Origin of the sequence: Streptomyces gardneri (assembly GCF_006539185.1) — a bacterium.
Lineage (GTDB): Bacteria > Actinomycetota > Actinomycetes > Streptomycetales > Streptomycetaceae > Streptomyces > Streptomyces gardneri.
Window position 1 is genome coordinate 114,470 of record NZ_BJMN01000021.1, and the last position, 54,792, is coordinate 169,261.

General features: G+C 72.6%; 55 protein-coding genes and 1 tRNA gene (1 of these 56 running past the window's edge). 27 read left to right on the top strand and 29 right to left on the bottom strand.

What is annotated here, in order from left to right:
• Positions 1-66 precede the first annotated feature (66 nt).
• From SGA01_RS17130 to SGA01_RS17155, 6 genes are all read left to right on the top strand, one after another.
• Positions 67-2,271 (top strand): molybdopterin-dependent oxidoreductase, encoded by a 2,205-nt coding sequence (locus SGA01_RS17130; RefSeq protein WP_141297360.1) that lies wholly within the window; start codon positions 67-69, stop codon positions 2,269-2,271.
• A gap of 119 nt (positions 2,272-2,390) precedes the next feature.
• Positions 2,391-3,806, top strand: a complete 1,416-nt coding sequence (locus SGA01_RS17135; RefSeq protein WP_141297361.1) for a CitMHS family transporter — start codon at positions 2,391-2,393, stop codon at positions 3,804-3,806.
• Between the two features lie 205 nt (positions 3,807-4,011).
• The gene (locus SGA01_RS17140; protein ID WP_141297362.1) at positions 4,012-4,707 is read left to right on the top strand and encodes a hypothetical protein; all 696 of its coding nucleotides are present in this window, start codon (positions 4,012-4,014) and stop codon (positions 4,705-4,707) included.
• A complete protein-coding gene (locus SGA01_RS17145) occupies positions 4,694-5,470 on the top strand; it encodes a class F sortase (protein WP_141297363.1) in 777 nt (258 codons plus the stop codon). Before SGA01_RS17140 ends, SGA01_RS17145 begins: the two co-directional genes overlap by 14 nt.
• Positions 5,471-6,327: 857 nt before the next feature.
• On the top strand, positions 6,328-7,719 hold the full coding sequence (locus tag SGA01_RS17150; protein WP_141297364.1) for an aldehyde dehydrogenase family protein: 1,392 nt from the start codon (positions 6,328-6,330) through the stop codon (positions 7,717-7,719).
• A 25-nt stretch (positions 7,720-7,744) separates the two neighbouring features.
• Positions 7,745-8,827 (top strand): Zn-dependent alcohol dehydrogenase, encoded by a 1,083-nt coding sequence (locus tag SGA01_RS17155; protein ID WP_055646416.1) that lies wholly within the window; start codon positions 7,745-7,747, stop codon positions 8,825-8,827.
• A 29-nt stretch (positions 8,828-8,856) separates the two neighbouring features.
• Here the strand turns inward: SGA01_RS17155 and SGA01_RS17160 are convergent, their stop codons facing one another.
• The 3 genes from SGA01_RS17160 to SGA01_RS17170 all read right to left on the bottom strand — a co-directional run bounded on the left by SGA01_RS17160 (position 8,857) and on the right by SGA01_RS17170 (position 11,508).
• Positions 8,857-9,588, bottom strand: coding sequence for a DsbA family oxidoreductase (locus tag SGA01_RS17160; protein ID WP_174867350.1), 732 nt, complete (start codon positions 9,586-9,588; stop codon positions 8,857-8,859).
• Between the two features lie 38 nt (positions 9,589-9,626).
• Positions 9,627-10,427: an oxygen-binding di-iron domain-containing protein gene (locus SGA01_RS17165; protein ID WP_141297365.1), complete on the bottom strand. Its 801-nt coding sequence runs from the start codon at positions 10,425-10,427 to the stop codon at positions 9,627-9,629.
• A 100-nt stretch (positions 10,428-10,527) separates the two neighbouring features.
• Complete coding sequence (locus SGA01_RS17170; RefSeq protein ID WP_229918021.1) at positions 10,528-11,508, bottom strand: DMT family transporter; 981 nt, start codon at positions 11,506-11,508, stop codon at positions 10,528-10,530.
• 79 nt (positions 11,509-11,587) lie between these two features.
• On the opposite strand from SGA01_RS17170, the gene SGA01_RS17175 reads away from it, so the two are divergent.
• The gene (locus SGA01_RS17175; RefSeq protein WP_141297366.1) at positions 11,588-12,268 is read left to right on the top strand and encodes a TetR/AcrR family transcriptional regulator; all 681 of its coding nucleotides are present in this window, start codon (positions 11,588-11,590) and stop codon (positions 12,266-12,268) included.
• Between the two features lie 103 nt (positions 12,269-12,371).
• On the opposite strand, the gene SGA01_RS17180 is transcribed toward SGA01_RS17175, so the two are convergent.
• The 3 genes from SGA01_RS17180 to SGA01_RS17190 form a co-directional block, all read right to left on the bottom strand.
• Positions 12,372-13,304, bottom strand: coding sequence for a DMT family transporter (locus SGA01_RS17180; protein WP_141297367.1), 933 nt, complete (start codon positions 13,302-13,304; stop codon positions 12,372-12,374).
• Between the two features lie 126 nt (positions 13,305-13,430).
• Positions 13,431-14,126 carry an ArsR/SmtB family transcription factor gene (locus tag SGA01_RS17185; RefSeq protein WP_055646420.1) on the bottom strand — a complete coding sequence of 232 codons (696 nt, stop codon included), beginning with the start codon at positions 14,124-14,126 and terminating at the stop codon, positions 13,431-13,433.
• An 18-nt stretch (positions 14,127-14,144) separates the two neighbouring features.
• Positions 14,145-14,918: a TetR/AcrR family transcriptional regulator gene (locus tag SGA01_RS17190; RefSeq protein ID WP_229918023.1), complete on the bottom strand. Its 774-nt coding sequence runs from the start codon at positions 14,916-14,918 to the stop codon at positions 14,145-14,147.
• 75 nt (positions 14,919-14,993) lie between these two features.
• Between SGA01_RS17190 and SGA01_RS17195 the strand changes: the two genes are divergently transcribed.
• The 3 genes from SGA01_RS17195 to SGA01_RS17205 all read left to right on the top strand — a co-directional run bounded on the left by SGA01_RS17195 (position 14,994) and on the right by SGA01_RS17205 (position 17,258).
• Entirely contained in the window at positions 14,994-16,145 is a 1,152-nt protein-coding gene (locus tag SGA01_RS17195) for an acyl-CoA dehydrogenase family protein (RefSeq protein ID WP_141297368.1), read from the top strand.
• A gap of 107 nt (positions 16,146-16,252) precedes the next feature.
• A complete protein-coding gene (locus SGA01_RS17200; protein ID WP_055644393.1) occupies positions 16,253-16,540 on the top strand; it encodes a YiaA/YiaB family inner membrane protein in 288 nt (95 codons plus the stop codon).
• A 91-nt stretch (positions 16,541-16,631) separates the two neighbouring features.
• Complete coding sequence (locus SGA01_RS17205; RefSeq protein ID WP_055644394.1) at positions 16,632-17,258, top strand: TetR/AcrR family transcriptional regulator; 627 nt, start codon at positions 16,632-16,634, stop codon at positions 17,256-17,258.
• Here SGA01_RS17205 and SGA01_RS17210 read toward each other — a convergent pair.
• A complete protein-coding gene (locus tag SGA01_RS17210) occupies positions 17,249-17,710 on the bottom strand; it encodes a MaoC family dehydratase (protein WP_141297369.1) in 462 nt (153 codons plus the stop codon). The two genes, SGA01_RS17205 and SGA01_RS17210, sit on opposite strands and share 10 nt — an antisense overlap.
• Positions 17,711-17,825: 115 nt before the next feature.
• Here SGA01_RS17210 and soxR point away from each other — a divergent pair, with 115 nt between their 5' ends.
• On the top strand, positions 17,826-18,299 hold the full coding sequence (gene soxR, locus SGA01_RS17215) for a redox-sensitive transcriptional activator SoxR (protein ID WP_141297370.1): 474 nt from the start codon (positions 17,826-17,828) through the stop codon (positions 18,297-18,299).
• 104 nt (positions 18,300-18,403) lie between these two features.
• Here the strand turns inward: soxR and SGA01_RS17220 are convergent, their stop codons facing one another.
• The 5 genes from SGA01_RS17220 to SGA01_RS17240 form a co-directional block, all read right to left on the bottom strand.
• Positions 18,404-19,132, bottom strand: coding sequence for a 3-keto-5-aminohexanoate cleavage protein (locus SGA01_RS17220; protein WP_141297414.1), 729 nt, complete (start codon positions 19,130-19,132; stop codon positions 18,404-18,406).
• 79 nt (positions 19,133-19,211) lie between these two features.
• The gene (locus SGA01_RS17225; protein ID WP_141297371.1) at positions 19,212-19,829 is read right to left on the bottom strand and encodes a hypothetical protein; all 618 of its coding nucleotides are present in this window, start codon (positions 19,827-19,829) and stop codon (positions 19,212-19,214) included.
• Positions 19,830-19,975: 146 nt separating this feature from the next.
• A complete protein-coding gene (locus tag SGA01_RS17230; protein WP_167534121.1) occupies positions 19,976-21,202 on the bottom strand; it encodes an alpha/beta hydrolase family protein in 1,227 nt (408 codons plus the stop codon).
• Positions 21,203-21,325: 123 nt separating this feature from the next.
• A complete protein-coding gene (locus SGA01_RS17235; protein WP_141297372.1) occupies positions 21,326-22,708 on the bottom strand; it encodes an erythromycin esterase family protein in 1,383 nt (460 codons plus the stop codon).
• Positions 22,709-22,781: 73 nt separating this feature from the next.
• Complete coding sequence (locus tag SGA01_RS17240) at positions 22,782-24,047, bottom strand: exo-beta-N-acetylmuramidase NamZ family protein (RefSeq protein WP_141297373.1); 1,266 nt, start codon at positions 24,045-24,047, stop codon at positions 22,782-22,784.
• Between the two features lie 187 nt (positions 24,048-24,234).
• Here SGA01_RS17240 and SGA01_RS17245 point away from each other — a divergent pair, with 187 nt between their 5' ends.
• Both SGA01_RS17245 and SGA01_RS17250 read left to right on the top strand, forming a co-directional pair.
• Positions 24,235-25,017 (top strand): SDR family oxidoreductase, encoded by a 783-nt coding sequence (locus SGA01_RS17245; protein ID WP_055644402.1) that lies wholly within the window; start codon positions 24,235-24,237, stop codon positions 25,015-25,017.
• Positions 25,018-25,101: 84 nt separating this feature from the next.
• Positions 25,102-25,695: a TetR/AcrR family transcriptional regulator gene (locus tag SGA01_RS17250; protein WP_055644403.1), complete on the top strand. Its 594-nt coding sequence runs from the start codon at positions 25,102-25,104 to the stop codon at positions 25,693-25,695.
• A gap of 47 nt (positions 25,696-25,742) precedes the next feature.
• On the opposite strand, the gene SGA01_RS17255 is transcribed toward SGA01_RS17250, so the two are convergent.
• Together SGA01_RS17255 and SGA01_RS17260 are read right to left on the bottom strand one after the other, a co-directional pair.
• Entirely contained in the window at positions 25,743-26,975 is a 1,233-nt protein-coding gene (locus SGA01_RS17255) for an acyl-CoA dehydrogenase family protein (protein ID WP_141297374.1), read from the bottom strand.
• Between the two features lie 6 nt (positions 26,976-26,981).
• Positions 26,982-28,004, bottom strand: a complete 1,023-nt coding sequence (locus SGA01_RS17260; RefSeq protein ID WP_141297375.1) for a phosphotransferase family protein — start codon at positions 28,002-28,004, stop codon at positions 26,982-26,984.
• 131 nt (positions 28,005-28,135) lie between these two features.
• Between SGA01_RS17260 and SGA01_RS17265 the strand changes: the two genes are divergently transcribed.
• Positions 28,136-29,419, top strand: coding sequence for an enolase C-terminal domain-like protein (locus SGA01_RS17265; RefSeq protein ID WP_141297376.1), 1,284 nt, complete (start codon positions 28,136-28,138; stop codon positions 29,417-29,419).
• A 31-nt stretch (positions 29,420-29,450) separates the two neighbouring features.
• On the opposite strand, the gene SGA01_RS17270 is transcribed toward SGA01_RS17265, so the two are convergent.
• The 7 genes from SGA01_RS17270 to SGA01_RS17300 all read right to left on the bottom strand — a co-directional run bounded on the left by SGA01_RS17270 (position 29,451) and on the right by SGA01_RS17300 (position 33,710).
• The gene (locus tag SGA01_RS17270; protein ID WP_141297377.1) at positions 29,451-30,362 is read right to left on the bottom strand and encodes an MBL fold metallo-hydrolase; all 912 of its coding nucleotides are present in this window, start codon (positions 30,360-30,362) and stop codon (positions 29,451-29,453) included.
• Positions 30,363-30,458: 96 nt separating this feature from the next.
• Positions 30,459-30,755 carry a hypothetical protein gene (locus tag SGA01_RS17275; RefSeq protein ID WP_141297378.1) on the bottom strand — a complete coding sequence of 99 codons (297 nt, stop codon included), beginning with the start codon at positions 30,753-30,755 and terminating at the stop codon, positions 30,459-30,461.
• 108 nt (positions 30,756-30,863) lie between these two features.
• A complete protein-coding gene (locus tag SGA01_RS17280; protein WP_141297379.1) occupies positions 30,864-31,202 on the bottom strand; it encodes a DUF202 domain-containing protein in 339 nt (112 codons plus the stop codon).
• Between the two features lie 7 nt (positions 31,203-31,209).
• Positions 31,210-31,602 (bottom strand): YidH family protein, encoded by a 393-nt coding sequence (locus SGA01_RS17285; protein ID WP_055644410.1) that lies wholly within the window; start codon positions 31,600-31,602, stop codon positions 31,210-31,212.
• A gap of 149 nt (positions 31,603-31,751) precedes the next feature.
• A complete protein-coding gene (locus tag SGA01_RS17290) occupies positions 31,752-32,267 on the bottom strand; it encodes an NUDIX domain-containing protein (RefSeq protein WP_141297380.1) in 516 nt (171 codons plus the stop codon).
• Between the two features lie 27 nt (positions 32,268-32,294).
• Positions 32,295-33,059 (bottom strand): glucose 1-dehydrogenase, encoded by a 765-nt coding sequence (locus tag SGA01_RS17295; protein WP_141297381.1) that lies wholly within the window; start codon positions 33,057-33,059, stop codon positions 32,295-32,297.
• Positions 33,060-33,080: 21 nt separating this feature from the next.
• The gene (locus SGA01_RS17300; RefSeq protein WP_141297382.1) at positions 33,081-33,710 is read right to left on the bottom strand and encodes a TetR/AcrR family transcriptional regulator; all 630 of its coding nucleotides are present in this window, start codon (positions 33,708-33,710) and stop codon (positions 33,081-33,083) included.
• Between the two features lie 116 nt (positions 33,711-33,826).
• On the opposite strand from SGA01_RS17300, the gene SGA01_RS17305 reads away from it, so the two are divergent.
• Entirely contained in the window at positions 33,827-35,482 is a 1,656-nt protein-coding gene (locus SGA01_RS17305; RefSeq protein ID WP_141297383.1) for an FAD-binding dehydrogenase, read from the top strand.
• A gap of 82 nt (positions 35,483-35,564) precedes the next feature.
• The gene (locus tag SGA01_RS17310; protein WP_141297384.1) at positions 35,565-36,449 is read left to right on the top strand and encodes a TIGR03619 family F420-dependent LLM class oxidoreductase; all 885 of its coding nucleotides are present in this window, start codon (positions 35,565-35,567) and stop codon (positions 36,447-36,449) included.
• Positions 36,450-36,541: 92 nt separating this feature from the next.
• Here SGA01_RS17310 and SGA01_RS17315 read toward each other — a convergent pair whose 3' ends face one another.
• Positions 36,542-37,939, bottom strand: a complete 1,398-nt coding sequence (locus tag SGA01_RS17315) for a GntP family permease (protein ID WP_141297385.1) — start codon at positions 37,937-37,939, stop codon at positions 36,542-36,544.
• A gap of 42 nt (positions 37,940-37,981) precedes the next feature.
• A complete protein-coding gene (locus SGA01_RS17320) occupies positions 37,982-38,500 on the bottom strand; it encodes a gluconokinase (protein ID WP_141297386.1) in 519 nt (172 codons plus the stop codon).
• 147 nt (positions 38,501-38,647) lie between these two features.
• Here SGA01_RS17320 and SGA01_RS17325 point away from each other — a divergent pair, with 147 nt between their 5' ends.
• From SGA01_RS17325 to SGA01_RS17340, 4 genes are all read left to right on the top strand, one after another.
• Positions 38,648-39,349 (top strand): FadR/GntR family transcriptional regulator, encoded by a 702-nt coding sequence (locus tag SGA01_RS17325; RefSeq protein ID WP_141297387.1) that lies wholly within the window; start codon positions 38,648-38,650, stop codon positions 39,347-39,349.
• A gap of 158 nt (positions 39,350-39,507) precedes the next feature.
• A complete protein-coding gene (locus SGA01_RS17330; RefSeq protein ID WP_141297388.1) occupies positions 39,508-40,968 on the top strand; it encodes an amino acid permease in 1,461 nt (486 codons plus the stop codon).
• Positions 40,969-41,089: 121 nt separating this feature from the next.
• On the top strand, positions 41,090-42,175 hold the full coding sequence (locus tag SGA01_RS17335; RefSeq protein ID WP_055644420.1) for an S-(hydroxymethyl)mycothiol dehydrogenase: 1,086 nt from the start codon (positions 41,090-41,092) through the stop codon (positions 42,173-42,175).
• On the top strand, positions 42,175-42,804 hold the full coding sequence (locus SGA01_RS17340; RefSeq protein WP_141297389.1) for an MBL fold metallo-hydrolase: 630 nt from the start codon (positions 42,175-42,177) through the stop codon (positions 42,802-42,804). The genes SGA01_RS17335 and SGA01_RS17340 overlap by 1 nt, the downstream gene beginning before the upstream one ends.
• On the opposite strand, the gene SGA01_RS17345 is transcribed toward SGA01_RS17340, so the two are convergent.
• Both SGA01_RS17345 and SGA01_RS17350 read right to left on the bottom strand, forming a co-directional pair.
• Positions 42,788-43,714, bottom strand: coding sequence for a pseudouridine synthase (locus SGA01_RS17345; RefSeq protein ID WP_141297390.1), 927 nt, complete (start codon positions 43,712-43,714; stop codon positions 42,788-42,790). The two genes, SGA01_RS17340 and SGA01_RS17345, sit on opposite strands and share 17 nt — an antisense overlap.
• A gap of 71 nt (positions 43,715-43,785) precedes the next feature.
• Positions 43,786-43,873 (bottom strand) — tRNA-Leu (locus tag SGA01_RS17350).
• 209 nt (positions 43,874-44,082) lie between these two features.
• On the opposite strand from SGA01_RS17350, the gene SGA01_RS17355 reads away from it, so the two are divergent.
• The 3 genes from SGA01_RS17355 (at position 44,083) to SGA01_RS42600 (ending at position 46,777) form a co-directional block, all read left to right on the top strand.
• Positions 44,083-45,408, top strand: coding sequence for a M20/M25/M40 family metallo-hydrolase (locus SGA01_RS17355; protein ID WP_055644423.1), 1,326 nt, complete (start codon positions 44,083-44,085; stop codon positions 45,406-45,408).
• 128 nt (positions 45,409-45,536) lie between these two features.
• Positions 45,537-45,770, top strand: coding sequence for a chaplin ChpH (gene chpH, locus SGA01_RS17360; protein ID WP_015032475.1), 234 nt, complete (start codon positions 45,537-45,539; stop codon positions 45,768-45,770).
• 155 nt (positions 45,771-45,925) lie between these two features.
• On the top strand, positions 45,926-46,777 hold the full coding sequence (locus SGA01_RS42600) for a chaplin (RefSeq protein WP_141297391.1): 852 nt from the start codon (positions 45,926-45,928) through the stop codon (positions 46,775-46,777).
• Between the two features lie 54 nt (positions 46,778-46,831).
• Here SGA01_RS42600 and SGA01_RS17370 read toward each other — a convergent pair whose 3' ends face one another.
• Complete coding sequence (locus SGA01_RS17370) at positions 46,832-47,020, bottom strand: DUF5703 family protein (protein ID WP_017241661.1); 189 nt, start codon at positions 47,018-47,020, stop codon at positions 46,832-46,834.
• A 47-nt stretch (positions 47,021-47,067) separates the two neighbouring features.
• Between SGA01_RS17370 and SGA01_RS17375 the strand changes: the two genes are divergently transcribed.
• Positions 47,068-47,760 carry a hypothetical protein gene (locus SGA01_RS17375; RefSeq protein WP_055644425.1) on the top strand — a complete coding sequence of 231 codons (693 nt, stop codon included), beginning with the start codon at positions 47,068-47,070 and terminating at the stop codon, positions 47,758-47,760.
• Positions 47,761-47,838: 78 nt separating this feature from the next.
• Here the strand turns inward: SGA01_RS17375 and SGA01_RS17380 are convergent, their stop codons facing one another.
• A complete protein-coding gene (locus SGA01_RS17380; protein WP_141297392.1) occupies positions 47,839-50,064 on the bottom strand; it encodes a helix-hairpin-helix domain-containing protein in 2,226 nt (741 codons plus the stop codon).
• On the bottom strand, positions 50,061-51,038 hold the full coding sequence (locus SGA01_RS17385; protein WP_055644427.1) for an aldo/keto reductase: 978 nt from the start codon (positions 51,036-51,038) through the stop codon (positions 50,061-50,063). Before SGA01_RS17385 ends, SGA01_RS17380 begins: the two co-directional genes overlap by 4 nt.
• Positions 51,039-51,167: 129 nt before the next feature.
• On the opposite strand from SGA01_RS17385, the gene SGA01_RS17390 reads away from it, so the two are divergent.
• Together SGA01_RS17390 and SGA01_RS17395 are read left to right on the top strand one after the other, a co-directional pair.
• Positions 51,168-52,217: an LLM class F420-dependent oxidoreductase gene (locus SGA01_RS17390; RefSeq protein WP_141297393.1), complete on the top strand. Its 1,050-nt coding sequence runs from the start codon at positions 51,168-51,170 to the stop codon at positions 52,215-52,217.
• 275 nt (positions 52,218-52,492) lie between these two features.
• The gene (locus SGA01_RS17395) at positions 52,493-53,278 is read left to right on the top strand and encodes a ferritin-like domain-containing protein (RefSeq protein ID WP_141297394.1); all 786 of its coding nucleotides are present in this window, start codon (positions 52,493-52,495) and stop codon (positions 53,276-53,278) included.
• A 10-nt stretch (positions 53,279-53,288) separates the two neighbouring features.
• Here SGA01_RS17395 and corA read toward each other — a convergent pair whose 3' ends face one another.
• On the bottom strand, positions 53,289-54,281 hold the full coding sequence (gene corA / locus SGA01_RS17400) for a magnesium/cobalt transporter CorA (protein ID WP_141297416.1): 993 nt from the start codon (positions 54,279-54,281) through the stop codon (positions 53,289-53,291).
• 100 nt (positions 54,282-54,381) lie between these two features.
• On the opposite strand from corA, the gene SGA01_RS17405 reads away from it, so the two are divergent.
• Positions 54,382-54,792, top strand: the 5' portion of a protein-coding gene (locus tag SGA01_RS17405) for a histidine phosphatase family protein (RefSeq protein WP_141297395.1). Its footprint extends 279 nt past the window's final position; only the first 411 of its 690 coding nucleotides appear in the window; its start codon is at positions 54,382-54,384; the stop codon falls past the right edge of the window.

The following is a 54,792-nucleotide window of genomic DNA, read 5'->3' on the forward strand; positions in this document are numbered from 1 at the left end:
TACCGGTCGGTATGCTCGCGGCGGGCCGATGCCCCGGCCCCGACCGTCGGCCTCCCGGGAGACGCCATGCCCACCGCCCCGCGCATCTGCCCCCTCTGCGAAGCGACCTGCGGACTGACCCTGACCCTCGACGGCTCGCGGGTCACGGGAGCCCGCGGCGACCGGGACGACGTCTTCAGCCAGGGGTTCATCTGCCCCAAGGGCGCAGCCTTCCCCGAGGTCGACGCCGACCCGGACCGGCTCCGCCGCCCGCTCGTCCGGAAGGACGGCCGACTCCAGGAGGCCACCTGGGAGGAGGCGTTCGACACGATCGCCGCCCGGATCAGGCCACTGATCGAGGAGTACGGGCCGGACTCCGTGGGTATCGTCCTCGGCAACCCCAACGTGCACACCATCGCCGGCGCCCTCTATCCGCCCCTCCTCATCGGCGCCCTGCGCACGCGGAACCTCTTCACCGCGTCCACGCTCGACCAGATGCCCAAGCACGTCTCCAGCGGCCTGCTGTTCGGAGACCCCTTCGCCGTGCCCGTCCCGGACCTGGACCGCACCCACCACCTCCTGATCCTCGGCGCCAACCCGCTGGACTCCAACGGAAGTCTGTGCACCGCCCCCGACTTCCCCGGCCGGCTCAAGGCGCTCCGGCGGCGCGGCGGCACCCTCACCGTCGTCGACCCCCGGCGCACCCGCACCGCACGCCTCGCCGACCGTCACGTCGCCATCCGCCCCGGCGCCGACGCACTCCTCCTCGCAGCCCTCGTCCACACCCTCTTCGAGGAGGGCCTCACCGACCTCGGCCCGCTCGCCGCCCAGGTCGAAGGCGTCGAGGCGGTACGGGCCGCGGTCGAGGAGTTCAGCCCCGAGGCCGTCGCCGCCGTCTGCGACGTGGACGCCGCCACCGTCCGCACCCTCGCCCGCGAACTGGCCGCGGCCCCCTCCGCCGCCGTCTATGGACGGATGGGCAGCTCCACCGTGGAGTACGGCACCCTCGGCAACTGGCTCGTCGACGTCCTCAACGTCCTCACCGGCAACCTCGACCGGCCCGGGGGCGCGCTCTTCCCGCTCTCCGCCACCGCGCCCGCCCCCCGCCCGGCGGGCCCCGGCAGGGGCTTCGCCCTCGGCCGCCGGCACAGCCGGGTCTCGCACCACCCCGAGATCAAGGGGGAGTTGCCGCTTGTCGCGCTCGCCGAGGAGATCGAGACACCGGGCGACGGGCGCATCCGGGCGGTGATCACTATCGCCGCCAACCCCGTCCTCTCCGCCCCCGACGGGAACCGGCTCGACGCGGCCCTCGGCTCCCTCGACCTCATGGTCGCCGTCGACCCGTACCTCAACGAGACCACCTGTCACGCCGACGTCCTCCTGCCCCCGCCGCCACCCTCCCGGAGCGCCCACTTCGACTTCGCCTTCAACGGCTTCGCCGTCCGCGACCAGGCCCGCTACACCCCGGCGGCCGTCCCCCTCGAAGCGGACGGCATGGACGAGTGCGAGATCCACGCCCGGCTGATCCTCGCCGTCTCGGGCATGCACGGCGCCCCGCCGTCCGCCGTCGACGAGCTCGCTGTCGAGACCACCCTCGCCAAGGCCGTCACCCAGGAGCACTCACCGGCGTACGGCGCGGACCCCAAGGAGTTCGCCGGCCGGCTCACCGGAACCACCGGACCCGAGCGCCGCCTCGACCTGATGCTGCGCCTCGGCCCGTACGGACTCACCCTCGACGAGCTGCGGGCGCACCCGCACGGCATCGACCTCGGCCCGCTCAAGCCGCGCCTCCCGCAGGTGCTCAAGACTCGCAGCGGCCGGATCGAACTCCTCCCCGCGCCCCTCGCCGCCGACCTGCCCCGGCTGCGCGCCGCGCTGCACGCCGTACCGGCCCCGGGCACCCTCCAGCTCGTCGGCCGCAGGCACCTGCGCTCCAACAACAGCTGGCTGCACAACACCCCGGCCCTGGGCGGCGGCTCCAACCGCTGCACCCTCCAGGTGCACCCCGAGGACGCGGTCCGGCTGCGGCTCGCCGACGGCGACCTCGCCAGGGTCACCGGCGAGGGCGGCGCTCTCGACGTGCCCGTGGAGGTCACCGAAGGGGTGCGTCCCGGCGTCGTGAGCCTCCCGCACGGCTGGGGCCACGACCGGCCCGGCACGCAGCTCGCCGTGGCGGCCGCCCGCCCCGGTGTCAACGTCAACCAGCTCCTCGACGGCTCCCGGATCGACCCCCTCTCCGGCACGGCCGTCCTCAACGGCTTCCCCGTCGATGTGGCACCCACCCCGTCGTGACCTGGGGTTTTGCTCGTATTGCTCACGCATCAACATCTTGTTAACGGCAGAAGAGGGCACCTACCGTCATCCGGACCGCCGCTCGGCGGCAGTTCAAGGGTGAACGTGAGGTGTCCTCCATGCTGACCGTCCTCGGCTTCGCCATGATCGCGACCTTCCTGGTCCTGATCATGATGAAGAAGATGTCGCCGATCGCGGCGCTCGTGCTGATCCCCGCGCTGTTCTGCGTCGCGGTGGGGCAGGGGGCCCAGCTCGGCGACTACGTCATCGAGGGGGTCGGCAAGCTGGCGCCGACCGCCGCGATGCTGATGTTCGCGATCGTCTACTTCGGCGTCATGATCGACGTCGGTCTCTTCGACCCGATCGTCCGGGGCATCCTGCGCTTCTGCAAGGCCGACCCGGTACGCGTCGTCGTGGGTACGGCGGTGCTCGCCGCGATCGTCTCCCTGGACGGCGACGGCTCCACCACCTTCATGATCACCGTCTCGGCGATGTATCCGCTCTACAAGCGGCTCGGCATGAGCCTGGTCGTCATGACCGGTGTCGCCGCCACCGCCAACGGCGTCATGAACACCCTGCCCTGGGGCGGCCCCACGGCCCGCGCCGCGACCGCGCTGAAGCTGGACGCCGCCGACATCTTCGTACCGATGATCCCCGCGCTCGGCGTGGGCCTGCTCTTCGTCTTCGCCCTGGCCTACGTCCTCGGGCGCCGCGAGCGCAAGCGCATCGGCTACCTCACGCTCGACGAGGCCCTGGTGCCGGAGACCGAGACCGTGCTGGTCGCGGCGGGCGGCGGCGGTACGGACACCACACCGAAGAAGTCGGTCGGCGGCTCCGCCGAGAGCACGGACACGGGTGCGGGTGCGGGTGTCGCTGCGGGCGACGACGAGGGCTTCCAGGGACTCGACCCGAACCGCCCGACCCTCCGCCCCAAGCTGTACTGGTTCAACGCCGGCCTCACGATCGTGCTGCTCACCGCGATGATCCTGGAACTGCTGCCGATCCCGGTCCTGTTCCTCCTCGGCGCCGCCCTCGCGCTCACCGTCAACTACCCGAACATGACCGAGCAGAAGGCCCGGATCGCCGCCCACGCGGACAACGTCCTCAACGTCTCGGGCATGGTCTTCGCCGCGGCCGTCTTCACGGGCGTCCTCACCGGCACGGGCATGGTCGAGCACATGGCCGACTGGCTCGTCGGCGCCATTCCCGAGGGAATGGGATCGCACATGGCCGTGGTCACCGGTGTGCTGAGCCTTCCGCTCACCTACTTCATGTCGAACGACGGCTTCTACTTCGGCGTGCTGCCGGTCCTCGCGGAGGCCGGTGCGGCCCACGGCGTGTCGCCCCTGGAGATCGCCCGGGCGTCGCTGGTCGGCCAGGCGCTGCACATGTCCAGCCCGCTGGTGCCCGCCGTGTACGTCCTCGTCGGCATGGCGAAGGTGGAGTTCGGCGACCACACCCGGTTCACGGTGAAGTGGGCGGCGCTGACCTCGCTGGTCGTGCTGGCGGCGGGGATCCTCTTCGGGATCATCTGAGGCCTGACCAGGCCTGACCAGGCCTGACTTGGTCTGGCCGGGTCCGGCCTGCCTGCCGGGGTTGGCATGGCCGGGCGGTCGGCTCGGCCGGACGGGCGACTTCGGAGGGTGGCGCAAGCATGTCGCCACCCTCCGTGTTCATGTGGTGACAGATAGTCGGATTATCGGTTGAACTGTCCGTCGAACTCCTTCCGGAGGAATCCGCATGACCGCTCGTACCGCCCGACCTCTCGCCGCCACGGCCGCCGTCACCCTGACCCTGGGCAGCCTCGCCCTCGCAGGCGCGCCGGCCGCGTTCGCCGCGCCCGGCGACAACGGCGACGTCAAGATCCACAAGGTCGGCACGCCCTTCGACGACCCGCGCAACGAGCCGAAGGTCTGCAGGTTCTACCTCGCGGCCTTCAACTTCGACACGCTCCAGGAAGTCGACTGGGAGATCACCCCCCAGCCACCCAAGGCTGACGACCCGAACCTCAGCGGCCACATCACGCTTGCCACCGGCACGGGCCACACAAGTGAGCTGTCGCTGCCCAGCGGCCAGTACAAGCTCGTCTGGACCTTCGAGGGCGAGAACGGGGCCGGTAAGAGCAAGGTCTTCAAGGTCGAGTGCCCCGGTGACGTCATCACCAACCCGACGCCGACGCCGACGCCGACGTCGACCAACGGGAACGGCGGCCCGGGTGGAGGCCCGGGCGGCAACGGCCACGGTGACAACGGCGGTAACGGCCACCACAAGCCCCCGCACGGCCCGGTCGGCGCGGGCGGCGGCGGCAGCGCGCCGATCGCCGCCGAGGACTCCTCGACCTTCGGTATCGGGGCGGCCGTCGCGGCGGGCCTCGCCGGCACGGCCGGACTGGTCCTGATCCGTCGCTCGCGCCGCCGCGACAATGGCGCCGCGTAGGTCCCGCCCCACGCGCCGACCCCGCCTCACACGCCGCCACCGGCGACTCCTCCGGCTCACCAGGACCGTCACGGTGACGTGCGTCCTGGTGGCCGGGGGCGCCTGGTGGGCCGGGGACGGGGAACCGGTCGACCCGCCGCTCGCCGCGAGCCCGGCCGCACCCGGCCCGGCCGCGGCGGGAGCGGCCGCGGCCGGAGCGGCGGCGGGCGCCCCGGCCTCCCTCGACCACAAGGCGAAGCCCAGGGCTCTCCCCAAGGCCACGCCCCCGCCCCGGCCGGCGCCGCCCCCCGCGCCGCTGGCCCGTTCGCGCCCCACGGCGCTCGCCGTCCCGGCCATCACCATCGAGGCCCCGGTCACCGACCTCGGCATCGACGCCGCCGGGCGGCTCGACACCCCGCCCGTCGACAACCCCCGGGTCGTCGGCTGGTACGCGAAGGGCGTCACCCCGGGGGAGCGCGGTACCGCCGTCGTCGTCGGTCACCGCGACACCCGCAGCGGGCCCGCCGTCTTCCTCAACCTCGACTCGCTCAGCCCGGGCAACACCGTCCGGGTCGCCCGCGCCGACGGCAAGGTCGCCGTCTTCACGGTCGACCGCGTCCGGACGTACGCCAAGGCCGACTTCCCCGACAAGGAGGTGTACGGGGCCAAGGGACGGCCCGAACTCCGGCTGCTCACCTGCGGCGGAGCGTTCGACAAGGGCAAGGGCTACGAGGCGAACATCGTCGTCTTCGCCCACCTCACCGACGTCGACCGGACGATCTGACCGACCGGCAGACCTGACCGACGGACCCCAGCCGCGTCCGTCGCTCGGCTCTCGTCCGGAGCGTCCGCCGTCAGGGCCGGCGAAGGGCTGACGATCGGCAGGTCGACCACCTGGTGGCCGGGGGCCGGTCGCCGGAAGTTCCCCAAAGCGGGCAATGGCGAGAAATCGCCAGGTACTTCCCTCTTTCCCAGCCAGGTGGGCAAGATGGCCGAGGAGCTGGAACGAGCCCACGTCCCCCGCGTGGAGGTCGTCCGGCACCACCATCACGGGCCGCTCGGCCGTCAGCTCCCCGAGCAGCCCCGCCGTCGCCCGGAACAGCCGCTCCCGCTCCTCCTCGGGACTGCGGCCCCTCTCCGGACGCGCCCGCCCTGGCCCGCTCCGCGGCCGGTCAGCCGACCGGTCGGCCGTCGGCCGGCCGTCCAGGGCTTCGGCGAACGGGTCGTACGACGTGCGGCCCTCCGCGTCGCGCCCCGCGCCGCACGTACGGTCGCCCCCTCCGGCGGCCGCCCGCCGGGCCGCCTCCCCGGCCGGCCGCCCGGTCGGCCCTGCCCTGCCGTGCCGCGCCGTGCCGAGCTTCGCCTCCCCGGTGAGCGCGAGCGCGGGCGGCTCGACCGGGGCCTCGTCGCAAGGTGGCTTCCGCCAGTTCCCGGGGTGTACCGCTGTGCGGGGCGGTCGTGGACAGGGCCCGTGCCGGGGCGGCACGATCGGCGGGGAACTGAGACCCGGGGCACTCCGGTCGGCCCTGGCGCCGGAAAACTAACAGCGCTAGTTTGGGTCCGGACGACGAACCGGTCGGTAACGTCCGGTCCGCAAGGTCCGGTCGGCGACGCCCGGTCGGCAACGTGAGGAGAGAGCGGATGAAGGCCCACGACGCGATGTACATCGGCGGGGAGTGGCGCCCCGCCTCCTCGACGGAGACCGTCCCGGTGGTCAACCCGGCGGACGAGCAGTTCATCGCGCATGTCCCGGCGGGCACCGCCGAGGACGTCGACGCCGCCGTCCGCGCCGCCCGCGCCGCGCTCCCCGGCTGGTCCACCACCCCGCCCGCCGAGCGCGCCGCCCGGATCGCCGCCCTGCGCGACGCGCTCGCCGCTCGCGCGGAGGAGATAGCCGCCACCGTCACCGCCGAGCTCGGCGCCCCGCCGCAGCTCGCCGCCGCCGTCCACGCGGGCCTGCCGATCGCGGTCGCCGGCTCGTACGCCGAGCTGGCCGCCACCCACCCCTTCGAGGAGAAGGTCGGCAACTCCACCGTCTACGCCGAGCCGGTCGGCGTCGTCGCCGCGATCACCCCCTGGAACTACCCGCTCCACCAGATCGTCGCCAAGGTCGCCCCCGCGCTCGCCGCCGGCTGCACGACCGTGCTCAAGCCCGCCGAGGACACCCCGCTCACCGCTCAGCTCTTCGCCGACGCCGCGCACGAGGCGGGCCTGCCCGCCGGCGTCTTCAACCTGGTCACCGGCCTCGGCCCGGTCGCCGGACAGGCCCTCGCCGAACACCCGGACGTCGACCTCGTCTCCTTCACCGGCTCCACCGCCGTCGGCCGCCGCATCGGCGCCCTCGCGGGCGGCGCCGTCAAGCGGGTCGCCCTCGAACTGGGCGGCAAGTCCGCCAACGTGATCCTGCCGAGCGCCGACCTCCCCAAGGCCGTCGCCGTCGGCATCGCCAACGTCATGTCCAACTCCGGCCAGACGTGCAGCGCCTGGACCCGGATGCTCGTCCCCGCCGAGCGGTACGAGGAGGCGGTGGCGCTCGCAGCCGAGGCCGTCGCCAAGTACGTCCCCGGCGAGCGGGTCGGCCCCCTCGTCAACGCCAAGCAGCGGGACCGGGTCCGCGGCTACATCGAGAAGGGCGTCGAGGAGGGCGCCCGGCTCGTCGCCGGCGGCCCCGACGCCCCGCGCGAGACCGGCTACTACGTCTCCCCGACCGTCTTCGCCGACGTCACCCCCGACATGACCATCGCCCAGGAGGAGATCTTCGGCCCGGTCGTCTCGATCATCAGGTACGAGGACGAGGCCGACGCCCTCGCCATCGCCAACGGAACCGAGTACGGCCTCGCCGGAGCCGTCTGGGGCGAGCCCGAGGAGGCGGTCGCCTTCGCGCGCCGCATGGAGACCGGCCAGGTCGACATCAACGGCGGCCGGTTCAACCCGCTGGCCCCCTTCGGCGGATGGAAGCAGTCCGGTGTCGGCCGGGAGCTCGGCGCGCACGGCCTCGCCGAGTACCTCCAGACCAAGTCCCTCCAGTTCTGAGCCACGAGGAGTACCGCACGTGAGCCTGATCCGCGCCGCCGTCCTGCCCGCCGTCGGCTCTCCCCTGGAGATCACCGGCATCGAACTCCCCGAGCCCGGCCCCGGCCAGGTCCGGGTCCGGCTCGCCGCCGCCGGGGTCTGCCACTCCGACCTGTCCCTCTCCAACGGCACCATGCGCGTGCCCGTCCCGGCCGTCCTCGGCCACGAGGGCGCCGGCACCGTCGTCTCGGTCGGCGAGGGTGTCACGCACGTCGCACCCGGCGACGGCGTCGTCCTCAACTGGGCGCCGTCCTGCGGCGACTGCCACCCCTGCTCGCTCGGCGAGGTCTGGCTCTGCGCGAAAGCCCTCACCGGCTCCGCGAACGTCCACGCCCGCACCGAGGACGGCACCGAGCTCCACCCCGGACTCAACGTCGCCGCCTTCGCCGAGGAGACGGTCGTCGCAGCGAACTGCGTCCTGCCCGCCCCCGACGGCGTACCGCTCACCGACGCCGCCCTGCTCGGCTGCGCCGTCCTCACCGGCTGGGGCGCGGTCCACCACTCCGCCCGGGTCCGGGCGGGCGAGACGGTCGCGGTGTTCGGTGTCGGCGGGGTCGGCCTCGCCACCCTCCAGGCCGCCCGGATAGCGGGCGCGTCCACGATCGTCGCGGTCGACGTCTCCCCGGAGAAGGAGGCCCTGGCGAGGGCGGCGGGCGCCACCGAGTACGTCGTCGCCTCCGAGACGACGGCGAAGGACATCCGGAAGCTGACGGGCGGCCAGGGCGTCGACGTGGCCGTCGAGTGCGTCGGCCGCGCCGTCACCATCCGCACCGCCTGGGACTCCACCCGGCGTGGCGGCCGCACCACGGTCGTCGGCATCGGCGGCAAGGACCAGCAGGTCACCTTCCACGCCCTGGAGCTCTTCCACTGGGGCCGCACCCTGGCCGGCTGCGTCTACGGCAACTCGAACCCGGCCGCCGACCTGCCGGTCCTCGCCGAGCACATCAGGGCCGGCCGCTTCGACCTCGGCGCCCTCGTCACCGAGCGGATCACCCTGGAGGGCATCCCGGCGGCCTTCGACAACATGCTCGCGGGCAAGGGCGGCAGGGCCCTGGTGGTCTTCCCCTGACGCCCTGACGCCCTGACGCCCGCATTCGACTATTCGGTGGCGGCCCGCAGGAGGATGTCCTCGTACACCTTCGGGTCGTCCGAGGCGATCACCGGCCAGCCGATGCCGTAGCCGCCCTCCCAGCCCACGTCGATGCCCGGGTTGGCGTGGTCGGAGCCGTCGGACAGGAACAGGTGCGGGCTGCAGTTCACCCGGTCGGTACGGGACACGGCGGCGTGCTCCGAGAGCGTCCGGCGGGCCCGGCCGTCGTCGAGCGCGGCGGCGAGGGCGTCGGCGTCGACCGCGCCGCTGTCCGCGGCCACGTCGAGGATCACCTTGCGGTGGCTGATGCAGCGCGACTCGGCCCAGAAGGCCCGGCGCAGCCCGAGGTCGAGCTGCTCCGAGGCATGGAGGCTCTGCTCCTTCGCGGCGAGGACCGCCTCCAGGGCGGGCAGCGTCGTCGACGGGTAGAGCCAGTCCTTGGCCTGCCACAGCTGCCAGCCGGCGGCCGGCTCCAGGCTGGCCATCCGGGCGACCTCGCTGTCCGTGCCGGGGCGCGGGCTCGGGGCGTCGTTGAGCAGTTCCAGCGGGAAGGCGCGCAGGTCGAAGGAGACCTGCTCCGCCAGGCCCAGCCGGGCCCGGGTGGTGTGCAGGCGGTGGACGGCGATGTGCGCGAAGGAGCACCAGATGTCGGAGTAGACGGTGACGACACCGCGCGGCGGGGTCAGGTCGACGGTGGCCGGGTCGAAGGGGGTCGGTTCGGAGCTGGTCGGGTGGGTCATGGTTCTCCTCGGTTCGGGAAGCGGCCGGGCGGCGGGCCTCAGCCGGTGCGGGACTCGTGGGCGTCGAGCGCGGCCTCCAGGTCGAGGTCGGCGCCGGGGAGCCAGGCGGGCAGGGAGGGGATACGGGTCATCGCCTCGAAGAGCCGCGGTACGGCGGCCTCGCGGACGGTCGGACCATGGGCGCTGAGCAGCCGCGCGGGACGCAGCGCGGCCAGTTCGCGTACGGGCCGGAGGAACTTCCCCTCGTCGACCAGCGCGGTCCACGGGGCTATGGCCCGGTTCAGGACGTCGAACCCGTGGAAGAAATCCGCCTCGTCGAGATCGGCGAAGTCCCGGGCTGTTTCCTCGACCACGGTCCCGAAGCTGTCGGAGCTGTAGAGCGTGCCGTCGGAATGGTCGAACACCGCGAGTGTCCCGGGTGAATCGAAGGTGGGCGGCCGATGGAAACTCAGCTCCCGGTCACCGATCTTCACGCCGCTTCCCGGGTTGGCCGTCACCACCCGTTCCCGAGGAATGTCGAACTCTTCCGATAATCGCGTCAGCGATAGCGCGTGGACGAGGACCTTCGCGCGCGGCGCGGCCTCCAGGACGGCCGCCAGGGCGCCGGTGTGGTCGCGGTCGTCGTGGGTGACGACGACCCAGCGCAGATCCGCCGGGTCGATCAGCGACCAGAGGGACTCCAGGAAGCCGTCCCGGTCGACGGGCATGCCGGTGTCGACGAGCATCGGCAGGCCCGACCGTACGAGGAAGGCGTGGACCGGCTGGTCGCCGAGGCCGGGTACGGGCAGCGCCGAGGGGAGGACGTGGATGTCCGGCCCTGCGGTGTAGGTGGCTTTCACGGCACATCCCTCGGTCGGAGAGTCGGGGGCTTCGAGTTGAGGGCTTCGGGTTGAGGGTTTCGGGTTGGGGGTTTCGGGTTGGGGGCTTCGGTCGGGGGATTCAGACGAGCTGGATGGTCAGGGAGCCGGCGATCAGCAGGACGAGGCCCAGGGCACGGGGCTTCGTCAGCGAGCGTTGCGGCAGCTTGAACAGGCCCTTGTGGTCGATCAGCGCCGAGGTGAGCTGCTGCCCCGTCACGGTGAGCGCGATGGTCACCGCCGCGCCGATGGTGGGCATGAGCAGGAACGTGCCGGTGACGTAGGCGGCGGCGCACGCGCCACCGAGCCAGCCCCACCAGGGCATCTTCTTCAGCGGGGCGATCTTCGGCTTCGGCGTGCGACGGGTCGCGTAGAGCACGAGCAGGACGACGGCGATGGTGAAGGTCGCCACGGCGAAGCTGATCACGGCGACGGTGAGGGGCTCCTTCAACTGGGCGCGGAGCTGGGCGTTGACCGCGCCCTGCACCGGCAGGACGGCTCCTGCGAGCACGCCGAGGGCGAGCCAGCCGGCGCGCCCGGCGCCCGACATCCGGGGAGCGCCGGGCGGGGCCGCCGCCTTCATGCCCCGGATGATCATGGCGATGCCCGCGAGCACGGCGAGGGCACCGATGACGATCCCGGCGTTGAGGCCCTGCCGCTCCAGGCCCAGGAGGCCGAAGAGGTCGAGGGCGAGCGAGGCGAACATCTGGCCGGTCACGAAAAGTCCGACGGCGGCGAGGGCGCCGAGCCGTGGGAAGAGCAGGATGCCGCTCGTGATGTAGAGCGGACTGGCGAGTCCGCCCAGCAGCTGCCAGGCCTCCACGTCGGGGAGCTTGCCGAGCGCACCGAGCGCTCCGGCCGCCACCGCGAGGACGGTGAGCAGCCCGGTCGCGACGCCGAGCTGGATGGTCGAGGCGCCGTACGGAGTGCCGACGGCGGAGTTGAGCTGGAGGTTCACCGAGGCCTGGACGGCCAGGAGGCAGCCGACCAGCAGGGCCGCGGCGAGGAGCGCGGTGTGCATCTGGATCTCCCTGGGCGGGATGGCGAGCAGGTAAGTGGACACTGAGTCCGTTTAGCATGCCACGCGACAACCCAAGCGGACAAGGTGTCCACTTAGAGCTGAGGGAAGTAGGGTCTGGTCCATGAGCGACGACGAGCAGCGAGGACGTGGAGCCTCCTCCGCGGACTCCTCCGTGCACCGGGTCGACGGCCTCCTCGGTGATCTGCAGGGGGCGGACGAGCAGCCGGTCGCGCCGCGCCGGCGCGCCGACGCGGAGCGGAACCGCGCCCAGATCCTGGCCGCCGCCGAGCAGCTCTTCGCCGAGCAGGACCCCCGGTCGGTCACCATGGACCGGATCGCCAAGGCGGCCGGCGTGGGCCGAGCCACGCTCTACCGGAGCTTCCCCGACCCGCCCTCCGTCGCCGTCGCCCTCCTCGACGAGCACGAGCGCCGACTCCAGGGGCAGTTGATCTACGGACCGCCGCCGCTCGGTCCCGGCGCACCCGCGGGGGAGCGGCTCGCCGCCTTCTACCTCGCCATGCTCGACCTGCTGGAGCGTCATCTGCCGCTGGCGCTGGGGGCGGAGACCGGGGCCGCGCGCTTCAGGACGGGGGCGTACGGGTTCTGGCGCGTGCACGTCCGCACGCTGCTCGTCGACCACGGGGTGGAGGATCCGGACCCGATGATCGACATCGCGCTCGGCCCGCTGGCGCCGGAGCTCTTCCAGTTCCAGCGGCACGAACTCGGCCTGTCGACCGAGCGCATCGGCCGCTCGATGTCGGCCTTCGCCCGCCAGCTGCTGCGCTCCGGGCGCGGGAACTGACGGGGTGACGGGTCAGGACACCGCGGGCGAGGCGCCGGGAACCTGGTCGTGGCCATGGTCTTGACGACCGCCCGTGAGTGTCCGGAAGCGGGGGTACGGCCCGTCAGGTGGATTCGGCCGTTCCGGCAGCGGCGACGGTCCGCGGTCGCGAACGGGACACGGCCACGCCCGCCAGGCAGAGCGCGCCCCCGGCGAGGGTGAGCGGCCCCGGCAGCTCGCCGAGGAAGAGCCAGGCGAGGAGGACGACGAGGGCGGGTACGGCGTATGTCGTCGCGCCCATCCGGCCGGCGGTCGTACGGGCCAGGGCGTACGCCCAGGTCGTGAAGGCCAGCGCGGTCGGGAACACCCCCAGGTAGAGCATGTTCAGGGTCGCCGACAGCGGGGCCCTGCCCGCCTCCTCGACCAGCTGCCCGGCGAACGGCAGGCAGGCCACCGCGCCCACCAGGCAGCCGAAGGTCGTCACCTGGAGCGCGCTGCCGTGCGCGAGCGCCGGCTTCTGGGCCACGACCCCGCCCGCGTACGCCGCCGCCGCGACCACGCAGAGCGCCACCCCGAGCACCGAGGCGTGCGCGCCGGACGATCCGCCGGAACCCTCGGACCCGCCGGACATGGAGAGGCCCACGGCGACCGCGCCCGCGAAGGAGACGGCCATCCCGGCGACCAGCCGGGGCGGCAGTGACTCCTTCAGGAACCTCGCGCCGAGCAGCGCGATCAGGATGGGCCCGATGTTCACGACCATCGCCGCCGTCCCCGCGTCGACCTCCTGCTCGCCCCAGTTGAGGACCACCATGTAGACGCCGAACCAGAGCAGCCCCGAGATCAGGATCCCGCGCCAGGCCGCCCGGGGAGGCAGCCCCTCGCGCCGGATCAGGAGGACGCAGCCGAGGACCAGCGCCCCGGCGAGGAGCCGCCCGAGGGCGAGGGCGCCGGGGGAGTAGGCCGCCCCGGCGCTGCGGATGGAGACGAAGGCGGAGGCCCACAGGACGACGGTGACACCGGCGGCGGTGAGCGCGAGGCGAGAGGTTCGGTTCTGCATGGCCTGACCGTAGAGCGCGGACGGTTCGGCGTTCACCGCAATATCGGCGGGCTGGTGGCCGGCGGGCCGGCGGGCCGGCGGGCCGATGGTCAGCGGGTGGGCGGGTCGAACGGCCGGTGGGCCCGCTCAGCGCAGCGACGCCGGAGCGATGCCCAGCGTCTCGTGCAGCGCGGCCTCGCCCTCCGCCGTGACCTTCACGGCCCGCTCGGTCCCGATCCGCACGCACCACCCGGTGTCCAGCGCGTGGCGGCAGAGCGCGGCGCCCGCGATCCCCGCGAGGTGCGGCCTGCGCTCGGTCCAGTCGAGGCAGCCGCGCGCGACGGGCCGCCGCCCCGCCCGTACGAGGGGCACGCCCAGCTCCTCGAACCACCCCACGCCCCGGTCCGTGAGCGCGAACCCGGTGTCCTGGCGCAGCAGTCCGCGCACGGTCATCGCCTCGGTGATCGCGATCCCGAGGCGCCCGGCGAGGTGGTCGTAGCAGGTCCGCCCCCGGGCCATCGCCCGTCCGGCGCTCGCGGCGCGCAGCGAGCGCGGTGGCGCCGCCGGTCCGGGCTCCGACCGGGCGGCCAGGTCCTCGACGAGATGCGCGATCCCCGGGTCGGCCAGCCGGACGTACCGGTGCCTGCCCTGCCGCTCCTCCGTGAGCACCCCGCCCGCGACGAGCTTTCCGAGGTGCTCGCTGGCGGTGGACGGCGCCAGGCCCGCGTGGCGGGCGAGCTCCCCGGCGGTCCAGGCCCGCCCGTCGAGCAGGGCGAGCAGGAAGGTGGCGCGGCTCTCGTCCGCGAAGAGCGCCGCGAGCGCGGCGAGATCACTGGCTGCCATGACCTCAGGGTCCCGCACTCACCGTTCGGCAGGTGCCGAACTGTCCGACGCCGAACTGTCCGAGGTCGATCCGCCGGGCACCGATCCGCCGGACACCGAACCCTCGGACACCGACACGCCGCCGGGCACCGATCCGCCGGGCACAGAGCTGTCCGGCGCCGAGCTCTCGTACTGGATCAGCAGTCCGTCGAGCAGCGCCCGCAGGCCCGTCTCGAAGGCGCGCTCGTCGACCTTCTGGCGGTGCTCGGCCAGGAGGTGGGCCTGGCCGAGATGGGGGTAGTCGGCCGGGTCGTAGGCCGTCTCGTCGTCGACGAAGCCGCGGGCGAAGGAGCCGAGGGCGGAGCCGGTGACGAAGTACCGCATCAGCGCGCCGATCGAGGTGGCCTGCGCCGGGGGCCAGCCCGCCCGGACCATCGCGCCGAAGACCGCGTCGGCGACGCGCAGGCCCGCCGGACGGCGGCCGGGGCCCTGGGCGAGGACGGGAACGATGTGCGGGTGGTCGGCGAGGGCCGCGCGGTACGAGACCGCCCAGTCGTGCAGGGCAGTACGCCAGTCGCGGCCGTCGGTCTCCGCGAACATCGACAGGTCGATCTTCGCGCTCACCGCGTCCGCGACGGCGTCGAGGATCTCGTCCTTCGTCCGGAAGTGGTTGTAGAGCGAGGGCCCGCTCACCCCGAGTTCGGCCGCGAGTCGCCTGGTGGAGAGCGCGGCGAGTCCCTCCGCGTCCACGAGTGCACCCGCCGTCTCCACGATGCGGTCTCGGCTGAGCAGGGGCTTGCGCGGTCGGGCCATGGCGCACATAGTAGGCCTGCGCAAGAAAACTAGCAGTGGTAATTAAATGGCGGGCGAGAAGGATGAGGTGGCACGGTGGATCTGGCGCTGAGTGAGGAGCAGGAAGCCGTACGGCGGCTCGCCGAGGACTTCGTCGCGCGCGAGGTCACCCCGCACGCCGTCGCGTGGGACCGTGCCGAGGAGGTGGACCGGGCGATCGTGAAGAAGCTCGGCGCCGTCGGCTTCCTCGGGCTCACCATCCCGGAGGAGTACGGGGGTTCGGGCGGCGACCATCTCGCGTACTGCCTCGTCGCCGAGGAGCTCGGCCGCGGCGACTCCTCCGTGCGCGGCATCGTGTCCGTCTCGCTCGGTCTGGTCGCCAAGACCCTCGCCGCCTGGGGCACCGAGGAGCAGAAGCAGGCGTGGCTGCCCCGGCTCGCCTCCGGCGAGGCGCTCGGCTGTTTCGGCCTCACCGAGCCCGGCACCGGCTCCGACGCCGGGAACCTGACCACCCGCGCGGTCCGCGACGGCGACGACTACGTCCTGAGCGGTACCAAGATGTTCATCACCAACGGCACCTGGGCCGATCTGGTCCTCCTCTTCGCCCGCACCAACGACACCCCGGGCCACAAGGGTGTCTCCGCCTTCCTCGTCCCCACGGACACCCCCGGCCTCACCCGCCGCGCGGTCCACGGCAAGCTCGGACTGCGCGGCCAGGCCACCGCCGAACTGGTCCTGGAGGACGTCCGCGTCCCGGCCGCCGCCATGCTCGGCCCCGAGGGCAAGGGCTTCACCGTCGCCATGTCCGCCCTCGCCAAGGGCCGCATGTCCGTCGCCGCGGGCTGCGTCGGCATCGCCCAGGCCGCGCTCGACGCCGCCGTGCGCTACGCGGGGGAGCGCGAGCAGTTCGGAAAGCCGATTGCCTCGTACCAGCTCGTGCAGGAGCTGATCAGCGACATCGCCGTCGACGTGGACGCCGCCCGGCTCCTCACCTGGCGGGTCGCCGACCTGATCGACCGTGGCGAGGACTTCGCCACCGCCGCCTCCAAGGCGAAGCTGTACGCCTCCGAGGCCGCCGTCCGCGCGGCGAACAACGCCCTCCAGGTCTTCGGCGGCTACGGCTACATCGACGAGTACCCCGTCGGCAAGCTGGTCCGCGACGCGCGCGTCATGACCCTGTACGAGGGCACCAGCCAGATCCAGAAGCTCATCATCGGACGGGCGCTGACGGGGGTCTCGGCCTTCTGACGTCCGATCCCCGGCCTCCTGGGGACGTCCGATCCCCGGCCTTCTGAGTACGTCGCTGAGTACCCGGACGGATGTGGCGCCGGCCACATCCGTCCGATGCTGTCCTCATGAGCGACACACCGGTCAAGCAGCAGAACACCGCCGCCTACTACATGCAGGCCGTCATCTCCTTCGGGGTCGCCGGCACGGCCGTGGCCATCGGCGTCTACCAGCTGGAGGCCAGCGCCTGGGTGCGGGCCTTCCTCGCCATCTCGGTCCTCTACCTCACGACCTCGGCCTTCACCCTCGCCAAGGTCATCCGCGACCGCCAGGAGGCCGGACAGATCCACAGCCGGGTCGACCAGGCCCGTCTGGAGAAGCTCCTCGCCGAGCACGACCCCTTCCAGAAGCTCTGAGTCGCCGAAGCTCCGAGCCGCCGATCTCTAAGCGCTTGCTCACCCACGTTGTATGGTGTTCGTCCTGACGGGGTCCGAGAGGGAGTGTGGGATGAGCGCGGCGGAGGAGACGCCCGGGGGCGAGGACATGCCCTGGGGCGAGGTCACGCCCGAGGCGGCCCGGCGACTGCTGGTGGCCGCCGTCGAGGCGTTCGCCGAGCGCGGCTACCACGCCACCACCACCCGGGACATCGCGGGCCGGGCCGGCATGAGCCCGGCCGCGCTCTACATCCACTACAAGACCAAGGAAGAGCTGCTCCACCGGATCAGCCGCATCGGTCACGACAAGGCCCTGGAGATCCTCCGGGCCGCGGCCGACCGCGACGGCACGGCCGCCGAGCGGCTCGCCGACGCCGTGCACTCCTTCGTCCGCTGGCACGCCGAGCGCCACACGACCGCGCGCGTCGTCCAGTACGAGCTCGACGCCCTGGGCCCCGAGCACCGCGCCGAGATCGTGGAGCTGCGCAAGCAGTCCGACGGGGCGGTGCGCCGGATCATCGACGAGGGCGTGGCCGCGGGCGAGTTCGTGGTGCCGGACGTGCCCGGCACCACGGTCGCGGTGCTCTCCCTCTGCATCGACGTCTCGCGCTGGTTCAACACGCAGGGCCGCCGCTCGCCCGACGAGGTCGGCGCGCTCTACGCCGACCTCGTACTGAGGATGGTCGGGGTTCAGAAGTAGTAGCGGGACACCGACTCGGCGAAGCACGCCGGCTTGTCGGAGTCCTCGCGCTCCACGGTCACCGCCGCCGTCACCTGCACGCCGCCGCCCGCCTCCTCGACCTTCGTCAGGACGGCCGTGGCGCGCAGCCGCGAGCCGACCGGTACGGGGGAGGGGAACCGCACCTTCTCGGTGCCGTAGTTGAGGCCCATCTTCATGCCCTCGACCCGCAGGACCTGTGGGACGAACAGGGGCAGCAGCGACAGCGTCAGATAGCCGTGGGCGATCGTCGCGCCGAACGGGCCGTGGGCGGCGCGCTCCGGGTCGACGTGGATCCACTGGTGGTCACCCGTGGCCTCGGCGAAGAGGTCGATGCGCTTCTGGTCGATCTCCAGCCAGTCGCTGTACCCCAGCTGCTCGCCGACCCCCGCGCGCAGTTCCTCGGCGGAGGTGAAGATCCTCGGCTCGGCCATGTTCCTCGTCCCTTCTCGTACGACATACCGCTCGGTATCTAAGCGCTTGCTCAGCATGTGGGGTATGGGGGCCGCTGTCAACGGCCGCCCCTGACGCACCAGTAGGGTTCGTGGAGTGCCGCAGATTCCAGAGAAGATCCACGAGCTCACCGTCGGCCAGCTCTCCGCCCGTAGCGGGGCCGCCGTCTCCGCCCTGCACTTCTACGAGACGAAGGGGCTCATCAGCAGCCGCCGCACCACGGGCAACCAGCGCCGGTACGGCCGTGACGCCCTGCGCCGGGTCGCCTTCGTCCGGGCCGCGCAGCGCGTCGGCATCCCCCTCGCCACGATCCGGGACGCGCTCGCCCGGCTCCCCGAAGAGCGCACTCCCACGAACGAGGACTGGGCGCGGCTCTCGGCGGCCTGGCGCACGGAGCTCGACGAGCGCATCAAGCAACTGGGCCGACTGCGCGACCACCTGACGGACTGCATCGGCTGCGGCTGTCTCTCCCTGGAGACCTGCGTCCTCTCCAACCCCGACGACGTCTTCGGCGAGCAGATGGCGGGCTCCCGCCTGATGCCGGTCCGCCGGCCCTCCGAGGAGGACTGAGCGGTACGAGGGTCACGGACGGCTTACGCGAGCCACACCGGCCACGCGAGCCACGCCATCCACACCAGCCATGCGGGCCGCGCGAGCCACACGGGCCACGCGGGTCACGAGGGCCACGCCAGAGCCGCCGCGACCAGTTCGGCGCTGGATCGGGCCCGGGAGCCGTCCGGCAGGAGCAGGGTGTCGGCGAAACCGATCCGGGTGCCGAGCCCGAGGCGGCGGGCGAGGCGCAGCACCGGCCACGCGCCGCCGTCCACGCCGTGGAGCAGCACCGGCACTCCGGACGGGACGTCGAAGCTCCCCAGCAGGGCCCGGGCCGAAGCGCCGGCCGTCGCCGGGTCCGGGTCCGCGACCTCCGCGCGGACCCGCAGCACGCGGGACGCCAGGGGCGAGCGCGCGAACCGCGCCGGGCCGTCCGTGCCCGACCGCACCCCGGCCTCGACGCCCACCCCGAGCTCCAGGAGCGCCGCCGCCACCTCCTCCGCGCCCGGCTCGTGCCAGTCGACCGAGGCATGGTCCGGAAGGCCCGGATCTCCCAGGAGGGCGCCCCAGGACCGCACCCTTTCCACCCGGCGCCCGGGGTCGCTCTCGGCGGGCCCGCCCGCCGGCACTCCCACCGGTACGGCGACGGCCGCCCTGACCGCCGTCAGGAGCGGGGCAAGCACCCGCGGCGAGAGGGACTCGGAGCCGCAGGGCGTGCGCGGGTGGACGCGCACCTCCCGCGCGCCCGCCGCCACCGCGAGGGCCGCGGCCTCGGCGATCGACTCCGGCGACATCGGCACCCCGACGGAGTCCCCGGGTCCCCGTGACCCGTTGAGACACGCCTGAAGCAGCTGAGCCATCGGAGCCTTCGGAGCCATCGGAGCCATTGGAGGCACCGCAGGCGCCGGAGACAGGGGAACGCCTCGGGTCTCACGCCGCCGGAGCCAGCGGCCGGCGCGCGTCCCCCCGGGCGCGGGCCAGCGCACCCGACGTGAGCACCGCTCGCGGGACGCCCACACCGCAGTCCCCGCACACCGGGCCGAGCCACGGCTCGTACGCGTCCACCGACCCGGCCCGCCACTCGATCCGTGGCCCCTCGCACACCGGACACCGCTCGCCCGGGCCGTCCTCCAGGGCGGCGATCAGCCGGCGCAGCACCTCGGGCAGCGGATCCGACGGGTGCACGGCCGGGTCGCCGCACCGCACCACCCCGTTGCCGCCCCAGACCCGGCGGTGCCAGTCGTCGACCGCGCCGAGCCCGCGCAGCCCGTCGTGCTTCTCGCGCCTGCGCCGCGCGGCGAACTCCTCCTCGTACGCGAGCCACACCGCCCGCGCCTCCTCCAGCTCGTCGAGAGCGGCCACCAGCCGCCCCGGATCGAGCTCCCGGTCCTCGGGACCGAACCTGTGCCTGCGGCACAGATGGTCCCAGGTCGCCCTGTGCCCGTACGGCGCGAACCGCTCCAGGCACTTGCGCAGTGAGTACCTGCGCAGCGCCGTGTCGCACCCGGGATCGCGCACCTGTCTCGCGAGACTCCGGAAACCGGCCATCTCTCGCCACCTCCGTCGCTGGTCCTACCGCGGTATCAGAGGGACGAACGAGTGGCCCGCCGTGTTCCATCGAAATCCGGATGGCAGCCATCAACGGGGCGGGAGAGATCACCGGAGCACAGCGGAACCCAAGCGTCCGGTGGGGTTCAGGGGCGCCCCGCCCGGGCCGCCGACACCACCACCCGGGCCAGCTCGGGACGGCATATGTCGCTGTGCGAGCGGACCACCTCCGCCGTGTCCACGTTCACGCACCCCGAGCCCGGCACCCCTTCGCGCGGCACGTCCGCCACGGTCCGCGCCGCTGTACCCGGCACCCCCTGGACGCCGTCGTGCCCGATCGCGCCCCAGCGCGGGTCCCCGGTACCCGGCAGGGCCGTCAGCGACGCGGAGTCGCCCGCGAGCCGGGACGCCAGCGGGTACATCACCCCGAGTGCCGTGTCGTGCCGCGAGTAGCAGGCGACCACCGGCCCGCGCACCCGGCGCTGCAGGTCCCGCAGCGCGCCGGAGCGCCGCGGGTCGTGCGGCAGGCGGGCGGTGAAGGCGTAGTGCGAGAAGGCCCCCTGGAGGAGCGTCACGGAGGCCACCGGCCGCGCTCCCTCCGGCAGGCCGCGCAGTGCGTACGCGACGAGCCGGGCGCCCATGCTGTGCCCCACGAGGTGGACGCGCAGGCCCGGGGCCGTCCGGGCGACCTCGCCGAGCAGGGGCCCGAGCCCGGACTCGCCGACCCGCCCGGCCCGCCGCTTCATCACGTAGTAGGTGGCCTGCCGCAGCGCCTCCCTGGCGCCCTTCCAGTACCGCTTGAGTCCCTCCCCGAACTCCCCGAACTCCCCGTCGGGACCGTCTCCCGGATCGCCCCCGGGATCGTCCCCCAGGGCCTCCGTGAACAGGGCGCACACCGCCACCGGATCCGCGACCAGGAACTCCGGCACGGACCCCGCGAGGCCGGTGGCACCCGCCGCGCCGCCGGGGACGTCGGCCAGCTCCCTCAGGAGCGCGCCGAACTCGGCGAACGCGGCCTCGTGCGGCGGCGCGAGCGCCAGCAGCTCCGCGAGCCGCCCGAGGACCGGCTCCTTCTCCGGCAGGACCGTCACGAGCGCCCGGTAGTCGGGCACCGGCTCGTCCGTGAACATCATCGAGGGCCAGATCACCCCCGCGTACCCGGCCTCGACCCCGGGACCGAACAGACCGGGGAAGGGGGCGAAGAAGTCCGAGCAGAGGCGGGTGGCGCCGGACGGGGAGCTGTTCCACCCGTGGGCGAGCAGCACCAGGTCCGTCACCCCCTGCCGGGCCAGTGCCGCGAGGGCCGCGGACTGCCCCGCCGGCCCGTCGCCGTCCTTGTCGAAGGTGATCTCCCGGTACGGTTCCACACTCATCCCGGTCACGGCCCGACCGCCCCTCCACGTCGAGGTGGCCGCCACACCCCGCGCGGATGCGCGGGCAGCGGCTCCACGGCCAGCATGCCCGCGCACGGCCACGTCCAGACGTCTGCCGGGTCGTCAGCGCAGCCGCGCCGCCGAGATCCTGGGGAAGTGGATCAGCAGGTCGTACGAGGAGGGGAGCAGCACGGGCACGTTGTCGCCCGGCCAGGGGTACGCGGTCCCGACGTGATGGGCGGGCCGGGGCACTCCGAGCCAGTCGCGCGCCGCCGGGGTCGTCCGCCGCAGGTCCAGGTAGAAGGCGCCGGGGGAGACCCGGTCCAGGGTGTCGGCGTGGCTGTCCGGGCCGAGCGGCGCGACGGTGAAGGCCCGCAGGGGTTCGCCCGGGGCCTCGGTGTCGTGCGCGTTGAACGAGCCCTGCCCGAAGGAGGCACCGACGCTCACGTAGTCCCGGCCGAGGGCGTCCCGAAGGAAGGCGCCCTGGAGCCGCGGGTACTGGTCCGGCTTCGGCGTCACGTACCCGACGTGCCCGTTGTGGGCGGAGAGCACGATCCGGTCGCCCGTCTGCCGCTGCCACCACACGGTGTTCTCGGCCATGACGCGGTCCCGGTAGAGCATGGCCGCGGCGACACCCGAGTCCGAGAAGAGGTCGTGGGCGAACTCGGTGCCGACCTGGGTGATGGCACGCGCGTGCTGCACCGCCCAGAGGTGCGCCTCACGTGCCCCGGGGCCCTTGCCCGGCCGCTGCCGCTCCAGGAGCGCGAGGGCCTGGTTCACGTCGGCGGCCATCCGCTGCCGCTCGGGGCGCGGCTTGAGCATGTACGCCTTCATCCAGGCCTCGACCTCGCCGGAGGGCCGCGACGCCCGGTACAGCTCCTGGAAGCGGGGGAGGAGCGCGGGGCGGGTGCGGGCCACGTACGAGGTGACGGCGTCGAAGACGTTCGGCCCGGCGTAGCCGAGGTCGTTGCCCATGAAGCGGACCTGGTGCCCGGGGTGGGTCTGGTTGTGCCGCCGCATCCAGCGGAACAGGTCGAGGTACTCCTCGGTGTTCCAGAGGCGGTACGACTCCTGGAACTCGTCCCGCATGATCGCCCGGATGTCACCGCGGCCGGTGCGGACCCACTCGTCGACCAGCAGCCCGGTGGACCAGGGGGCCTCCAGGGCGAAGGTGGTGAAGCCCCGCCGCTCCACGAGGTGTTCGAAGATCCGGTGCTTGGCCGTGAAGAACTCCGCCGAGCTGTGGGTGGCCTCGCCGATGCCGACGACCTTGGCCGAGCCGATCATCCGGTCGAGCGGCCGCAGGTCGGTCAAGGGCTGCGCGGTGCGGGCGAGTTCGCGGGCGGGATCGGGTGCGGCCGGGGTCCCCGCCGCACCGGCGGCGGGTGCGAGGGAGCCGAGGCAGGCGGCGACCAGCAGCCCGACGAGGGGCAGCCGCCGACGTCGTAAGGACGAACGGGGAGAACCGGAAGCACGGGAAGAATGAGAAGAACGGGAGAGGTTCATGGGTCAAGCGTGGTCGGCGGGACGCCCCGAAGACATCCCGCCCGCACCCCTGTCGACCGGGGGACAACCCCCGTCAGCGGTACAGCAGATGCTCCCGCCGCACCGCCCGGAAGGCCGTCAGGTCCGCCTCCCACGCCCCCACGACCTCGTCGGTGTCCGCGCCCGCGTCGATCAGGGTCCGTACCCGGGTCGAGCCGGTGAGCTTGTCGATCCAGTGGTCCGCCCGCCAGGCGAAGCCGGACCACGACCGCCGGGCGGTGACCAGCAGGCCGACCCCGGTCCGTACCGGGTCGAAGGCCTCGCGGTCGTGGACGTGCAGCTGCACGCCGCCCACGGTCTTCCCCTGGAACTTGGAGAAGGTCGGAGCGAAGTACGCCTCGCGGAAGCGGACTCCGGGCAGGCCGAGCGCGTTCGCGGCCTCCGCCCACCGCCGGTCGACCCCCTCGGCGCCGAGCAGCTCGAAGGGCCGGGTCGTGCCCCGGCCCTCGGAGAGGTTCGTCCCCTCGAAGAGGCAGGTGCCGGAGTAGACGAGCGCGGTCTCGGGCGACGGCATGTTCGGGCTCGGCGGCACCCACGGCAGCCCGGTCGCGTCGAAGAAGTCGGTGCGCCGCCACCCCGTCATGCGGACGGTCTCCAGGGCCACGGGCGCGGTCAGGAACTCCGCGTTGAAGAGCAGGGCCAGCTCGGCCACCGTCATGCCGTGCGCCTGCGCGATCGGCTCGCGCCCGACGAAGGTCGCGAAGGCCCGGTCGAGGACGGGCCCGAGCGCCGCGCGCCCGGTGACCGGGTTCGGCCGGTCGAGGACGACGAAGCGCTTCCCGGCGAGCGCGGCGGCCACCATGCAGTCGTACAGCGTCCAGATGTAGGTGTAGAAGCGCGCGCCGACGTCCTGGATGTCGAAGACGACCGTGTCCACCTCGGAGGCCGTGAAGACGTCCGCCAGCGGCTGCCCGCTCTTGAGGTACGTGTCGTAGACGGGCAGCCCGGTCGCCGGGTCGTCGTACCGCCCCTCGGAGCCGCCGGCCTGGGCGGTGCCCCGGAAGCCGTGCTCGGGGCCGAAGACGGCGACCAGGTCGACCCGTTCGTCGGCGTGCATCACGTCCACGACGTGCCGGGCGTCGGCGGTGACCCCGGTCGGGTTGGTGACGACACCGACCCGCTCACCGGCCAGCAGGGCGTACCCGTCCGCCGCGAGCCGCTCGAAGCCGGTACGGACGCGGTGGCGCCCGGCGTCCGGGGCGGCCGAGGCGGCAGGAGCGAGGGCCGCGCCCGTGCCCACCGTGCCCGCGGCGCCCAGGGCACCCCCGGCGGCCAGCAGACTCCGTCGCGACAGGCTCATGCGGAAACCTCCTCGATCGTCGTCCCCGGCCGGGGCGCGTGACATGGGCACGCACGCTAGCGCTCCTGACCGCCCCGGGGAACGAGGCGTGCGGACGCGACTCTTCCCCCACTACATACCGACCGGTTAGTCTGCCGGTATCGCGGGCATCGCGATATCGGCAGACTGCGGAGAGGCGGGTCCATCCATGGGTGCGGACACGAGTGCACTTCAGGGCGCCGGCGTGGTCGTCACGGGAGCGGGCGGCGGGATCGGCGCGGCGCTCGCCCGCCGCTTCGCCGCCGAAGGGGCCCGCGTCGTCGTCAACGACCTCGACCCCGTCCGCACCAAGGCCGTCGCCGAGGAGATCGGCGCCATCGCCGTCCCTGGCGACGCCTCCGCCGTCGTCGACGAGGCCCGCGAGGCCCTCGGCGGCCCCGGCTCCATCGACGTGTGGTGCGCCAACGCCGGACTCTCCTCGCCCGGCGACGCCTTCGCCGACGAGGACGTCTGGGCCGCCGCCTGGGACGTCAACGTCATGGCCCACGTCCGCGCGGCCCGCGCCCTGCTCCCGGAGTGGCTGGAGCGCGGCAGCGGCCGCTTCGTCTCCACCGTCTCCGCCGCCGGACTGCTCACCATGATCGGCGCGGCTCCGTACAGCGTCTCCAAGCACGGCGCGTACGCCTTCGCCGAGTGGCTCTCCCTCACCTACCGCCACCGCGGCCTCAAGGTCCACGCGATCTGCCCGCAGGGCGTCCGTACGGACATGCTCACCGCCGCCGGATCGGCCGGTGAGCTGGTCCTCGCCCCCACCGCCATCGAGCCCGAGGACGTCGCCGACGCCCTCCTCGACGCCATCGGCGCCGACCGTTTCCTCGTCCTGCCCCACCCCGAGGTCGCGGGCTACTACCGCAACCGCGCGACCGACCCGGAGCGCTGGCTCGGCACCATGAACCACGTCCAGCGCGCCTGGGAGACGGGCGCCCGCTAGCAGGCGCCCCGGCAGATGGGAAGATCTACGGACGGGAACGGTGTTCCCCCCACCAGGAACGATCACGAGGGAAGGCGGCGGAGCATGGCCAGGACGACGGACGAGAGCGGGGCGCCGGTCCCCCAGAGGCTCCTCGCCGCCGCCACCCGGCTCTTCGCGGAGCAGGGTTACGACCGCACCTCCGTCCAGGAGATCGTCGAGGCCGCCGGGGTCACCAAGGGCGCCCTCTACCACTACTTCGGCTCGAAGGAGGACCTCCTCCAGGAGGTCTACGCCCGGGTCCTGCGGCTCCAGCAGGAGCGGCTCGACGCCTACGCGGAAGCCGACGCGCCCGTCGAGGACCGGCTGCGCGGCGCCGCCGCCGACGTCGTCGTCACCACCATCGAGAACCTCGACGACGCCGCCATCTTCTTCCGCTCCATGCACCACCTCAGCCCCGAGAAGAACAAGCAGGTCAGGGGCGAGCGGCGGCGCTACCACGAGCGGTTCAGGGCGCTGATCGAGGAGGGCCAGCAGTCCGGCGTCTTCTCCGCGGCGACCCCCGCCGACCTGGTCGTCGACTACCACTTCGGCTCGGTGCACCACCTGTCGACGTGGTACCGCCCCGACGGCCCGCTCACCCCGCAGCAGGTGGCCGACCACCTGGCCGACCTCCTGCTCCGGGCCCTGCGCCCGTAGGCGGTGTCCTGCCGGTCAGGCCGATCGGCAGGACACCACCTGACGCGCTAGAGGTACTTCTTCAGCTCCCGCCGCGCCAGCGACCGCTGGTGCACCTCGTCGGGCCCGTCCGCGAGCTTCAGCGTCCGCGCCGCCGCCCACAGTTCGGCCAGCGGGAAGTCCTGGGAGACCCCGCCCGCCCCGTGCGCCTGCACGGCCTTGTCGATGATGTCGACCACCGCGCGCGGGGTCGCGATCTTGATGGCCTGGATCTCGGTGTGCGCGCCCCGGTTGCCGACGGTGTCCATGAGCCAGGCCGTCTTCAGGACGAGCAGCCGCAGCTGCTCGATCGTCACGCGGGCGTCCGCGATCCAGTTCTGGACGACGCCCTGCTGGGCGAGCGGCTTGCCGAAGGCGGTACGGGAGACCGCGCGCCGGCACATCAGCTCCACGGCCCGCTCGGCCATGCCGATGAGCCGCATGCAGTGGTGGATCCGGCCGGGGCCGAGCCGGGCCTGCGCGATGGCGAAGCCGCCGCCCTCCTCGCCGACCAGGTTCGCGGCCGGGACGCGGACGTTGTCGAAGACCACCTCGGCGTGGCCGCCGTGGGAGTGGTCCTCGTACCCGTACACCTGCATCGCGCGCCGCACCTCGACACCGGGGGTGTCGCGCGGCACGAGGATCATCGACTGCTGGCGGCGGAGGTCCGTCCCGTCGGGGTCGGTCTTGCCCATGACGATGAAGACCTTGCAGTCGGGGTTCATGGCCCCGGAGATGTACCACTTGCGGCCGTCGACGACGTACGAGTCGCCGTCCCGCCGGATCCGGGTCTCGATGTTCGTGGCGTCGGAGGAGGCGACCTCGGGCTCGGTCATCGCGAAGGCCGAGCGGATCTCGCCCGCGAGCAGCGGCTCCAGCCACTGCTTCTTCTGCGCCTCGTCGCCGAACTGGGCGAGCAGCTCCATGTTCCCGGTGTCCGGGGCCGCGCAGTTGAGGGCGGTCGGGGCGAGGTGCGGGCTGCGGCCGGTGATCTCGGCGAGCGGCGCGTACTGGAGGTTGGTGAGCCCGGCCCCGTACTCCGCGTCGGGGAGGCTGTGCTGGTCCACAAAGAACAGGTTCCAGAGGCCCTGCCGCTTGGCCTCGGCCTTGAGCTCCTCGACGACCGCCGGGGTGTCCCAGGGGGAGGCGAGCAGGGCCCGCTGCTCCTCGGCGACGGCCTCGGCCGGGTACACGTGCTCGTCCATGAAGGCGAGGAGTCTCGCCCGCAGTTCCTCGGTGCGGGCGTCGTACGCGAAGTCCATGGCGGATCAGCCTTCCTGGAGGGTGGTGAGGCCGTGCTCGATGAAGACGGGGACGAGTTCGCCGATGCGGTCGAAGCCGGCGCCGACCGTCTGTCCGAGCGTCCAGCGGTAGTGGATGCCCTCCAGGATCACGGCGAGCTTGAACCATGCGAAGGCCGTGTACCAGGCGAGGGCGGAGGTGTCGCGGCCCGAGCGGGCCGCATAGCGCTCCACCAGTTCGGCGGCGCTCGGGTGCCCGGGGGCCGTGGCCGTCGTGGAGATGGGGGAGTCCGGCAGGTCGAGCGGCGTGCTGTACATGACGAGCAGGCCGAGGTCGGTGAGCGGGTCGCCGAGGGTGGACATCTCCCAGTCGAGGACGGCCCGGATGCGGTCGCCCCCGTCGATGAGGACGTTGTCGAGCCGGTAGTCGCCGTGGATCACGGTGGGCGGCGGCGAGACGGGCAGCGCGCGGCCGAGGGCGGCGTGCAGCTCGTCGATCCCCGCGAGGTCCCGGCCGCGCGAGGCGTCGAGCTGCTTGCCCCAGCGGCGCAGCTGCCGGTCGAGGAAGCCCTCGGGGCGGCCGAAGTCGCCGAGCCCGACGGCCGCCGGGTCGACGGCGTGCAGGTCGACGAGCGTGTCGACCAGGCCGAGGACGGCGGCGCGGGTGCGCTCGGGGCCGAGCGGCGCGAGCTCCTGGGCCGAGCGGTACGGGGTCCCTTCGACGAACTCCATGACGTAGAAGGGCGCTCCGAGCACCGACTCGTCCTCGCAGAACAGCACGGTCCCGGGGACGGGCACGCCGGTCCCGGCCAGGGCGCTGATGACGCGGTGCTCGCGCCGCATGTCGTGCGCGGTGGCGAGGACGTGGCCGAGCGGCGGCCGGCGGACGACCCAGCGGCCGGTGCCGTCGGTCACGACGTACGTCAGGTTCGACCGGCCGCCCTCGATCAGCCGGGCTTCGAGGGGGCCGGACACCAGGCCCGGCCGCTCGCGGTCGAGGTACCGGCGCAGCGCTTCGGGGTCGAGACCTGGTGGCGGGGCGGAACTCATGGTGCGTACCTCCGGATCGGCTTCGGTCGTCGCTCATGATGACCGACCAGTCGGTATGTCGTCCAGGGGTGGGTCGCGAAACCCGGTGCCGCACTCTGGTCCTTGGTCTCATCCCTGAATAGGGTTCACATATGGATGCGCTGAAGCTGCTCGTCGACGAAGTCCGGCTGACCCCGATCCTCATCTCCGACCCGCCCCTCCTCAACGTCCAGGGCGTCCATCAGCCCTACACGCCACGGCTCGTGGTGGAAGTGATCACCCGCGGCGGAGTGAGCGGCCTCGGCGAGACGTACGGCGACGGCGTGTACCTGGACCTGGCCCGGCCGCTCGCCGACGCTCTCCCCGGCCACTCGGTCACGGATGTGAATGCTCTTTTCGCTCTGGCGGCCTCGACCGATCCCGCCCTTACGGTGGTGGCCGAGGGGGTCGACGCGGGAGGCCTGCGCGGTGTCAGGACCGCGGACAAGCTCCGCCTCTCCGTCGTCTCCGCCTTCGAGACCGCCTGCCTCGACGCCCTCGGCAAGACCCTCGGCCTGCCCGTCCACGCCCTCCTCGGCGGCAAGGTCCGCGACACCGTCGAGTACAGCGCCTATCTCTTCCACCGCTGGGCCGCCCACCCGGGCGCGGGACCCACGGACGACTGGGGCGCGGCCCTCGACCCCGCCGGGATCGTCGCCCAGGCCCGCCGCTTCGACCGCCTCCACGGCTTCCGCTCCTTCAAGCTGAAGGGCGGGGTGTTCGAGCCCGAGCGGGAGATCGCCGCGATCCGCGCGCTCGCCGAGGCGTTCCCGGGCCGCCCGCTCCGCCTCGACCCCAACGGCGCCTGGTCGGTGGAGACCTCGCTGGCCGTCGCGCGCGAACTGAAGGACGTGCTGGAGTACCTGGAGGACCCGACGAGCGGCACCGCCGCCATGGCAGAGGTCGCCGCCCGCACGGACGTGCCGCTCGCGACCAACATGTGCGTGACCACCTTCGAGGAGGTCCCGGAGGCCTTCGCGAAGGAAGCGGTACGGATCGTCCTCTGCGACCACCACTACTGGGGCGGCCTCCACCGCACCCGCGAACTGGCCGCGCTCTGCCGCACGTACGGCGTCGGGCTCTCCATGCACTCCAACACCCACCTGGGCATCAGCCTCGCCGCCATGACCCAGGTCGCCGCCACGCTGCCGGGACTCCACCACGCCTGCGACACCCACTACCCCTGGCAGACCGAGGACGTCGTCACCACCCGCCCCGTCTTCCGCGCCGGCCGCCTCACCGTCTCCGACGCCCCCGGCCTCGGCGTCGAGCTCGACCGCCCCGCCCTCGCCGCCCTCCACCGTCGCTGGCTGGACGACGACGGCACCCTCCGCGACCGCGACGACACGGCGGCGATGCACGCGGCGGACCCGGGGTGGAGCCCCCGCACCTGGTAGCGCCACCGCGCGCGTGCGCCCTGGGTGGCGACTACGCGTGACAGGCCACCGGCACCCCGCCGTTCATGGCCGCCATGTCGCCGAAGACCGCCGCCGGGTCCAGCGGCGAGCCCTCGGGCAGGCCCGCCAGCTCCGCGTACGCCCGGTGCAGGTTCGCGACGAGCCGCTCGCTCTCCTGCCACGCGGCGAACTCCCCGAGCTCCGCGCCCCGCGCCGTCTCCAGCGGCGTCGCCCCCTTCGCGTACCCCTCGGCGGCCAGCTCCCGCACCCAGAGCAGGTACCGCTCCGTCGTGTCGTACGCCGAGGGGTCGGTCACCCGCCCGTGCCCCGGCACCACCGTCGGCGCGTCGAGCGAGCGCAGCAGGTCGAGCGCGCGCAGCGACCCGGCGAGCGACCCCATCGGCAGGAAGGGCGTCCCGCCGTGGAAGACGAGGTCGCCGGTGAAGACCACGCCCTGCTCGGGGAGGTGCACGATCGAGTCGCCCGTGGTGTGCGCGGGACCCGGGTGGATCACCCGTACCTCGATGTCGCCGACGTACAGCGTCAGCCGCTCGCGGTACGTGACGGACGGCGGCAGGATCTCGACCCGCCCGAAGTCGGTCTGCGGCCACAGCAGATGAAGCTGGTGGCCGGCGGCGAGCTGCTCGGTCCGGCAGTTCTCGTGGCCGACGATCCGCGCCTCCGGCCGGAACACCCCGTTGCCGTAGGTGTGGTCGCCGTGGTGGTGCGTGGTCACGATGGTCCGGGGCAGCGGCAGCCCCTCCGCGAGGACCGCCTCGCGCAGCAGCAGGGCCCGCCGCTCGGTGGCCGCGGTGTCGACGAGGAGGGACTCGCCCGCGTCGCCGAGGAAGCCGGCGTTGTTCAGGCACCAGCCGCCGTCGGGCTGGACGAAGGCGTGGACGTTCGGCGCGAGTGCGACCACATAGGGATCGGTGGCAGACAAAGGGGTTCCCCCGGCTGAGAGCTCAACTGGACAGGGGAAGAGTGCCAGTTGGGCGGAGCAGGGGGAAACCGGGCCGACCCGACCGGGTCGTGGGCCTCAGTGGTCGTCCCAGTGGTTGCCGTGCGCCGCGTGCCGGTGCCCGTCGTGCGCGTAGTCGAGGTGGTCGCCGTGTGCGACGGCGGTGTGCCCGCACTCCGGCCCGTGCGTGTGGTCCGGGTGGGTGTGCGCGACGTGCAAGGTGGTCTCGCACTCGTCCCAGTGTCCGGCGTGCTCGCGATGCAGATGCCCGTTGTGGGCGTAGTCGACATGGTCCCCGTGCGTGACGGCGGTGTGCCCGCACGCCGGACTGTGGGAGTGCGCGTGGGTGGCGTGCTCGTGGTGGAGGACGGTCATGACGTGGCCTCTGCGGAAGGGACGGCTGACCCTTCCAGGCTAGTCCCGTACGCCCCTTTCCTCCCGATTCACCAGGCTCGGTGACGTGGCGGTTGCCCCCGCCCCGGGTCACCAGATGAGCGCCGCCCCGAAGACGGCCAGCGCGATCGTGCAACCCGCCGCGAGCAGCGCGCCCCGGTGGGAGAGCGGGCGGGGCCGGGCGGTGCTCAGAGAGTGGATCCTGCGGTGGGCGACGGCCAGGAAGCCGACCCAGACCAGCGCCGAGAGCGCGAGCGCGGTCAGCCCCGTCGCCGTGGCGTCGTCGTGGAGGGCCAGCTTGACCGCGAGGACGGCCACCACCGTCCACGACAGGGTCGTACGCCGCCACGCGAGCCGTGTCCGCTCGGGCTGGAGCCCGGGATCACGGACCTCCGGATCGGGGGCCCCCGTGCCGTGGGCCTCCGTCACCGCCCGGTCACCCCGTCCAGCCGAAGACCACGACCACCACCATCGCGAGAGCCACCACGGCCACCACGAGGCTCAGCACCGCGGGGAACCGGGACGCCGGCAGGTCCTCGCCGCGCCGCATCGCCCGCTCGCAGCGCACCCAGTGGTTGACCGCCCGCAGGGCGCACAGCACCCCGGCCGCGAGCAGCGCGAGCGCGAGCCCGACCCGGACGCCCCAGCGCAGGTCCGGCAGGAACTGGTCGACGGCGAAACCGCCGCCGACCAGGGCGAGAGAGGTCCGGATCCAGGCCAGGAAGGTCCGCTCGTTGGCGAGGGAGAAGCGGTAGTCCGGCGTCTCCCCCTCGTCCCGGATCCGCTGCGGCGCGAACCACAGCCGCAGACTCTGCACGAAATCGCTCACACGTGCACCCTAGCGGTCGGATGATCGGCCTGCCCGGTGCTCGTCACCAGCTCCCGTGGGCCCTCGCCGACCTCCCCACGGCCTCACGGCGGTCCCCACGCCCGCCCGCACCCGTCCCCGTCCGGCCCGCACCCGTCCCCGCCCGGCCCTCACTCGCCCCCGTGCTCCCGCAGCCGCTCGTACGCGGCCATGCCGTCGGGCACCCACTCCCAGTCGCCGAGCCGCTCGGTCAGCTCCTCGTCCGTCAGGAAGGCGTGCCAGGCGACCTCCTCCACCTGCGGCTCCACCCGGAGCTCGCACCGGACCTCGTACACCGCCGACCACCACTTGCCGGCCACGCCCCCGGAGTCGTACAGGAACTTCAGCACCGGCTCGGGCCGGGGCAGTCCGGAGACCCCCAGCTCCTCCTCGGCCTCGCGGAGGGCGGCCTCGTCGTAGGACTCGCCCGCCCCGACGACCCCGCCGACGAACATGTCGTACAGGGAGGGGAAGAGCAGCTTGTCCGCCGTCCTGCGATGCACGAAGGTCCGGCCCTCGGCGTCCCGGACGCGGACGAAGACGCAGCGATGGATCAGGCCCCGCGCGTACACCTCACCGCGCGGAGCCCGGCCGATCACCCGGTCCTGCTCGTCGACGACGTCGTGAATCTCCTCAGCGGCACTCATGACCGCCATCCAAGCAGTACCGCCCGGTCACTGCCCCATGACGTACTTGACCGTCGGACCGGTCGTCCAGCCGCCGTCCACCGCGAGCTCGGCGCCCGTCACGTACGAGGCGGCGTCCGAGAGCAGGAAGACGACCGCGCCCGCGATCTCGTCGGCCTCGCCGACCCGGCCCATCGGCGTGTTCGGGTACTTGCCCTCGCCGCGCTCGATGCCGACCGAGGCCGTCATCGGGGTGTACGTCATGCCCGGGTGGACGGAGTTGACGCGAATCCTCGCCGTGCCGAGCTCCACCGCACCGATCTTCGTCAGCCCGCGCACGCCCCACTTGGAGGCGCCGTAGCCGGCGGTCAGCGCAAGGCCCATCAGACCGGCGGCCGAAGAGATGTTGACGATCGAGCCGCCGCCGGCCTCCTTCATCGCCGGTATCGCGGCCTTCATGCCGATGAAGACACCGGTCAGGTTGATGTCGAGGACCTTGCGGAAGTGCTCGACGGACTCCGTCTCCAGGAACGCGCCCGTGGAGATGCCCGCGTTGTTCACCAGACCGTGCAGCCCGCCGAACTCCGCAACGGCGTACGCGACGGCCGCCGCCCACCCCTCCTCGGAGGTCACGTCGTGGTGGAAGAAGCGCGCCCGCTCACCGAGCGCGTCGGCGGTCGCCTTGCCGTCCTCGTCCAGGACGTCGGTGACGACGACGTTGGCGCCGGCGGCCACGGCCTGCCGGGCGGCCTCGGCGCCCAGGCCGCGGGCGCCGCCGGTGATGAGCACGGTCTTGCCGGTGAGGTCGTTCATGAAGGGTCCCTTCGCGGTGATTCAGACGCTCCGGGGCTGTGCGGCCCGGAGAAGCGCGGTGGTCGTCTCGACCAGGTCGGCGAGGAACAGGGCCTCGCCGGTGAGGGGCTCGGCGCCGTCGAGGTACTGCCGGGCCCGGTCCGCCAGGGCCGCGCCCACCACGGTCAGCGCCAGGTCGAGGCGCTCCAGGAGCAGGGGCTCGGGCAGCCCGGAGGCGGCGAGCCGGTCGGCCATCCGCTCGATGAGGTGCCAGTAGACGGTGCCGTCGAGCGTGGGGTGCGGGGTGCGGGTGCGGATCCCGCTCTCGTGGCTGAGCTGGGCGGAGATCCGTAGGCAGCGGCGGCCCCGGTCGGTGCGCAGCTCGCTCGCCTCGGCCGTGACGAGGGCGGCGACGAGCTCCTTCAGGTCGTCGCCGGCCGCGTCGAGCAGCGGCGCGAGCACCTGGCGCGTACGGGCCTGGCGCCCGGCCATGACCGCGTCGAGGAGCCCGGCGCGCGAGCCGAAGTGGTACTGCACGGCGGAGGGGTTCGCCTGTCCGGCCAGGGCCACGACGTCCCGTAGCTGCGCGCCGTCGACGCCCCGGGCGGCGAAGAGCTCCTCGGCCGCGCGGATCAGTTTCTCTCGGGTCTCAGGCCCCGACGTTCTCGCCATACGACCATATTAATGCTCGGCATTAGAAAACGGGAGGGGCGAGGGGAGGAGGGAAGGGGCGGCGGAGACGGGCGAAACAGTTGACTCGATACATCCGTGTATCCAAGATGCGATCCATGTCCTACGACGCTGATGTGATCGTGATCGGGGCCGGCCTCGCCGGCCTGGTCGCCACCGCCGAGCTGGTCGAAGCCGGCCGCACCGTGATCCTCCTCGACCAGGAGCCCGAGCAGTCCCTCGGCGGCCAGGCCCACTGGTCCTTCGGCGGCCTGTTCCTCGTCGACTCGCCCGAGCAGCGCCGGATGCGCGTCAAGGACAGCCGCGAGCTCGCTCTCCAGGACTGGTACGGCACGGCCGGCTTCGACCGGACCGAGGACCGCTGGCCGAGGAAATGGGCCGAGGCGTACGTCGACTTCGCCGCCGGCGAGAAGCGCTCCTGGCTCCACGCGCGCGGGGTGCGGTTCTTCCCCGTCGTCGGCTGGGCCGAGCGCGGCGGCTACGACGCCAACGGCCACGGCAACTCCGTGCCCCGCTTCCACATCACCTGGGGTACGGGCCCCGGCCTCGTCGCCCCCTTCGAGCGCAAGGTCCGCGAGGGCGCCGCCCGCGGCCTCGTCGACCTCCGCTTCCGCCACCGCGTCACCGGCCTCGGCCGCACGGCCGGGACCGTCGACACCGTCACCGGCGAGATCCTGGAACCCTCCGCCGCGGACCGGGGCACGGCCAGCACCCGCACGCCCACCGGCACCTTCGAGCTCCGCGCCCAGGCCGTGATCGTCACCTCCGGCGGCATCGGCGGCAACCACGACCTCGTCCGCGAGCAGTGGCCCGCCCGGCTCGGCACCCCGCCCGCGAAGCTGCTCTCCGGCGTCCCCGCCCACGTCGACGGCCTCATGCTCGGCATCGCCGAGAAGGCCGGCGCCAGCCACATCAACCGCGACCGGATGTGGCACTACACCGAGGGCATCGAGAACTGGAACCCCATCTGGGCCCGGCACGGCATCCGCATCCTGCCCGGACCGTCCTCCCTCTGGCTGGACGCGACCGGCAAGCGGCTGCCCGTCCCGCTCTTCCCCGGCTTCGACACCCTCGGCACCCTCGAACACATCATGCGGACCGGCCACGACCACACCTGGTTCGTCCTCGATAAGCGCATCATCGGCAAGGAGTTCGCGCTCTCCGGCTCCGAACAGAACCCCGACCTGACCGGCAAGTCGATCCGCGACGTGATCGGCCGGGCCCGAGCCGACGTCCCCGGCCCGGTCCAGGCGTTCATGGACAAGGGCGCCGACTTCGTCGTCGAGGACGACCTCTCCGCCCTCGTCCGCGGCATGAACCGGATCACCGGCGAGGACCTGATCGACGAGACGGCGCTCCGCCGCGAGATCACCGCCCGCGACCGCGAGATCGCCAACCCCTTCACCAAGGACCTCCAGGTCACGGCGATCCGCGGCGCCCGCAAGTACCTGGGCGACAAGCTCATCCGGACGGCCTCGCCGCACCGGATCCTCGACCCCAAGGCCGGCCCGCTGATCGCCGTCCGCCTCAACATCCTCACCCGCAAGTCCCTGGGCGGCCTGGAGACCGACCTCTCCTCCCGCGTCCTGACGGAGACCGGCGAGCCCCTGCCGGGCGTGTACGCGGCGGGCGAGGCAGCCGGCTTCGGCGGCGGCGGAGTCCACGGCTACCGCTCCCTCGAAGGCACGTTCCTCGGCGGCTGCATCTTCTCGGGAAGGGCGGCGGGCCGGGCGGCGGCGCAGGCGGTGAGCTGACGGCGGACCCGCCCGGCGTGTGACGCGGGTCACGCGCCGGGTCCTTCGTGTCGCGCCCCTCCCCGCGGCTCAGGATGAGGCCATGGAGATAGGCATCGCACTGCCGCAGTACGGCACCCACGCCCGCGCCGACCGCATCGCCGGCTTCGCGCGGGACGCCGAGGAGGCCGGATTCGACTCGCTCTGGGTCGGCGACCGCGCCCTCGCCCCGGTCGCTCCCGGCGACCTCTATCCGGGACACACGCCGGAGAACCCGTACCCCCACCAGTACAGGACGTTCCTCGACCCGTTCACGGTCCTCACCGTCGCCGCCACCGCGACCGACCGCGCCCGGCTCGGCACGAGCACCCTCAACGGCCCCTGGTACCCGCCGGTCCTCCTCGCCCGCTCGCTCACCTCGCTCGACCTGGTGAGCGGCGGACGCCTCGACGTCGGCCTCGGGATCGGCTGGCTGCGGGACGAGTACACGGCCGTCGGGGCCGACTTCCGCCGCCGCGGCGCCCTCCTCGACGAGCTCCTCGACGTCCTCCACGGCACCTGGACCGAGGAGGAGTTCGGCCACGAGGGGCCGCACTGGACGATCCCCGCCTCGTACGTCGGTCTGCGCCCCGCCCGGCCGGCCGGCCCGCCCGTCTACCTGGGCGGCTTCAGCCCCGCCGCCCTGCGCCGGGTCGGCCGCCGGGCCGCCGGCTGGGTCGGCGCCGTCCTCCCGCCCGGCGTGGCCGGACACCTGTGGGACGAGGCCCGGCGCGCCGCGGAGGAGGCCGGCCGTGACCCCGACGCCCTGCGCCGCCAGATCCGCCACAACCCGGCTCCGGGCGCCACGGCGGACACCGTCGCCGCCGTCCTCGCGGGCGTCCGCGACACCGGCGCCGACGGCTGCTTCGTCGACCTCCAGCAGTGCGTGGACGAGCCCGGCGAGGCCCTGGAGCTCGGGGTGAAGGTCCTCTCGCTGCTGCGGGGCTGAACGCCAGGAGCCCCGCGCGTCCGAGAGGACGCCCGGGGCTCCGACCTGCCGGCCCGTCAGGCCGTCAGCCCGTCAGCTGGTCAGGATGTCGCTCACAACACCAGCGACAACAGCAGCACGAACACGATGCCCACGACCGAGATGATCGTCTCCATCACCGACCAGGTCTTGACCGTCTGGCCGACGGTCATCCCGAAGTACTCCTTCACCAGCCAGAACCCGGCGTCGTTGACGTGGCTGAAGAAGAGCGACCCCGCACCGATCGCGAGCACGAGCAGCGCCGTCTCGGTCGTCGACATGCCCTCCGCCAGCGGAGCCACGAGCCCCGCCGCCGAGATCGTCGCCACCGTCGCGGAACCGGTCGCGAGCCGGATCGCGACCGCGATCAGCCAGGCCAGCAGCAGCGCCGGGATGGACCAGTTCTCGGAGAAGTCCAGGATCATCTGGCCGACTCCGATGTCGATCAGGGTCTGCTTGAAGCCGCCGCCCGCACCGACGATCAGCAGCACACCCGCGATCGGGGCGAGGGACTTCTCGACGGTCGAGGACAGCCGCTCCTTGGTGAAGCCGGCCGCCCGGCCCAGGGTGAACATCCCGACTATGACGGCGGCGAGCAGCGCGATCAGCGGCGAGCCGATGACGTCGGTGACCTTCTGCAGGCCGTTGTCCGGGTCGTCGACGACGATGTCGACGAGGGCCTTGACCAGCATCAGGACGACGGGCAGCAGGATCGTCGCCACGGTGGCGCCGAAGCCGGGGCGCTTCTCCAGGTCCTCGGAGGGACGCGTGGGGACCATGTTCTCGGGGACCGGGATGTCCACCCAGCGGGCGGCGTACCGGGAGAACACCGGACCGGCGATGATCACGGTCGGGATCGCGACGACCAGGCCGAGAGCGAGCGTGACGCCCAGGTTGGCGCCGAGCGCGTCGATGGCGACGAGCGGACCGGGGTGCGGCGGGATGAGCCCGTGCATCACGGAGAGGCCGGCGAGGGCGGGGATGCCGATCCGCATCAGGGAGTAGTTGCCGCGCTTGGCGACCAGCAGCACGACCGGGATCAGCAGCACGATGCCGACCTCGAAGAAGAGCGGCAGCCCGATCACGGAGGCGATGAGGACCATCGCCCAGGGCATGGACCGGGCGCTCGCCCTGGCCAGGATCGTGTCGACGATCTGGTCGGCGCCGCCCGAGTCGGCGAGGAGCTTGCCGAGGATCGCGCCGAGTGCGATCAGCACACCGACGCCGGCGACGGTGTTGCCGAGGCCGGTGGTGAAGGACTTGATCGTGTCGGCGAGCGGCGCACCCGCGAAGGCGCCGAGCGCGAGCGACCCGATGGTCAGCGCCAGGAACGCGTGCAGCTTGAATCTGGTGATGAGCAGGACGATGAGAGCGATGCCGGCGAGCACGGCGATACCGAGCTGGGCGTTGCCTGCCGAGGTGATGGGTTCGGCGGCATCCGCTGCCAGGATCTCCACACTGAGACTGGTCACGGGGGTGTCCTTCGTACGAGCGGGGAAGGGGGGGACGGAAGGTCAGCCTGCGAGGGCGCGCAGCGCGGCGACCGCCCGGGCGGCGATCTCCTCGGGGGTGCCGGAGACGTCGACGGCGACGCCGGCCTCGTCCTCCTCCAGCGGCTGGAGGGTGGCGAACTGGGAGTCGAGGAGCGCGGTGGGCATGAAGTGCCCCTTGCGCGCGGACATCCGTCCCTCGATCAGCTCCCGGTCGCCGGTCAGGTGGAGGAAGACCACGCCGGGGGCCGCGGCGCGCAGCCGGTCCCGGTAGGTCCGCTTCAGCGCGGAGCTGCTCACCACACCGCCGAGCCCGGCCCGGTCGTGCGCCCACGCCCCGATGGCGTCGAGCCACGGCGCCCGGTCGGTGTCGTCCAGGGGGACGCCGGCCGACATCTTGGCCACGTTCGCCGCCGGGTGGAAGTCGTCGCCCTCCGCGTAGGGCAGGGCCATCGCCTCGGCGACCAGCGGTCCGATGGTGGTCTTGCCGGTACCGGCGACGCCCATCACGACGACGACCTGAGGGTGGGGGGTGGTGCTCATGGGTGGTGCCTCGCTGTCTTCTTCGACATCGATCCGTCGCGCCCATGAAACCCATTGGGTACGACGTATTCAAGAGGCTGTGACGTAAAAGTAGTACTTTTAATTCCCGAGGTGATCATCCGTGCGAGCGCGCATAGGCTTGCGACCATGACGACACCGGCCCAGGGGCTCCATTCGCACGTCCTCGCCACCCTGGGTCTCGCGATCACCGCGGGGGAGTACCCGCCGGGCACGGTGCTGCGCACCGACGAGCTCGCCCAGCGCTTCGACGTCTCCCGGACCGTGGTCCGCGAGGTCGTGCGCGTCCTGGAGTCCATGCACCTCGTCGAGTCCCGCCGCCGCGTCGGCGTGACCGTGCTCCCCACCGCGAGCTGGAACGTGTACGACCCCCAGGTCATCCGCTGGCGGCTCGCCGGCGCCGACCGCCCCCGCCAGCTCCGCTCTCTCACGGTGCTCCGCTCGGCCGTCGAACCCGTCGCCGCGGGCCTCGCCGCCACGCACGCCACCCCCGAGCAGTGCCGTGAGCTCACCGAGCACGCCCTCGGCATGGTCGCCACCTCGCGCGGTCGGCGTCTGGAGGAGTACCTCGTCCACGACATCGCGTTCCACCGGGTCGTCCTCAACGCCTCGGGGAACGAGATGTTCGCTCGCCTCGGCGACGTCGTCGCCGAGGTCCTCACCGGCCGCACCCACCACCACGTGATGTTCGAGGACCCCGACCCCGCCGCCGTCACCCTCCACGTCCAGGTCGCCGAGGCGGTACGGGAGCGGGACGCGGCCCGCGCCGAGGAGCTCACCCGCCAGATCGCGGTCGGCGCCCTCCAGGAACTGGATGTTCTGGCTCCGTAAAGCTCTGAACTAGCTCAAATATGGGCGTTCAGTGACATGCGCCACAGTCAGTCGGCGTTCTTGCCGTGAGGATGTGCGCTGGCCGTGCCGGGGAGACCCCCATCGGGCACGGCCGGGAAGTACCGCACAGCTCCCCCCTCACGAAGGCGAACAACTCCATGACTGACCGCGTCATCGCGGCCGAGCCGCTGTCCGCCGCTCAGGCGAGCCCGGCCGCAAGCCCCCATGTCGACGCAGGCGACGCCGGTTACCGCAAGGACCTCAAGTCCCGGCACATCAACATGATCGCCATCGGCGGCGCCATCGGCACCGGCCTCTTCCTCGGCGCCGGCGGCCGGATGTCCCAGGCGGGACCCTCCCTCTTCATCGCCTACGCCGTCTGCGGCGTCTTCGCCTTCTTCGTGGTGCGGGCCCTCGGCGAGCTGGTGCTCTACCGCCCCTCGTCCGGCGCCTTCGTCTCCTACGCCCGTGAGTTCATGGGCGAGAAGGGCGCCTACACGGCCGGCTGGCTGTACTTCCTCAACTGGTCGACCACCGCCGTCGCCGACATCACCGCGGCCGCGACCTACGCCCACTTCTGGGCCATGTTCAGCGACGTCCCGCAGTGGGTCCTCGCCCTGATCGCCCTCGCGGTCGTCCTCGCCGCCAACCTCATCTCCGTGAAGTACTTCGGCGAGATGGAGTTCTGGTTCGCCATCATCAAGGTCGGCGCGCTCGTCGCCTTCATGCTGATCGGCATCTTCCTCGTCGTGACCTCGCACGACGTCGGCGGCCACACCCCCGGCCTCGGCAACATCACCGACAACGGCGGCATCTTCCCCAACGGCATGATGCCGATGCTGCTGCTGATCCAGGGCGTCGTCTTCGCCTACGCCTCCGTCGAGCTGTGCGGCGTCGCCGCCGGCGAGACCGAGAACCCCGAGAAGATCATGCCGAAGGCGATCAACTCGATCATGTGGCGCGTGGGCCTCTTCTACGTCGGCTCCGTCGTCCTGCTCGCGCTGATCCTCCCGTACACCGCGTACTCGGGCGACCAGAGCCCCTTCGTCACCGTCTTCGACAAGCTGGGCATCCCCGGCGCCGCCGGCGTGATGAACCTCGTCGTCCTCACCGCCGCCCTCTCCAGCCTCAACTCGGGCCTCTACTCCACCGGCCGCATCCTGCGCTCCATGTCGATCTCCGGCTCGGCGCCCAAGTTCACCGGCGTCATGAACAAGGGCGGTGTCCCCTACGGCGGCATCCTGCTCACCGCGGGCTTCGGCGTCCTCGGCGTCGCCCTCAACTACGTCATGCCCGGCGAGGCCTTCGAGCTCGTCCTCAACTTCGCCTCGATCGGCATCATCGGCACCTGGGCCATGATCATGGTCTGCTCGCTGCTGTTCTGGCGCAACGCCCAGCAGGGCAAGCTGACCCGCCCCGGCTACAACCTGCCCTGGGCCCCGTACACCCAGATCGTGACCCTCGTCTTCCTGGGCTCCGTCCTCGTCCTCATGTGGATGGACGGCGGCATCGGCCGCACCACCGTGAACTGTCTGCCGCTCATCGCGGCGGCCCTCGTCGGCGGCTGGTTCCTGGTCCGCCGCCGGGTCCGCGCGACCGCCGAGACGCACCAGAGCTGACCTTCCCCCACGGGAACGTCGGGACCCCCGCAGGCACGGCCTGCGGGGGTCTCGCCTTTTGTCAGGAGATAGTGGTACGCAGGAGCCTTACAAGATCCGTTCGGAGAAAAGGAAGTTCGCGATGCCGCAGCACGTCCAGGGGGTCATCGCCCCCGGCAGGAACGAACCGGTACGGGTCGAGACCATCGTCATCCCCGACCCCGGCCCCGGCGAGGCCGTCGTGAAGATCCAGGCCTGCGGCGTCTGCCACACCGATCTCCACTACAAGCAGGGCGCCATCAACGACGAGTTCCCCTTCCTGCTCGGCCACGAGGCCGCCGGAATCGTCGAGTCGGTCGGCGAGGGCGTCACCGACGTGACCCCCGGCGACTTCGTGATCCTCAACTGGCGCGCCGTCTGCGGCACCTGCCGCGCCTGCGAGCGCGGCCGCCCCTGGTACTGCTTCGCCACCCACAACGCCAAGCAGAAGATGACCCTGCTCGACGGCACGGAGCTCTCCCCGGCCCTCGGCATCGGTGCCTTCGCCGAGAAGACCCTCGTCGCCGCCGGCCAGTGCACCAAGGTCGACCCCGCCGTCGCCCCCGAGGTCGCGGGCCTCCTCGGCTGCGGCGTCATGGCCGGCATCGGCGCCGCCATCAACACCGGGAACGTCGGCCGCGGCGACACCGTCGCCGTCATCGGCTGCGGCGGCGTCGGCGACGCCGCGATCGTCGGCTCCCGCCTCGCCGGAGCCGCGAAGATCATCGCCGTCGACATCGACGACCGCAAGCTGGACAAGGCCCGCGAGATGGGTGCCACCCACACGGTCAACTCCCGCTCCGCCGACGCCGTCGAGGCGATCCGCGAGCTCACCGGCGGCTTCGGCGCCGACGTCGTCATCGAGGCCGTCGGCCGCCCCGAGACGTACGAGCAGGCCTTCTACGCCCGCGACCTCGCCGGCACCGTCGTCCTCGTCGGCGTCCCCAGCCCCGAGATGAAGCTCGAACTCCCGCTCCTCGACGTCTTCGGCCGCGGCGGCGCCCTCAAGTCCTCCTGGTACGGGGACTGCCTGCCCTCCCGCGACTTCCCGATGCTGATCGACCTGCACCAGCAGGGCCGCATCGACCTCGCCGCCTTCGTCACCGAGACCGTCGGCCTCGGCGACGTCGAGAAGGCCTTCGCCCGCATGCACGAGGGCGACGTCCTCCGCTCGGTGGTGGTGCTGTGATGACCGCCCGCGTGGACCACCTCGTCACCTCCGGCACCTTCAGCCTCGACGGCGGCACCTGGGACGTCGACAACAACGTCTGGATCGTCGGCGACGACACCGAGGCCGTCGTCATCGACGCCGCCCACGACGCCGAGGCGATCCTCGCCGCCCTCGACGGCCGCGCCCTGCGCGCCATCATCTGCACCCACGCCCACAACGACCACATCGACGCGGCCCCGGCGCTCGCGGCCGCCACCGGCGCCCGCGTCCTGCTTCACCCCGCCGACCAGCCGCTGTGGAAGCAGACCCACCCCGATCACACCCCGGACGGCGAACTGGCCGACGGTCAGGTCCTCACGATCGCCGGCACCGACCTCGTGGTCCTCCACACCCCGGGCCACGCCCCCGGCGCGGTCTCCCTGCACGCCCCGGACCTGGGCACGGTCTTCACCGGCGACACGCTCTTCCAGGGCGGCCCCGGCGCGACGGGCCGGTCCTTCTCGGACTTCCCGACGATCGTCGACTCGATCCGCGAGAAGCTCCTGACCCTGCCCCCGGAGACGATCGTCCGCACCGGCCACGGCGACCCGACGACGATCGGCGCCGAGGCCCCGCACCTCCAGGAATGGATCAACCGCGGCCACTGAGAGCCAGCCGGCTCTCGAACCGCACCTCGTCACCCGTGAACGGGTCGGTGAACTCCAGCGTCCGCGCGAGCAGTTGCAGCGGACGCGAGAAGTCCTCCGGCCCGTCCGCACGCACCACCGGATAGACCGGATCGTGCAGGATCGGCAGCCCCAGCGCGTTCATGTGCACCCGCAGCTGATGCGTCCGCCCGGTGACGGGCACGAGCCGGTACCACCCGAGCCCTCCCGCGCTCCGGAGCAGCTCGATCCGGCTCTCGCTGTTCGGCTCGCCCGGTACCTCCCGGGCGGCCATCACCCCGCGCTCCTTCTCGATACGGCTCCGCACGGTCACCGGCAGCTCCACCGCCGGGTCGTACGGCGCCACCGCCTCGTACTCCTTGCGCACGAGCCGGTCCCGGAAGAGCGTCTGGTACGCCCCCCGGTCCTCCTCCCGTACGACGAAGAGCACGAGCCCCGCCGTCAGCCGGTCCAGCCGGTGCGCGGGCTGGAGGCGCGGCAGCCCCAGCTCCCGCCGCAGCCGGGCCATCGCCGTCTCCGTGACGTGCCGCCCCCGGGGCATCGTCGCCAGAAAATGCGGCTTGTCCACGACCAGGATCCGCTCGTCCCGGTGGACGATCCCGATGTCGAAGGGGACCGGCACCTCGGCCGGGAAGTCCCGGTGGAACCACAGGTACCGCCCCACGGTGTACGGCTCGTCCCCGGCCACCGGCCCGTCGACCCCGACGAACCGTCCCTGCCGCAGCATCTCCTCGACCCGCCCGGCCCCCACGGCCGCCGCGTACCGGTCGAGCAGGTGGTCCCGCACGGTCGTCCAGACCCCGTCCGGATCCTCCGGCAGCCGCACCCGCACGGGGTCGATCCCGTCCCGCTGGGGGAGCGGCGCGGCCGGCGCCTTCGCTCTCCGTCTCACCGCTCCGCCTCGTGCCGCACGTACGTAACGCAAGAAGTCCCGGTCGAGATGATCTCGACCGGGACTCCGTGTGGTGTCCGAGGGGGGACTTGAACCCCCACGCCCGATAAAGGGCACTAGCACCTCAAGCTAGCGCGTCTGCCATTCCGCCACCCGGACAAGGTGTCTTGTCTTCCGGGCCGCTGGGCCCTTCCGACGAGGGAAACAATAGCAAACATTCGAGGGGGTCGATCACCACCTTTCCCGGGCCCCCGTCATGTGACGGGCGCGTGTCGGCCGACGGGCGCCCTTGGGCGGCGAGGGGGCCACGCGGGAGGATGGGGGCGACCACCAGCAACCACGTGGGGCACGTAGTGGGAGGAAGCAGAGTGAGCGAGTCGAACACGGCGCGGGGCATCACCGGCGAGAATGAGGTCGTCGATCTCTGTCGTGACCTCATCCGCATCGACACCAGCAACTACGGCGACCACTCCGGCCCGGGCGAGCGGGCGGCGGCCGAGTACGTCGCCGAGAAGCTCGCGGAGGTCGGACTCGAGCCGAAGATCATCGAGTCGCACAAGGGGCGGGCCTCGACCGTCGCCCGGATCGAGGGCGAGGACCCGTCCCGCCCGGCCCTGCTCATCCACGGCCACACCGACGTCGTTCCGGCCAACGCCGAGGACTGGACCCACCACCCCTTCTCGGGCGAGATCGCCGACGGCTGTGTCTGGGGCCGCGGCGCCGTCGACATGAAGGACATGGACGCGATGACCCTCGCGGTCGTCCGCGACCGGATGCGCAGCGGCCGCAAGCCCCCGCGCGACATCGTCCTCGCGTTCCTCGCCGACGAGGAGGCCGGCGGCACGTACGGCGCCCGGCATCTCGTCGACAAGCACCGGGACCTCTTCGACGGGGTCACGGAGGCGATCGGCGAGGTCGGCGGCTTCTCCTTCACGGTCAACGAGAACCTGCGGCTCTACCTCGTCGAGACGGCCCAGAAGGGCATGCACTGGATGCGGCTGACCGTCGAGGGCACGGCCGGCCACGGCTCGATGACCAACGACGACAACGCGATCACGGAGCTCTGCGAGGCCGTGGGCCGCCTCGGCCGCCACCAGTGGCCGGTCAGGGTGACCAAGACCGTGCGCTCCTTCCTCGACGAGCTCTCGGACGCGCTGGGCACCCCGCTCGACCCCGAGGACATGGACGGCACCCTCGCCAAGCTCGGCGGCATCGCCAAGATGGTCGGCGCCACCCTCCGCAACTCGGCCGCCCCGACCATGCTCGGCGCCGGCTACAAGGTGAACGTGATCCCCGGCCAGGCCACGGCGCACGTCGACGGCCGCTTCCTGCCCGGGTACGAGCAGGAGTTCCTGGCCGACCTCGACCGGATCCTCGGCCCCCGGGTGAAGCGCGAGGACGTGCACGGCGACAAGGCACTGGAGACGAGCTTCGACGGCGCCCTGGTCGACGCCATGCAGCTGGCCCTGCGCGCCGAGGACCCGATCGCCCGCGCCGTGCCGTACATGCTGTCCGGCGGCACCGACGCCAAGTCCTTCGACGACCTCGGCATCCGCTGCTTCGGCTTCGCGCCGCTCCAGCTGCCGCCGGAGCTCGACTTCGCCGGCATGTTCCACGGCGTCGACGAGCGCGTGCCGGTCGACGGCCTGAAGTTCGGCGTCCGCGTCCTGGACCGTTTCCTCGACGCCTGCTGAATTCGTCCACCCTTTCGTACGTGACCGGAAAGAGTGAATGAACTCGGGGGCTCGTAGCCCCCTCCATTCCCCCTCGTTACAGGTGGTGCGGTCCGCGGCTGGGATCGCATTGGCAACTAGGAGGAATAATGATCAAGAAGGTCGTCGCTGCTGCGGCTGCCACTGGCGGTCTCGTTCTCGCGGGTGCGGGCATGGCCGTTGCCGACGCGGGCGCTCAGGGTGCCGCCATCGGTTCCCCCGGCGTGCTCTCGGGCAACGTCGTCCAGGTTCCCGTTCACGTCCCGGTGAACGTGTGCGGCAACACGGTCTCCGTGATCGGCCTGCTGAACCCCGCCTTCGGCAACACCTGCGTCAACGCCTGACGTTGTGCCTCGCCCCGTGAGGGTGTGAGCCGGTCCGGCCCCGGAGTGCGTGCCATGCACTCCGGGGCCGGTGGCCATTTCCGCCCCGGGATCTCCACCCGGTGGCGCTCTTTCGAAGCCGAGAAGGCGAGAGCCGAAAAGGCAGGGAACAAGCTATGCGACAGGTCACGCGCAAAGGACTCATCACCGTAGCGGCCGCGGGCGGCGTATTCGCCGCCGTCGGCGGCGGTTACGCGCACGCGGATTCCGGTGCGAGCGGTACTGCATCGAATTCCCCGGGCGTCGCGTCCGGAAACTCCGTCCAGGTTCCGGTACACGTACCGGTGAACGCCTGCGGCAACACCGTCAACGTCGTCGGACTGCTGAATCCGGCGATGGGCAACAAGTGTGCCAACACCTCCAAGCCCGGCAAGCCGGGCGGCGGCTCCTCCGCCGGCGGGCACACGAGCAACTCTCCCGGCGTGGGCTCGGGCAACACGGTGCAGGTGCCGGTCGACGTCCCGGTGAACGTGTGCGGCAACAGCGTCACGGGCATCGGCCTGGGCAACGCCGCCGCGGGCAACGGCTGCGGCAACGGCATCGAGCCGACGCACCCGGGTAACCCTGGTAACCCGGGGAACCCTGGGAATCCGGGTAACCCCGGTAACCCTGGGAATCCGGGCAACCCTGGTAACCCTGGGAATCCCGGTAACCCGGGTAACCCCGGTAACCCTGGGAATCCGGGCAACCCCGGTAACCCCGGCAACCCCGGTACTCCGGGCAACCCTGGCACCCCGGGTAACCCCGGTACCCCGGGCACCCCCGGAAACCCCGGTACTCCGGGAACCGACGACGGCTGGCACACTCCCGGCGCGAACACCCCCGACACGCACGGCCTCACGCAGCCGAGTGCCGTGGAGGAGCTCGCCGAGACCGGGTCCAGCCCGCTCGGGGCGATCATCCCCGCCGGCGCGGGTCTGCTGCTCGCCGGTGCGCTGATCTACCGCCGCGCCCGCAGCGCGGCCTGATCGGACCGCACCACGCACGGGGGCCCCGCACACGGCGGGGCCCCTTCTCGTTACCTACCAGGTCGCCCGGATCTGGCGGATGATCCGCCGCTTCAACCGCACTCTGCGGCTCCCGTCCCGGTGCAGGCTCAGACGGTCCAACTCCCAGTGTCCGTACTCGGCATGGTCGGTCAGCAGCCGCGTCGCCTCCTTGCGGGAGACACCGCGCGGCACGTACACGTCGACAAATTCGTATTCCGGCATCGCATCTATTGTGCGGGCACGGGCCCGCTACGGATAGCGTGCGTTCCATGTCTGATGCTGCGCAGCCCACCGCTGCCGAGGTACGTGCCGCCGCCGAGGCGGTCAAAGCCGCACTGGACCGTCACCTCGCGGCGGTCGAACGCCGCACGGGGGACGACGACAAGGCCGTCTACGAGGCCTTCAACGCCCTCGCGGCGGCGGCCGAGGAGTACGACGAACTGCTCTACGACCGCTACGACGAGGTCACCCCCTTCGAGATCCCCGGAGCGGACGGCGCCCTGCCGCCCTATGCCGGACCTGACGAACCTCACGCCCTCAGCCTCCTGATCCGCCGCGACTACGCCGTGGCGGAACCGCAGCGTCTGTTCGCCCAGGCGCGGCGCGTCGCCGAGCTCGACGGCGAGGCCGACCCGACCGGGACGGCGGCCAGGGCCGACGTCTCCCCCCTCGCCGCGCTCGGGGTCCTCTTCGGGGAGTACGAACCCGACGAGATCGCCTCCCGGCACAAGGAGTTCGGCCTGGAGGAGGGCGACTCCACGCTCTGGGTCACAGCGGCCGAGGAGCTCCCGGAGCCGGGGGAGTGGCTCAACGCCCCCTTCGAGCACGCCGATCCGGAGCGGATCGTCTGCCGCTTCGACGTCAGCTCCGTCTTCGACGAGCAAGAGGACGATCACGAGGACGAACACGACGACGGGACCTACGGGGTGGCCGCGCCCACGGCGGCGGTCGACGGCTCCTGAGGAGACGGCGGAGGGCCGGGACACCGCATGCGGTGCTCCGGCCCTCCGCCGCTTCAGGACCTTCCGGATCCTGTGTCTCTACTCCTCGGGTGTGGCGAGGAGCCCCTCCAGGAGCGGGCGCAGCCGCGTCGTGCGCTCCGGGGCGACCCCCTCGGCCACCGCGCGGGCCAGTGCCTGGTCCACGCCGTGCACGACCGACAGATGGCGCTCCGCCCTGCCGAAGGCCGTGTACACCCACGCGCGGCTCAGGCCCGCCGCCGCGTCCCCGGGCAGCACCGCGACCACCGCGGGCCAGCGCGTCCCCGCGGCCTGGTGCGCGGTGAGCGCCCAGCCGTGCCGCAGCGCCGACTCCACCCGGTCCTTCGGTACGAGGACGTCCTCGTCCCCGCACCGCAACCGCAGGCCCTCGGCGTCGGCCGACACGACCGTCCCCGTCACCGTCCGGCCCGGCACCGGCGCGTACGCCACCCGGTCCCCGGGGTCGTAGCCGCCGAAGCGGCCGGGACCGGGGTTGAGCCGCTGCTTGAGGGCCGCGTTCAGCGCGCGGGTGCCCGCCGAGCCGCCGTGGCCGACCGTGACCACCTGGGTCTGCTCGGACGGCACGCCGATCGCCCGCGGCACCGAGTCCGCCACCAGCTGGACGGTGCGGTGCACGGCCTCGCCGGCGTCCCGCACGGGGACGATCACGACCTCCTTGCCGGGGGCCTCGACCTGGTTCAGCTCGCCGACGCCGATGCCCGACACGAGCTCGCCGAGCGGCCCCGGATCGGGCACGCGCGAGGCGATCCGCGGGCACACCCGGGCGGCGAGCGCGTCGGTGAAGACCCGGCCCGCACCCGGCGCCCCCAGGACCTCGGGGTCGCCGCTCAGCACCAGCCGGCAGCCGTCCGGCAGGGACTCCACGAGCATCGCGGCCGTCTCCACGTCGAGCTGCGGCGCGTCGAGGACGGCAAGCACGTCCAGGGCGAAGGCGCCCTCCTCGTCGCGACCGGGACCGGTGGCACCGGAGAGCAGCGCGGCCACCGTCACCGCGTCCGCCCCGGCGGCGCCGAGCGCCCGCCGCCCGTCCTCCGAGTGGACCGCGACCAGGGCGCGCAGACCCCGCTCGCGGGCCGCCGCGACGAGCGCGACCGGCTCGGCGCGGGCGGCCTCGCCGCCCGTGTGCAGGACGAGTCCGTGCTCACCGGCGGCGCGGTCGAGCTCGGCACCCTCCCAGGCGTCGGCGGTGGCGGTCCTGACGAGCCGGGCGAGACCGTCCGCGAGGCTCTCCTCCGCGAGCGCGTACCGGTCGAGCCCGAGCAGGACGGGCGCGGCCGGCTCCTCGGCCGCCTCGGCGGGCTCCTCCTCGTCCGTGTCGGTGTCCTCCGCAGGCTCCTCCCGCTCCTCCTGCTCCTCCTGGAAGACGAGTACGGCGCCCTCGGAGACGGCCACCTCGACGGCCTTGTCCGGATCGGGCACCGTGAGCCGGGCGAGCCCGGCGCGCAGGGCCTGGAGCTCCAGGGCGGTGTGCCCCTGGAGCGCGGCCTGCTCAAGGAGCCAGACGGTCAGGGCGACGGTCCGGCGGGGATCGTCGGGCCCGCACGCGGAGCCGAGCAGCGCCCGTGCGAAACCGTCGGCCTGCTCCGGTCGTACGCCGGGCACGGCGAGGAGCTGCCAGGGGTCCTCGGACAGCGCCGCGGCGGCGGCCTCGCCGAGCACGGCGGCGACCTGTCCGGCGAGCGCCTCGGGCGCGCCGCCCCGGGCCAGGACCTCCCGCACGGCCGCTGTGGTGCCCGGCGCCGGCGTCGGCGCCGTGTTCCGTACGGGGGGCCGCACGGTCATGGCCGGGGCGGCCTCGGGGGCGGGACGCCGGGGCGCGGGCTCCGGAGCCTCGTAGAACGCGCTGCCCGTGGCCGCGCCGCCCTCGACGGCCCGGACCGCGGCGAGGAGGTCGGCCGCCGTGCCGCTCAGCTTGGCGCCGCTCGCGACAGGGCCCTCCTTCTCGGCCTTCCGCGCCTCGATCCGGGCCCGCAGCTCACGCTGCGCGGCGAGCTCGGCCTGCGCGTCGCTCAGCTCGGGCGTGTCGGAAGCCTCGGAGGCCTCGGCGGCGGCCGTCCCGGCCTCGGTGTCGGGAGTCTCCGACTCGGCCTCGGCGGCCTCACCGGTCTCGGCGGCCTCTGCCGTCTCGGCGGGCTCACCGGACTCTGCGGGTCCGGTGGCCTCGGCTCCCTCTCGTACGTCCTCGGCGGGCTCCGCGACAGGCTCGTCGATGGGGGCCACGGCCTCGGGTGCCTCGGGCGCGGTCTCCCCGGCAGGCTCGGTCACAGGGTGCTCCAGTCGTGATCCGGATAGCGGTGCACGGGCGCCGACACATCGTCCAGCGCCCGGCAGATCTCGTCAGGAAGACTAAGGCTCTCCACCGACAACGCGGCCGTGAGCTGCCGCGCCGTGCGCGCGCCGACGATCGGCGCGGTCACTCCCGGCCGGTCGCGGACCCAGGCGAGCGCCACCTCGAGCGGGGTCGTGGCGAGCCCGTCGGCGGCGGTCGCGACCGCCTCCACGATCCGGCTCGCCGCCTCGTCCAGGTAAGGCTCCACGAACGGCGCCATGGTCTCCGACGCGCCCCGCGAGTCCGTCGGGGTCCCGCTGCGGTACTTGCCCGTCAGGACCCCGCGACCGAGGGGCGAGGAGGGCAGCAGGCCTATCCCGAGGTCCAGGGCGGCCGGCAGCACCTCGCGCTCCACGCCCCGCTGGAGCAGCGAGTACTCCAGCTGCGCGCCCGCGAGCCGGGTCCGGTCCCCGCCCAGCTGCCAGGTGCCCGCCTTGGCCAGCTGCCAGCCGCAGAAGTTCGACACGCCCGCGTACCGCGCCCGCCCGCTCCGCACGGCGATGTCGAGGGCCTGGAGGGACTCCTCGAGGGGCGTGTACGGGTCGAAGGCGTGCAGCTGCCACAGGTCGACGTGGTCCGTGCCGAGCCGGGCGAGGGAGGCGTCGAGCGCGGCGAGCAGGTGCCCGCGCGAGCCGTCGGTGCGCCGGTCGGGGTCCGGGACGCTGCCCGCCTTGGTCGACAGGACGAGGTCCTGCCGGGGCACGAGCCGCTCCATCAGCCTCCCGAGCAGATACTCGGCCTCGCCCCCGCCGTACACGTCGGCGGTGTCCACGAGCGTGCCGCCCGCGTCCCAGAACGCCTTCAGCTGTTCGGCGGCGTCGTGCTCGTCGGTGTCCCGCCCCCAGGTGAGCGTGCCGAGTCCGATGCGCGACACGCGCAGGCCGGTACGTCCGAGATGCCTCTGCTCCATGGGCGCGAGATTACTGGCCAGGGCACCACGCGGAGAGAGCCTGTGGACAACCGGCCCCTGACGGATGGCGGAGCCGCGCGCTAGAGTCCGGCGCACAAGGACGTTACCGATGGGTAAGGGGTGTGTGGAATGCGGCTCGGCATCAACCTCGGCTACTGGGGCGCCGGCATGGACGGCGACAACCTCGCCGTCGCCCAGGAGGCGGACCGCCTCGGCTACGACGTGTGCTGGGCCGCCGAGGCCTACGGCTCCGACGCCCCCACGGTCCTCGCCTGGGTCGCGGCGAAGACGGAGCGGATCGACGTCGGCTCCGCGATCATGCAGATCCCGGCGCGACAGCCCGCGATGACGGCGATGACCGCCGCCACGCTCGACTCGCTCACCGGCGGCCGGTTCCGCCTCGGCCTCGGCGTCTCCGGCCCCCAGGTCTCCGAGGGCTGGTACGGCGTGAAGTTCGACAAGCCGCTCGCCAGGACCCGCGAGTACGTCGAGATCGTCCGCCGGGCGATGTCCCGCGAGCGCCTCAGCTACGAGGGCGAGCACTGGACCCTGCCGCTGCCCGACGGCCCCGGCAAGCCCCTCAAGCTCACCGTCCACCCGCAGCGCGAGCACATCCCGCTGTACATCGCCGCCATCGGCCCCAAGAACCTGGAGCAGACGGGCGAGATCGCCGACGGCGCCCTGCTGATCTTCCCCTCCGCCGAGCACCTGGAGGAGACCGCCCTCCGCCACCTGCGCGCGGGTCGCGAGAAGGCCGGGCTGACCATGGACGGCTTCGACGTCTGTCCGACGCTGCCGCTCGCCCTCGGCGAGGACGTGAACGCCCTCGCCGACGTCTTCCGGCCGTACACCGCGCTCTACGTCGGCGGCATGGGCAGCCGCAAGCAGAACTTCTACAACCAGCTCGCGCAGCGCATGGGCTACGAGAAGGAGGCCGCCGAGGTCCAGGACAAGTACCTGGCCGGCGACAAGGCGGGCGCCGCGGCCGCCGTGCCCCACAGCCTGATCGACCAGACGACCCTGCTCGGCTCCGTCGAGCGGATCGCCGAGCGGATGACCGCCTACGCGGAGGCCGGGGTCACCACCCTGACCCTCGCCCCGGCCGGCTTCACGCTCGACGAGCGGCTGGCGGCCCTGCGGGCGGGTGTCGAGGCGATGGAGCACGCGGGCCTCGCCTAGGGCCTGTCTTCGGGCGGCCCCGACGCCGTAGAGGAAAGAAGGCCCGCGGGGGTGATCCCGCGGGCCGAGCCTGCGGCCGTGGTGGGGGCTCGGGGGTCTTCCCCGCCACGGCCGTCACCCAGCACAACGGCTCCGCGGGGCCCCTGGTTACGCCTCCGGGTCTCACTCTTTCGGCCGAGCCTTCCGGCCCTCCTGTTGCCGCCCGCACCGGACCGCATTTGACTCGTTGTTCCGGGGGCGTACGAAGTGCGGACACGCGCACGGAGGTGGCGGCGATGCTCACGGCCAAGAGCCTGTTCCAGGAAATCATCGACGACGACGAGTCCTTCCGGCTCTTCTGCTCCATAGCCGCGAGCGGCGAGTCCCAGGGAGGCTGGGAGAACGCGCGGATCGCGGCACTCGTCGCCCCGGGCATGCGCGAACTCGCGCCCAAGATCACCCGGCACGGCGCCGACGAGGACAAGCACGGCCGGATCTTCAACGCCCTGCTGAAGAAGCGCGGCCTCGATCCCGTCCCCGTACCGCCCGAGACCGACTACACGATGCTGCTCGAACAGCGCGGGATCGGCCTCGCCCACGACAAGCTGCGCCGCGAGGAACCGCTCACCGAGGCGGACATCGTCGTCTACCTCGCCCACAGCCGGGTCACCGAGCAGCGGGCCGCCGACCAGATGGACATGCTCGTCACGTACTTCGGGGACCACCCCGAACTGGGCCGGGCCATCCACATGATCGACAACGACGAGGCGAACCACCTCGCCTACTGCCACGAGGAGCTGCTCCGGCTGGCCCGCCAAGGCCACGGGCGCCTCATCCAGCGCACCCTGCGCGAGTCCGCGCTCGTCGAGATCCAGGTCTACCGCGACGTCAGCCTCGCCGTCATGGGCCACATGGGCCGCATCCTGCGCTGGCCCAGGCCCAAGGCCGCCGCCCTCGCCGCCGGGATTCGCGGCATGTACGCCTACGAGCGCGTCGCCGGCTGGCACAAGATGGTCGACCTGAGGATGCCCGAGCGGCGCGACGCCCTCGGAGGACCGGCGACCCCCGCCCCCGCCTTCTGAGGGCGCGGCCTCACAGCCAGCCGCGCCGCTTGAACAGCCGGTAGAGACCGGTGACGATCCCCGCCATCAGGACGATCAGCGCCGGGTAGGACCAGGTCCAGCCCAGCTCGGGCATGTGATCGAAGTTCATGCCGTAGATCCCCGCGATCATCGTGGGGACCGCGGCCATGGCCGCCCAGGCCGAGATCTTCCGCATGTCGTCGTTCTGCCGCACGCCCATCTGCGCGAGATGGGCCGAGAGGACGTCGGACAGCAGCCGGTCGAGCCCCTCCACCTGCTCGTTCGAGCGCAGCAGATGGTCGTTGACGTCACGGAAGAAGGGCTGGGCGTGCTCGTTCACGAAGGGGACCGAGCCGGTCGTCAGCCGGGCGAGCGGCCCGGCGAGGGGGCCGCTCGCCCGCCGGAACTCCAGGACCTGCCTCTTCGCCGTGTAGATCCGCTCCGCGGTGTTCGACGGATTGCCGCCGGTCGGCGCGAACACGTCCGCCTCCAGCTCCTCCAGGTCGACCTGGAGCTCGCCCGCCACCTCCAGGTAGTGGTCCACGACGGCGTCGCTCACCGCGTACAGCACCGCCGTCGGCCCGTGCCGCAGCACCGCCGGCTCCGCCTCCAGACGCTTGCGCACCGCCGCCAGCGCGGCACCCTCGCCGTGCCGCACGGTCACGACGAAACAGTCACCGATGAACACCATCAGCTCGCCCGAGGAGACCCGGTCGCTCTCCGGCTCGTAGACGACCGGCTTGAGCACCACGAACAGCGAGTCGTCGTAGACCTCCAGCTTGGGCCGCTGATGGGCCTTCAAGGCGTCCTCGACGGCCAGCGGGTGCAGCGCGAACTCCGAGGCGACATGGGCGAACTCCGCCTCCGACGGCTCGTGCAGACCCACCCAGAGAAAGGCGTCCCCCGTCACCCGCGCCTCGTCCAGCGCGTCGGACAGGTCGGCGGGCCCCTGAGTCCGGCGCCCGTCCCGGTAGATGGCTGAGTCCACGATCACGCGCCGTATTCTCCCCCGCCGCCCTCCGCCACGCACGCGCGCGGCCTCGATCTCCGCACTTCACATCCGCCACGCACACACACGCGCGCGTGCACCTAGGCTGGCCCGCATGGCCACGTTGATCCTCGTCCGGCACGGACGCTCCACCGCCAACACCTCCGGAGTCCTCGCCGGGCGCATGCCCGGGGTCGCGCTCGACGAGCGCGGTGCGGCGCAGGCCGCGGCGCTTCCCGGGCGGCTCGCGGGCGTTCCCCTCGCCGCCGCCGTCTCCAGCCCGCTCCAGCGCTGCCAGGAGACCCTGCGGCCGCTGCTCGACGCCCGCCCGGACCTCCCGCTGCACGTCGAGGAGCGGATCAGCGAGTGCGACTACGGCGACTGGTCCGGCCGCAAGCTGGCCGAGCTGAGCGACGACCCGCTCATGGAGGTCGTCCAGGCCCACGCCTCCGCGGCCGCGTTCCCCGGCGGCGAGTCCATGCGCGCCATGCAGAACCGCGCCGTCGAGGCCGTACGGGACTGGAAC

What these genes read in the sequence shown, in the direction of transcription:
- SGA01_RS17200 (WP_055644393.1), top strand. Translation starts at nt 16,253, where the DNA reads ATGAGCGACACACCGGTCAAGCAGCAGAACACCGCCGCCTACTACATG.
- SGA01_RS17175 (WP_141297366.1), top strand. Translation starts at nt 11,588, where the DNA reads ATGAGCGACGACGAGCAGCGAGGACGTGGAGCCTCCTCCGCGGACTCC.
- SGA01_RS17390 (WP_141297393.1), top strand. Translation starts at nt 51,168, where the DNA reads ATGCGGCTCGGCATCAACCTCGGCTACTGGGGCGCCGGCATGGACGGC.
- SGA01_RS17305 (WP_141297383.1), top strand. Translation starts at nt 33,827, where the DNA reads ATGTCCTACGACGCTGATGTGATCGTGATCGGGGCCGGCCTCGCCGGC.
- SGA01_RS17335 (WP_055644420.1), top strand. Translation starts at nt 41,090, where the DNA reads ATGCCGCAGCACGTCCAGGGGGTCATCGCCCCCGGCAGGAACGAACCG.
- SGA01_RS17130 (WP_141297360.1), top strand. Translation starts at nt 67, where the DNA reads ATGCCCACCGCCCCGCGCATCTGCCCCCTCTGCGAAGCGACCTGCGGA.
- SGA01_RS17260 (WP_141297375.1), bottom strand. Translation starts at nt 28,004, where the DNA reads ATGAGTTCCGCCCCGCCACCAGGTCTCGACCCCGAAGCGCTGCGCCGG.
- SGA01_RS17205 (WP_055644394.1), top strand. Translation starts at nt 16,632, where the DNA reads ATGAGCGCGGCGGAGGAGACGCCCGGGGGCGAGGACATGCCCTGGGGC.
- SGA01_RS17210 (WP_141297369.1), bottom strand. Translation starts at nt 17,710, where the DNA reads ATGGCCGAGCCGAGGATCTTCACCTCCGCCGAGGAACTGCGCGCGGGG.
- SGA01_RS17225 (WP_141297371.1), bottom strand. Translation starts at nt 19,829, where the DNA reads ATGGCCGGTTTCCGGAGTCTCGCGAGACAGGTGCGCGATCCCGGGTGC.
- SGA01_RS17160 (WP_174867350.1), bottom strand. Translation starts at nt 9,588, where the DNA reads ATGACCCACCCGACCAGCTCCGAACCGACCCCCTTCGACCCGGCCACC.
- SGA01_RS17395 (WP_141297394.1), top strand. Translation starts at nt 52,493, where the DNA reads ATGCTCACGGCCAAGAGCCTGTTCCAGGAAATCATCGACGACGACGAG.
- SGA01_RS17250 (WP_055644403.1), top strand. Translation starts at nt 25,102, where the DNA reads ATGGCCAGGACGACGGACGAGAGCGGGGCGCCGGTCCCCCAGAGGCTC.
- SGA01_RS17295 (WP_141297381.1), bottom strand. Translation starts at nt 33,059, where the DNA reads ATGAACGACCTCACCGGCAAGACCGTGCTCATCACCGGCGGCGCCCGC.
- SGA01_RS17385 (WP_055644427.1), bottom strand. Translation starts at nt 51,038, where the DNA reads ATGGAGCAGAGGCATCTCGGACGTACCGGCCTGCGCGTGTCGCGCATC.
- SGA01_RS17145 (WP_141297363.1), top strand. Translation starts at nt 4,694, where the DNA reads ATGGCGCCGCGTAGGTCCCGCCCCACGCGCCGACCCCGCCTCACACGC.
- SGA01_RS17310 (WP_141297384.1), top strand. Translation starts at nt 35,565, where the DNA reads ATGGAGATAGGCATCGCACTGCCGCAGTACGGCACCCACGCCCGCGCC.
- SGA01_RS17135 (WP_141297361.1), top strand. Translation starts at nt 2,391, where the DNA reads ATGCTGACCGTCCTCGGCTTCGCCATGATCGCGACCTTCCTGGTCCTG.
- SGA01_RS17245 (WP_055644402.1), top strand. Translation starts at nt 24,235, where the DNA reads ATGGGTGCGGACACGAGTGCACTTCAGGGCGCCGGCGTGGTCGTCACG.
- SGA01_RS17290 (WP_141297380.1), bottom strand. Translation starts at nt 32,267, where the DNA reads ATGAGTGCCGCTGAGGAGATTCACGACGTCGTCGACGAGCAGGACCGG.
- SGA01_RS17230 (WP_167534121.1), bottom strand. Translation starts at nt 21,202, where the DNA reads ATGAGTGTGGAACCGTACCGGGAGATCACCTTCGACAAGGACGGCGAC.
- SGA01_RS17140 (WP_141297362.1), top strand. Translation starts at nt 4,012, where the DNA reads ATGACCGCTCGTACCGCCCGACCTCTCGCCGCCACGGCCGCCGTCACC.
- SGA01_RS42600 (WP_141297391.1), top strand. Translation starts at nt 45,926, where the DNA reads ATGCGACAGGTCACGCGCAAAGGACTCATCACCGTAGCGGCCGCGGGC.
- chpH (WP_015032475.1), top strand. Translation starts at nt 45,537, where the DNA reads ATGATCAAGAAGGTCGTCGCTGCTGCGGCTGCCACTGGCGGTCTCGTT.
- SGA01_RS17240 (WP_141297373.1), bottom strand. Translation starts at nt 24,047, where the DNA reads ATGAGCCTGTCGCGACGGAGTCTGCTGGCCGCCGGGGGTGCCCTGGGC.
- SGA01_RS17300 (WP_141297382.1), bottom strand. Translation starts at nt 33,710, where the DNA reads ATGGCGAGAACGTCGGGGCCTGAGACCCGAGAGAAACTGATCCGCGCG.
- SGA01_RS17320 (WP_141297386.1), bottom strand. Translation starts at nt 38,500, where the DNA reads ATGAGCACCACCCCCCACCCTCAGGTCGTCGTCGTGATGGGCGTCGCC.
- SGA01_RS17185 (WP_055646420.1), bottom strand. Translation starts at nt 14,126, where the DNA reads ATGGCAGCCAGTGATCTCGCCGCGCTCGCGGCGCTCTTCGCGGACGAG.
- SGA01_RS17235 (WP_141297372.1), bottom strand. Translation starts at nt 22,708, where the DNA reads ATGAACCTCTCCCGTTCTTCTCATTCTTCCCGTGCTTCCGGTTCTCCC.
- SGA01_RS17325 (WP_141297387.1), top strand. Translation starts at nt 38,648, where the DNA reads ATGACGACACCGGCCCAGGGGCTCCATTCGCACGTCCTCGCCACCCTG.
- SGA01_RS17150 (WP_141297364.1), top strand. Translation starts at nt 6,328, where the DNA reads ATGAAGGCCCACGACGCGATGTACATCGGCGGGGAGTGGCGCCCCGCC.
- SGA01_RS17275 (WP_141297378.1), bottom strand. Translation starts at nt 30,755, where the DNA reads ATGACCGTCCTCCACCACGAGCACGCCACCCACGCGCACTCCCACAGT.
- SGA01_RS17180 (WP_141297367.1), bottom strand. Translation starts at nt 13,304, where the DNA reads ATGCAGAACCGAACCTCTCGCCTCGCGCTCACCGCCGCCGGTGTCACC.
- SGA01_RS17190 (WP_229918023.1), bottom strand. Translation starts at nt 14,918, where the DNA reads ATGGCCCGACCGCGCAAGCCCCTGCTCAGCCGAGACCGCATCGTGGAG.
- SGA01_RS17375 (WP_055644425.1), top strand. Translation starts at nt 47,068, where the DNA reads ATGTCTGATGCTGCGCAGCCCACCGCTGCCGAGGTACGTGCCGCCGCC.
- SGA01_RS17330 (WP_141297388.1), top strand. Translation starts at nt 39,508, where the DNA reads ATGACTGACCGCGTCATCGCGGCCGAGCCGCTGTCCGCCGCTCAGGCG.
- SGA01_RS17370 (WP_017241661.1), bottom strand. Translation starts at nt 47,020, where the DNA reads ATGCCGGAATACGAATTTGTCGACGTGTACGTGCCGCGCGGTGTCTCC.
- SGA01_RS17340 (WP_141297389.1), top strand. Translation starts at nt 42,175, where the DNA reads ATGACCGCCCGCGTGGACCACCTCGTCACCTCCGGCACCTTCAGCCTC.
- SGA01_RS17255 (WP_141297374.1), bottom strand. Translation starts at nt 26,975, where the DNA reads ATGGACTTCGCGTACGACGCCCGCACCGAGGAACTGCGGGCGAGACTC.
- SGA01_RS17265 (WP_141297376.1), top strand. Translation starts at nt 28,136, where the DNA reads ATGGATGCGCTGAAGCTGCTCGTCGACGAAGTCCGGCTGACCCCGATC.